This is a genomic window from Dactylosporangium sp. NPDC049742, assembly GCF_040674675.1.
Classification (GTDB): Bacteria; Actinomycetota; Actinomycetes; order Mycobacteriales; family Micromonosporaceae; genus Dactylosporangium; species Dactylosporangium maewongense.
The window spans coordinates 57,672-114,857 of record NZ_JBFANF010000022.1 but is presented as its reverse complement, the minus strand read 5'-3'; the positions used below and the strand labels follow the sequence as shown (position 1 = coordinate 114,857).

The 57,186-nt window shown below is 70.1% G+C and carries 49 protein-coding genes, 3 pseudogenes and 2 riboswitches (2 of these 54 running past the window's edge); of the genes and pseudogenes, 25 read left to right on the top strand and 27 right to left on the bottom strand.

The window, feature by feature from the left end:
• The 4 genes from AB0J72_RS26065 to AB0J72_RS26050 all read left to right on the top strand — a co-directional run.
• A protein-coding gene (locus AB0J72_RS26065; RefSeq protein WP_363402936.1) for an Hsp20/alpha crystallin family protein crosses the window boundary here: on the top strand, nucleotides 1–172 show its 3' end. It extends 257 nt beyond the left edge of the window; the window shows 172 of its 429 coding nt (coding positions 258–429); its start codon lies beyond the left edge, outside the window; the stop codon is at nucleotides 170–172.
• A 100-nt stretch (nucleotides 173–272) separates the two neighbouring features.
• Nucleotides 273–419 (top strand): NAD(P)(+) transhydrogenase (Re/Si-specific) subunit beta, encoded by a 147-nt coding sequence (locus tag AB0J72_RS26060; RefSeq protein ID WP_363402934.1) that lies wholly within the window; start codon nucleotides 273–275, stop codon nucleotides 417–419.
• A gap of 117 nt (nucleotides 420–536) precedes the next feature.
• Nucleotides 537–1,295: an SDR family oxidoreductase gene (locus AB0J72_RS26055; RefSeq protein ID WP_363402932.1), complete on the top strand. Its 759-nt coding sequence runs from the start codon at nucleotides 537–539 to the stop codon at nucleotides 1,293–1,295.
• Entirely contained in the window at nucleotides 1,292–1,672 is a 381-nt protein-coding gene (locus tag AB0J72_RS26050; protein WP_363402930.1) for a nitroreductase/quinone reductase family protein, read from the top strand. Before AB0J72_RS26055 ends, AB0J72_RS26050 begins: the two co-directional genes overlap by 4 nt.
• A 274-nt stretch (nucleotides 1,673–1,946) precedes the next feature.
• On the opposite strand, the gene AB0J72_RS26045 is transcribed toward AB0J72_RS26050, so the two are convergent.
• Nucleotides 1,947–3,152: an RNA-guided endonuclease TnpB family protein gene (locus AB0J72_RS26045; protein WP_363402928.1), complete on the bottom strand. Its 1,206-nt coding sequence runs from the start codon at nucleotides 3,150–3,152 to the stop codon at nucleotides 1,947–1,949.
• A 172-nt stretch (nucleotides 3,153–3,324) separates the two neighbouring features.
• Between AB0J72_RS26045 and AB0J72_RS26040 the strand changes: the two genes are divergently transcribed.
• Together AB0J72_RS26040 and AB0J72_RS26035 are read left to right on the top strand one after the other, a co-directional pair.
• Nucleotides 3,325–4,167: a nitroreductase family protein gene (locus AB0J72_RS26040; protein ID WP_363402926.1), complete on the top strand. Its 843-nt coding sequence runs from the start codon at nucleotides 3,325–3,327 to the stop codon at nucleotides 4,165–4,167.
• Nucleotides 4,168–4,444: 277 nt separating this feature from the next.
• Nucleotides 4,445–5,296, top strand: a complete 852-nt coding sequence (locus tag AB0J72_RS26035; RefSeq protein ID WP_363402924.1) for a universal stress protein — start codon at nucleotides 4,445–4,447, stop codon at nucleotides 5,294–5,296.
• A 110-nt stretch (nucleotides 5,297–5,406) separates the two neighbouring features.
• Here AB0J72_RS26035 and AB0J72_RS26030 read toward each other — a convergent pair whose 3' ends face one another.
• Nucleotides 5,407–5,694, bottom strand: coding sequence for a hypothetical protein (locus tag AB0J72_RS26030; protein ID WP_363402922.1), 288 nt, complete (start codon nucleotides 5,692–5,694; stop codon nucleotides 5,407–5,409).
• Nucleotides 5,695–6,217: 523 nt separating this feature from the next.
• Here AB0J72_RS26030 and AB0J72_RS26025 point away from each other — a divergent pair.
• Nucleotides 6,218–7,675 (top strand): transposase, encoded by a 1,458-nt coding sequence (locus tag AB0J72_RS26025; protein ID WP_363402920.1) that lies wholly within the window; start codon nucleotides 6,218–6,220, stop codon nucleotides 7,673–7,675.
• 4 nt (nucleotides 7,676–7,679) lie between these two features.
• On the opposite strand, the gene AB0J72_RS26020 is transcribed toward AB0J72_RS26025, so the two are convergent.
• The gene (locus AB0J72_RS26020) at nucleotides 7,680–8,330 is read right to left on the bottom strand and encodes a hypothetical protein (RefSeq protein WP_363402918.1); all 651 of its coding nucleotides are present in this window, start codon (nucleotides 8,328–8,330) and stop codon (nucleotides 7,680–7,682) included.
• A gap of 215 nt (nucleotides 8,331–8,545) precedes the next feature.
• Between AB0J72_RS26020 and AB0J72_RS26015 the strand changes: the two genes are divergently transcribed.
• Nucleotides 8,546–9,157 (top strand): TetR/AcrR family transcriptional regulator, encoded by a 612-nt coding sequence (locus tag AB0J72_RS26015; RefSeq protein WP_363402916.1) that lies wholly within the window; start codon nucleotides 8,546–8,548, stop codon nucleotides 9,155–9,157.
• Complete coding sequence (locus AB0J72_RS26010; protein ID WP_363402914.1) at nucleotides 9,154–9,927, top strand: maleylpyruvate isomerase family mycothiol-dependent enzyme; 774 nt, start codon at nucleotides 9,154–9,156, stop codon at nucleotides 9,925–9,927. The genes AB0J72_RS26015 and AB0J72_RS26010 overlap by 4 nt, the downstream gene beginning before the upstream one ends.
• 1,095 nt (nucleotides 9,928–11,022) lie before the next feature.
• Here AB0J72_RS26010 and AB0J72_RS26005 read toward each other — a convergent pair.
• The 3 genes from AB0J72_RS26005 to AB0J72_RS25995 all read right to left on the bottom strand — a co-directional run bounded on the left by AB0J72_RS26005 (nucleotide 11,023) and on the right by AB0J72_RS25995 (nucleotide 15,476).
• Nucleotides 11,023–13,020, bottom strand: coding sequence for an ABC transporter permease subunit (locus AB0J72_RS26005; RefSeq protein WP_363402912.1), 1,998 nt, complete (start codon nucleotides 13,018–13,020; stop codon nucleotides 11,023–11,025).
• Nucleotides 13,017–14,408, bottom strand: a complete 1,392-nt coding sequence (locus AB0J72_RS26000) for an extracellular solute-binding protein (RefSeq protein ID WP_363402910.1) — start codon at nucleotides 14,406–14,408, stop codon at nucleotides 13,017–13,019. The genes AB0J72_RS26005 and AB0J72_RS26000 overlap by 4 nt, the downstream gene beginning before the upstream one ends.
• A 300-nt stretch (nucleotides 14,409–14,708) precedes the next feature.
• Complete coding sequence (locus tag AB0J72_RS25995; RefSeq protein WP_363402908.1) at nucleotides 14,709–15,476, bottom strand: IclR family transcriptional regulator; 768 nt, start codon at nucleotides 15,474–15,476, stop codon at nucleotides 14,709–14,711.
• Nucleotides 15,477–16,022: 546 nt separating this feature from the next.
• Between AB0J72_RS25995 and AB0J72_RS25990 the strand changes: the two genes are divergently transcribed.
• From AB0J72_RS25990 to AB0J72_RS25980, 3 genes are all read left to right on the top strand, one after another.
• Complete coding sequence (locus tag AB0J72_RS25990; protein ID WP_363402906.1) at nucleotides 16,023–17,138, top strand: glycosyl hydrolase 53 family protein; 1,116 nt, start codon at nucleotides 16,023–16,025, stop codon at nucleotides 17,136–17,138.
• 461 nt (nucleotides 17,139–17,599) lie between these two features.
• A complete protein-coding gene (locus AB0J72_RS25985) occupies nucleotides 17,600–19,606 on the top strand; it encodes a glycosyl hydrolase 53 family protein (protein ID WP_363402904.1) in 2,007 nt (668 codons plus the stop codon).
• A 286-nt stretch (nucleotides 19,607–19,892) separates the two neighbouring features.
• Nucleotides 19,893–20,495: a condensation domain-containing protein gene (locus AB0J72_RS25980; RefSeq protein ID WP_363402902.1), complete on the top strand. Its 603-nt coding sequence runs from the start codon at nucleotides 19,893–19,895 to the stop codon at nucleotides 20,493–20,495.
• A gap of 168 nt (nucleotides 20,496–20,663) precedes the next feature.
• Here the strand turns inward: AB0J72_RS25980 and AB0J72_RS25975 are convergent, their stop codons facing one another.
• The 4 genes from AB0J72_RS25975 to AB0J72_RS25960 are packed head-to-tail and all read right to left on the bottom strand — an operon-like array spanning nucleotide 20,664 to nucleotide 24,816.
• Nucleotides 20,664–21,692: a LacI family DNA-binding transcriptional regulator gene (locus AB0J72_RS25975; RefSeq protein WP_363402900.1), complete on the bottom strand. Its 1,029-nt coding sequence runs from the start codon at nucleotides 21,690–21,692 to the stop codon at nucleotides 20,664–20,666.
• Between the two features lie 9 nt (nucleotides 21,693–21,701).
• Nucleotides 21,702–22,598: a carbohydrate ABC transporter permease gene (locus tag AB0J72_RS25970; RefSeq protein ID WP_363402898.1), complete on the bottom strand. Its 897-nt coding sequence runs from the start codon at nucleotides 22,596–22,598 to the stop codon at nucleotides 21,702–21,704.
• Nucleotides 22,595–23,512 (bottom strand): sugar ABC transporter permease, encoded by a 918-nt coding sequence (locus AB0J72_RS25965; protein WP_363402896.1) that lies wholly within the window; start codon nucleotides 23,510–23,512, stop codon nucleotides 22,595–22,597. The genes AB0J72_RS25970 and AB0J72_RS25965 overlap by 4 nt, the downstream gene beginning before the upstream one ends.
• Nucleotides 23,509–24,816: an extracellular solute-binding protein gene (locus AB0J72_RS25960; protein ID WP_363402894.1), complete on the bottom strand. Its 1,308-nt coding sequence runs from the start codon at nucleotides 24,814–24,816 to the stop codon at nucleotides 23,509–23,511. Before AB0J72_RS25960 ends, AB0J72_RS25965 begins: the two co-directional genes overlap by 4 nt.
• Before the next feature lie 258 nt (nucleotides 24,817–25,074).
• On the opposite strand from AB0J72_RS25960, the gene AB0J72_RS25955 reads away from it, so the two are divergent.
• The 6 genes and pseudogenes from AB0J72_RS25955 (at nucleotide 25,075) to AB0J72_RS25930 (ending at nucleotide 32,104) form a co-directional block, all read left to right on the top strand.
• Nucleotides 25,075–27,030: a beta-galactosidase gene (locus tag AB0J72_RS25955; RefSeq protein WP_363402892.1), complete on the top strand. Its 1,956-nt coding sequence runs from the start codon at nucleotides 25,075–25,077 to the stop codon at nucleotides 27,028–27,030.
• 1 nt (nucleotide 27,031) lies between these two features.
• Nucleotides 27,032–27,613 (top strand): DeoR family transcriptional regulator, encoded by a 582-nt coding sequence (locus tag AB0J72_RS25950; RefSeq protein WP_360565107.1) that lies wholly within the window; start codon nucleotides 27,032–27,034, stop codon nucleotides 27,611–27,613.
• Nucleotides 27,614–28,318: 705 nt separating this feature from the next.
• Nucleotides 28,319–28,624: pseudogene (locus AB0J72_RS25945) on the top strand (hypothetical protein); the annotation flags it as partial.
• A riboswitch (cobalamin riboswitch) is annotated at nucleotides 28,624–28,803 on the top strand. Its footprint overlaps the pseudogene before it by 1 nt.
• A gap of 150 nt (nucleotides 28,804–28,953) precedes the next feature.
• Nucleotides 28,954–30,327 (top strand): annotated as a pseudogene (locus AB0J72_RS25940) (ribonucleotide reductase N-terminal alpha domain-containing protein); the annotation flags it as partial.
• A 2-nt stretch (nucleotides 30,328–30,329) separates the two neighbouring features.
• A pseudogene (locus AB0J72_RS25935) lies at nucleotides 30,330–31,013 on the top strand (ribonucleotide-diphosphate reductase subunit beta); the annotation flags it as partial.
• Between the two features lie 189 nt (nucleotides 31,014–31,202).
• Nucleotides 31,203–31,420: riboswitch (cobalamin riboswitch) on the top strand.
• 114 nt (nucleotides 31,421–31,534) lie between these two features.
• Nucleotides 31,535–32,104, top strand: a complete 570-nt coding sequence (locus AB0J72_RS25930) for a hypothetical protein (RefSeq protein ID WP_363402890.1) — start codon at nucleotides 31,535–31,537, stop codon at nucleotides 32,102–32,104.
• A gap of 52 nt (nucleotides 32,105–32,156) precedes the next feature.
• Here AB0J72_RS25930 and clpB read toward each other — a convergent pair whose 3' ends face one another.
• The 14 genes from clpB to AB0J72_RS25860 all read right to left on the bottom strand — a co-directional run bounded on the left by clpB (nucleotide 32,157) and on the right by AB0J72_RS25860 (nucleotide 48,124).
• Entirely contained in the window at nucleotides 32,157–34,793 is a 2,637-nt protein-coding gene (gene clpB, locus AB0J72_RS25925; protein ID WP_363402888.1) for an ATP-dependent chaperone ClpB, read from the bottom strand.
• Complete coding sequence (locus AB0J72_RS25920; RefSeq protein ID WP_363402886.1) at nucleotides 34,784–35,074, bottom strand: chaperone modulator CbpM; 291 nt, start codon at nucleotides 35,072–35,074, stop codon at nucleotides 34,784–34,786. Before AB0J72_RS25920 ends, clpB begins: the two co-directional genes overlap by 10 nt.
• On the bottom strand, nucleotides 35,071–36,033 hold the full coding sequence (locus tag AB0J72_RS25915; protein ID WP_363402884.1) for a J domain-containing protein: 963 nt from the start codon (nucleotides 36,031–36,033) through the stop codon (nucleotides 35,071–35,073). The genes AB0J72_RS25920 and AB0J72_RS25915 overlap by 4 nt, the downstream gene beginning before the upstream one ends.
• The gene (locus AB0J72_RS25910; protein ID WP_363402882.1) at nucleotides 36,023–36,595 is read right to left on the bottom strand and encodes a nucleotide exchange factor GrpE; all 573 of its coding nucleotides are present in this window, start codon (nucleotides 36,593–36,595) and stop codon (nucleotides 36,023–36,025) included. The genes AB0J72_RS25915 and AB0J72_RS25910 overlap by 11 nt, the downstream gene beginning before the upstream one ends.
• A gap of 3 nt (nucleotides 36,596–36,598) precedes the next feature.
• Nucleotides 36,599–38,506 (bottom strand): molecular chaperone DnaK, encoded by a 1,908-nt coding sequence (gene dnaK / locus AB0J72_RS25905; protein WP_363402880.1) that lies wholly within the window; start codon nucleotides 38,504–38,506, stop codon nucleotides 36,599–36,601.
• Nucleotides 38,507–38,756: 250 nt separating this feature from the next.
• Nucleotides 38,757–39,386 (bottom strand): Hsp20/alpha crystallin family protein, encoded by a 630-nt coding sequence (locus AB0J72_RS25900; protein ID WP_363402878.1) that lies wholly within the window; start codon nucleotides 39,384–39,386, stop codon nucleotides 38,757–38,759.
• A 198-nt stretch (nucleotides 39,387–39,584) separates the two neighbouring features.
• A complete protein-coding gene (locus AB0J72_RS25895; RefSeq protein ID WP_363402876.1) occupies nucleotides 39,585–40,268 on the bottom strand; it encodes a BON domain-containing protein in 684 nt (227 codons plus the stop codon).
• 123 nt (nucleotides 40,269–40,391) lie between these two features.
• Nucleotides 40,392–42,116, bottom strand: coding sequence for an FAD-dependent oxidoreductase (locus AB0J72_RS25890; RefSeq protein ID WP_363402874.1), 1,725 nt, complete (start codon nucleotides 42,114–42,116; stop codon nucleotides 40,392–40,394).
• Nucleotides 42,117–42,338: 222 nt separating this feature from the next.
• On the bottom strand, nucleotides 42,339–42,845 hold the full coding sequence (locus AB0J72_RS25885) for a DUF1931 family protein (protein ID WP_363402872.1): 507 nt from the start codon (nucleotides 42,843–42,845) through the stop codon (nucleotides 42,339–42,341).
• Nucleotides 42,846–42,873: 28 nt separating this feature from the next.
• The gene (locus AB0J72_RS25880; RefSeq protein WP_363402870.1) at nucleotides 42,874–44,286 is read right to left on the bottom strand and encodes a glutamate decarboxylase; all 1,413 of its coding nucleotides are present in this window, start codon (nucleotides 44,284–44,286) and stop codon (nucleotides 42,874–42,876) included.
• Between the two features lie 395 nt (nucleotides 44,287–44,681).
• Complete coding sequence (locus tag AB0J72_RS25875; RefSeq protein WP_363402868.1) at nucleotides 44,682–45,719, bottom strand: hypothetical protein; 1,038 nt, start codon at nucleotides 45,717–45,719, stop codon at nucleotides 44,682–44,684.
• A 50-nt stretch (nucleotides 45,720–45,769) separates the two neighbouring features.
• Nucleotides 45,770–46,330, bottom strand: coding sequence for a DsbA family protein (locus AB0J72_RS25870; RefSeq protein ID WP_363402866.1), 561 nt, complete (start codon nucleotides 46,328–46,330; stop codon nucleotides 45,770–45,772).
• A gap of 333 nt (nucleotides 46,331–46,663) precedes the next feature.
• A complete protein-coding gene (gene trxA / locus AB0J72_RS25865) occupies nucleotides 46,664–47,098 on the bottom strand; it encodes a thioredoxin (RefSeq protein ID WP_363402864.1) in 435 nt (144 codons plus the stop codon).
• Between the two features lie 174 nt (nucleotides 47,099–47,272).
• A complete protein-coding gene (locus tag AB0J72_RS25860) occupies nucleotides 47,273–48,124 on the bottom strand; it encodes an aldo/keto reductase (RefSeq protein WP_363402862.1) in 852 nt (283 codons plus the stop codon).
• 106 nt (nucleotides 48,125–48,230) lie between these two features.
• Here AB0J72_RS25860 and AB0J72_RS25855 point away from each other — a divergent pair, with 106 nt between their 5' ends.
• The 7 genes from AB0J72_RS25855 (at nucleotide 48,231) to AB0J72_RS25825 (ending at nucleotide 55,051) form a co-directional block, all read left to right on the top strand.
• Entirely contained in the window at nucleotides 48,231–49,655 is a 1,425-nt protein-coding gene (locus AB0J72_RS25855; protein WP_363402860.1) for an NAD-dependent succinate-semialdehyde dehydrogenase, read from the top strand.
• Between the two features lie 165 nt (nucleotides 49,656–49,820).
• Nucleotides 49,821–51,029: a hypothetical protein gene (locus AB0J72_RS25850; protein WP_363402858.1), complete on the top strand. Its 1,209-nt coding sequence runs from the start codon at nucleotides 49,821–49,823 to the stop codon at nucleotides 51,027–51,029.
• A gap of 112 nt (nucleotides 51,030–51,141) precedes the next feature.
• Nucleotides 51,142–51,714, top strand: a complete 573-nt coding sequence (locus AB0J72_RS25845) for a general stress protein (protein ID WP_363402856.1) — start codon at nucleotides 51,142–51,144, stop codon at nucleotides 51,712–51,714.
• Between the two features lie 174 nt (nucleotides 51,715–51,888).
• A complete protein-coding gene (locus AB0J72_RS25840) occupies nucleotides 51,889–52,056 on the top strand; it encodes a hypothetical protein (protein WP_363402854.1) in 168 nt (55 codons plus the stop codon).
• 166 nt (nucleotides 52,057–52,222) lie between these two features.
• Entirely contained in the window at nucleotides 52,223–52,996 is a 774-nt protein-coding gene (locus AB0J72_RS25835; protein WP_363402852.1) for a hypothetical protein, read from the top strand.
• A gap of 317 nt (nucleotides 52,997–53,313) precedes the next feature.
• Entirely contained in the window at nucleotides 53,314–54,474 is a 1,161-nt protein-coding gene (locus tag AB0J72_RS25830; protein ID WP_363402850.1) for a glutathione-independent formaldehyde dehydrogenase, read from the top strand.
• A 1-nt stretch (nucleotide 54,475) separates the two neighbouring features.
• Complete coding sequence (locus AB0J72_RS25825) at nucleotides 54,476–55,051, top strand: type 1 glutamine amidotransferase domain-containing protein (RefSeq protein WP_363402848.1); 576 nt, start codon at nucleotides 54,476–54,478, stop codon at nucleotides 55,049–55,051.
• Between the two features lie 263 nt (nucleotides 55,052–55,314).
• Here the strand turns inward: AB0J72_RS25825 and AB0J72_RS25820 are convergent, their stop codons facing one another.
• The 3 genes from AB0J72_RS25820 to AB0J72_RS25810 all read right to left on the bottom strand — a co-directional run.
• Nucleotides 55,315–55,494, bottom strand: a complete 180-nt coding sequence (locus AB0J72_RS25820) for a hypothetical protein (RefSeq protein WP_363402846.1) — start codon at nucleotides 55,492–55,494, stop codon at nucleotides 55,315–55,317.
• Between the two features lie 19 nt (nucleotides 55,495–55,513).
• Nucleotides 55,514–56,275, bottom strand: a complete 762-nt coding sequence (locus AB0J72_RS25815; RefSeq protein WP_363402844.1) for a HEAT repeat domain-containing protein — start codon at nucleotides 56,273–56,275, stop codon at nucleotides 55,514–55,516.
• 356 nt (nucleotides 56,276–56,631) lie between these two features.
• Nucleotides 56,632–57,186, bottom strand: the end of a protein-coding gene (locus tag AB0J72_RS25810; RefSeq protein ID WP_363402842.1) for a (Fe-S)-binding protein. 1,527 nt of this gene lie beyond the right edge of the window; the window shows 555 of its 2,082 coding nt (coding positions 1,528–2,082); its start codon lies off the right edge, out of view; the stop codon is at nucleotides 56,632–56,634.

Here is a 57,186-nt window from a genome sequence, read left to right as displayed (position 1 = left end):
GTTCCACCGCGCGATCGCGCTGCCGCTCGGTGCCAAGGAAGAGACGCTCGCGGCCGTCTACAAGGACGGTATCCTCGCGATCACCGTCGCGATCGGCGAGCCGCACCCGGCCGGCCGGCACGTCCCGGTCGTCGTCGAGGCCGCCCCCAAGCCGGTCAAGAAGGCTGGCTGAGCGCAGCGGCGCGGGTCCCGATTACCGACGGGATCCGCGCCACGGGCTACGGGCTGGCCGCCGCGCAGGTACAGCAGCAGGTTGCGGAGTCGCCCGCAGCGTGGTCGTCATCAAGCGGTCCATGGGCCACGGCTACGCCGGCATCGACAACCCGCTCTACACCGACCCGCGGACCGGCATGCTGTTCGCCGACGCGAAGCAGGGACTCACCGACATCATCGCCGCGGTCCGCACCCTGGTCGCCTGACCGCCGGACGTCCCGGGCGGGCAGGACGTCCGACCCAGCGCACATCCGTCCCCCAGGCCGACGCTAAACCCAGGAGCCGCGCGGAACCCCCCGCGCCCGATTCCCGGAGGGATCGACATGACACATCAGCGGTACACCGGGCGGGTCGCCCTGGTCACCGGTGCCGGATCCGGCATCGGCCAGGCGACCGTGCTGCGACTTGCGGACGAAGGCGCGAACGTCGTCGGCTGCGACATCGACCCGGCCGGTCTCGATGCGACCGGGAAGCTGCTCGCCGCCGAAGGGCTGCAGGCCGAACTGCTCACCGCGGACGTCACCGTGCAGGCCGACGTCGACCGGCTGGCCGCCGCGCTGCAGGGCGCGCCGGTGGACCTCCTGGCGAACGTCGCCGGCATCATGGACTACTTCCTGCCCGTCACCGACCTCGACGACGCCGTGTGGGAGCGGGTCATCGCCGTGAACCTGACCGGCCCGATGCGGCTGTCCCGGGCCGTCATCCCCGCCATGCGCGACGCCGGCGGCGGCGCCGTCGTCAACGTGTCGTCGATCGGCGGCCTCACCGGGGCCGTCGCCGGCACCGCGTACACGTCGGCAAAGCACGGCCTGATCGGCCTGACCCGGTCACTGGCCTTCCTCTACGGCCCGGACGGGGTGCGCACCAACGCGGTCTGCCCCGGTGCCGTGCGCACCGGCATCAGCAAGACCGCGTTCGCCCGGTCCCAATGGGCCTACGACCGGCTGGAGAAGTCGTTCGCGACGGCCACCCGCACGGCGGAACCGGACGAGATCGCCGCAGTGATCGCGTGGCTGGGCTCCGCCGAGGCGAGCAACGTCAACGGTGCCGTCCTCAGCGCCGACGGCGGGTGGACGGCATGAGCGCCAGCGGCCACGCCGTGCTGCGGCTGCTGAACTCGCCGCTGCACGGCCTGCTCAGCGGCCACGTCTGCACGCTCGAATACACCGGCGCCGTCAGCGGCGCACGGCGTTCACTGCCGGTCGAGTACGTCAGGGACGGCCAACGGTTGCTCATCGTCGCCGCGCACGCCTCGGCGAAGCGCTGGTGGCGCAACTTCGTCGGCGCCGGGCGCAGCTTGACCGTCACCCTGGGCCGGCACGCATACGACGCGCACGCCGTCGCCATCGCTCCCGGCGATCCCGGGTACAGCCAGGCGCTGGCAGCGTACAAGCGCCACCACCGCGCGCCGCAGGACGCGGATCACCGCCTCGTCGTGATCCAGCTGGCGGGCGGCTGAACCCGCACAGAGCCCTCCGGCCCGCGGGAGGTCGACACCGAGCCGGCCGCGGTGAGACGGCGGGTGCCGGCGGCCGAACGCCACCGGTGCCGCGCCTGGAGTCGGCCCTCGCTGCCCTGTCGCCGCAGCTGGCCAAGGTCGAGGCAGGCGACGCCGCTGCCCGGCGCACGGCGCCGGCCGGCAGGTCGCGGCTGGGCGGATCGCCCGGTTCCCGGCCCGGCGGGACGTCCGGCCCTACCCGGGGCAGATGCGACGCTTGACAGTCCTCCCCGCCCTAGAGGGCGGGGATTTCCTGGGTCGCCCCAGGGGGTTCCTGCTTCACCGGCGACTGCCCCGTCCGAGAGGACTCTCGTTGAGGTCTTACACCGCCTCCACAGGCAATCACGGAGAGTCCCTCCGCGAGGATGTTGCGGGCGGCGTTGACGTCGCGGTCGTGGACGGTGCCGCACCGGCAGGTCCACGACCTGACGTGCAGCGGCATCCGCTCAGCGAGCGCACCACAGGTCGAGCACAGTTTCGACGACGGGAACCAGCGGTCCACGACGACCAGGGTCCGGCCGTGCCAGTCGGACTTGTATTCGAGCATGGTGCGGAACTGCCGCCAGGCCGCGTCGGAGACGGCGCGAGCCAGGCGGTGGTTTCGGACCATGTTGCGGACGGTCAAGTCCTCGATCACGATCGTTTGGTTTTCACGAACGAGCCGAGTGCTCAACTTGTGCAGGTGATCCCTGCGCCGATCGGTGATCCGGGCGTGCACGCGGGCGACCTTCAGCCGGGCCTTCGCCCGGTTCGCGGAATCCTTCTCCTTCCTGGCGAGATTCCTCTGGGCGCGGGCGAGCGCGGCCCGGTCCCGGCGTTCATGCTTGGGGTTGGTGACCTTCTCTCCGGTGGACAGGCAGAGCAGGCTGTTGAGCCCTGCGTCGACACCGACCGCGCCCGTTGCCGCAACGTCGGGGATCACATCGTCACAGAGCAGCGACACGAACCAGCGGCCCGCGCTGTCCTGCGACACGGTCACCGTAGACGGCGAAGCTCCCTCAGGCAGCGGCCGGGACCACACGATGTCCAGGGGCTCAGTCATCTTGGCCAGGGTGAGCCGGCCGTCGCGCCAACGGAACGCGCTGGTCGTGTACTCCGCCGAGCGCCGCGACCGCTTCCTGGACTTGAACGTCGGATACCTGGCACGCTTCGCCCAGAAGTTCGTGAACGCCACCTGCAAGTGGCGCAGCGCCTGCTGCAACGGCACGCAGGAGACCTCGTTGAGAAACGCCAGTTCCCCGGTCTTCTTCCAGCCGGTCAGCATCGCGCTGGTGGCGGTGTAGCTGACCCGTTCCCGGCGCAGTGTCCACGCCTCGGTCCGGGCCTGCAACGCCAGGTTGTAGACCAGTCGGACACACCCGAACGTCCGGGCAAGGTCGGCGGCCTGCCCGGGGGTCGGGTAGAAGCGGTACTTGAACGCCCGCTTCACAGCCCTGGACACGGCTCACACGATAACCGCCTGGATGGTGAACCTTGCGGTGACAAACGGGCAAACGCCGATCCGCCTTGGCGGCGGATCGGCTTTCCCTGCCCTGCTCCGCAGGAGTTCCGTTTCCTCCCCGGCCTGAAGGCCGGAGTATCCACGGAAGGAATCCGATGACAAAGGACTGGACGTGATCGACCCGCAGCGCCGGGCGATGCATCTGAGCCTCGGGGCGGCGGTGTACAACTTGCGGCTGGCACTCGCCGCTGCAGGCCATTCGCCGGTGCTGGTCCCGTTGCCGGGCGGCGACGAGCGGGTCGCCCGGGTCGAGGTCGGTCCGCGCCGGATGCCCGCACCGGACGTCCGGCTGCTGGCTGCGGCGATCCGGTACCGGCGCACCAACCGGCGGCCTTACCGGGGTGGGCTGGTGCCCGCCGGTACCGTCGACGAACTGTGCGCGGCAGCGGGCGCCGGCACGACGCTCACCGCGCTTGATCCGGCGCGACGCAACGCCGTCCTCGGGCTGACCTGGACGGCCGACGCCCGGCAGCGCGCCGATCCGGCGTACCGGCGGGAGATCCTCGCCTGGACCGCACCGACCGGCTTCCGGCATGACGGTGTGCCGCTGGAGGCGTTCGGCCCCCGCCCGGCGATGTCCGCCGTCGCGGTGCGCGACTTCGGGCTCGGAGTGCCGCCCGACGCGCGGCCGACGGCTCGGTTCGAGACCGAACCACAGCTGCTGGTGCTGTACAGCCTCGGCGACGACCGGGCGGCGTGGCTGCGCACCGGCCAGGCCTTGCAGCGGGTGCTGCTGACCGCGACCGTGCGCGGTGTCGCCGTGCAACCGATGACGCAGGCGTTGGAGGTGCCGGACCTGCGCCGGCAGCTCACCGGCGTGGACGGCCGCTGGTGGCCGCAGATGCTCCTGCGCATCGGGTACGGCCAGACCGTGCCGGGCAGTCCCCGGCGCCCGTACACCGCGTGCCTGCCGCCCAGGCCATGGCAGCGCCGGCCGGAGGCGGGAGCGGCTTGACAGGACCATTGGCCCGTCTGGTCCTGGCGGAGGGCTGACGGGACGGCCGGCGGGCTGCAGGCGCTGGAGCTGGCGTCCGGTGGCTTCGCCGATCTGCGGCTCAGCGCGATCACCGAGCACGTCTCGGAGCACGCGGACGTGCCGGCGCTCATCGCCAGGCACTGACACCCGCCGCACGACAGGGCGGAAGTCCCGTCCGCAAGGAACGCCCGGCCCTGCCGGGGCTTGGCGGGGGCGGCGGACGCTGGGTGCGGAGCATCGCCGAAGGAGGATTGCGATGGACGCGCAGCGGATCGTGGTCGGATACGACGGATCGGTCGAGGCTCGTGACGCCGTCGACTGGGCCGCGGCTGAGGCCGAACGGACCGGTTCCCGGCTGCATATCGTCTACGCCTACCTGCTCGTCTGGCCCGGCGTGGACCGCGACAGCCCGGTCGAGTCGATGATCGCCGAGGGGCAGCGGCGCGGTGACGCGCTCGTCGCGGAGATCGTCGAGCACATCCGCCGGCGCGGCACCTGCATCAAGGTCGTCGGTACGGCGGTCCAGGCCGCGCCCGCACCGACGCTCATCGAGCTGGGTGACGGCGCCCGGCTGATCGTCGTCGGGAACCGGGGCGGCGGCGGGCTCGCCCACCTGCTGCTCGGATCGGTCAGTCAGCAGGTGGCCACGCACGCGCGGACACCGGTCGTCGTCGTGCGCGGCACCATCGCGGCCGCCGGCCCGGTCGTCGTCGGTGTCGACGGCTCCTCCAGCGCCGATGCTGCGCTCGGCGTCGCGTTCGAGGCTGCCCGGCTGCGCGGCACCGGCGTGGTCGCCGTCCGCGCCTACGTGCCGCCCGCCGTCACCGCCCTGCCCTACGCCCTCCTCGAGACGACGGAGCGGCAGCTGCTGGAGGCGTCGGTGGCAGGGTGGACGGAGAAGTACCCCACGGTCGCGCTGCAGGCCCGGCTCGTCGACGGCCGGGCCGCCCAGGCACTGCTGGAAGCCTCGGGCTCCGCCCAGCTGATCGTGGTCGGCAGCCGCGGGCACGGCGGGTTCGCCGGTCTGCTCCTGGGCTCCGTGGGTCAGCAGCTGATGCACCACGCCGCGTGCCCGGTGCTGATCGTCCACGCGCCGGGCGTCGCCTGACCCGGGCAGCGCCGACCGGCGCGGAACGGAGCGCACACGACCAGCATCGAGACCGGCCGGGCGGACGCGCCGCCCGCGGCGCGCGATCCCCCGGGAGCCGCCGGAGCTGCTCATGCGGGACCTGCGCTGCGGGCGGGACAGGGATGTCGGCCCGCTCCGTGCGGCCGGAAGCCGCGCTCGGCCAGCCACTCCCCCAGTTCGTGGCGGGTGTCATCGGCCGCCGCGGGATGGACACCGACTGCCATGATGGCGGTACCGGCGGGAAGGCGGGACGCGACGACCGCCTCGCCGTCCTCGATCACCAGGTAACCGATCTCCACCTGAGCGCTCCACGTGCCGTCCAGGTGCCGGACGAATAGCGGCATGATCGCGGACACGCCCTGCGGGGTTTCAGCCATCCTGGCGTCCTTCCGGGCTGACGCCCGCCGAGCGCGGACGCCGCGAGCGACTCACGCATGATGTCCTCTCATCCACGACGCTGATTGCTCTCCATGGCACACCGTTGCCACGACCACGCCATGTGACGACCCGCCCTCCGCGGGCGGGTCGTCCGGCCCAAACCCGGGCCCGGGCACTCACGGGGAGGCCCGGGCCCGGGTTCGGGGGACTTGCGTCATGTAAGGAGCTCCGGTACTTGATCGGTCCGGGGTTCCAGGGTTGCATGAGCATCCCGGTTGGTCCGGTGGGCGGCGTCGAATGTGCGTCTGAGGGTGAGCCTCGTACGACTGATTGCTGCTGCTGGCCTGGCCACGGATGCCCCGGATGAGGGAAGTGGACCGGCTCGGTGAGGTCGGGTCCGTTTGCAGCACATGAGTGGGAGCCGTCGTCAGGACGCTCTGCCTCCTTGGGGCCGTGGCCGTGAGACGTGTCGTCTGTGCGTGGGCCGCCGGAGCTTGTTGGGGCTGACGGAGGGAGCGCGTGGTGGTGCAGCGACGGCTGGTCGGGGTCGATCTGGGGATCGCTTCGGCGCATACCGTGCGGGTGCTGGATGAGGGTGGGCGGGAGGTGTGCCGGCGGCGGTGCGAACCGACGGTGGAGAGCCTGACCGCGATCGAGTCCGCGGCCCTCGCCGGTGCGGCGGCCGGGACACGGTTGGAGGTGGTGTTCGAGCCGACCGGTCCGGCGTGGTTGCCGATCGCGGTGTTCTTCACCGGCCGCGGTCATGCGGTGTTCCGGGTGTCGTCGGCGAAGGCGGCGGACCTGCGCAGGTTCCTGTCGCGGCATGCGAAGTCCAACGGCATCGATGCGGACACCCTCGCGCGGTTGCCGCTGATCGACCCTGGCGGGTTGCGGGAGCTGGAACTGCCCGGTGCTGAGGCGGCGGCGTTGGACCGTCGGGTGAGGGCGTGTGACCGGTTGACGATGGCCGCCGCGGAGCACAAGGTGCGGATCAAGGACCTGGTCCGGCAGGTCATGCCGTGCACCCCGCTCACCGGTGACCTGGGCCAGGCCGACCTCGCCGTGCTGGAACGCTACGCCGACCCACGGCTGCTGCTGAAAGCCGGCCGGGCCCGGGTGACCGCGGTGATCGTGAAGGCGTCCAACAACCACCAGGGCACAGCCCGGGCCGAGCAGTGGCTGACCGCTGCGCAGGCCGAGGTCGACCTCTACGGCGACCACCCGGCGGTGGCGTTCACCGACCTCGCTGCCGAGATCGCCACCGAGGTGCGGCTGCTACGCGCAGTCGGCGCCGAGCTCGCCGCGCACGCCGCGGAACGCGAGACGTGCTACCGGTGGGCCGACCCCGCGCAGCTGGCCCGGACCCTTCCCGGGCTGGCCCTGGTCGGCGGCCCGGCGGTGACCGCGGTCGTCGGCCGCCCCGGCCGGTTCCCGTCCGCGGCGCATTTCAAGTCCTACCTCGGCCTGACTCCCCGCGCGTCGGAGACCGGCAACACCGACCGCAAAGGCCAGCCCATGTCCAAGGCGGGGTCCCGGCTGGCCCGCTCCACCCTGATCCGCGCCGCGGACTGGGCCCGCAAACAAGACCCTCAACTGGCCAGGGTCTACCACCAGCAGATGGTCGAACGCGGCGCCGAACACCTCAAGGCCCTCTGCGTCGTCGCCGGCCGGCTCGCCGAACGACTCTGGACCGTCATGCACCGCGGCATGCCCTACGTCATCTGCGACACCGACGGCCGACCAGTCACTCCCGACCAGGCGAAAACCATCATCGCGGAGCAATGGACCGTGACCGAGGACGTCCGTCGCCGACGCCGCAGCAGCAAGACCAAGGCGGGGAAGGCCCCTCAGCAAGCCCACACAGGGCATGACAGGTCACACGCACAAGGCGCGGACAAACGAGGCAACCTTCCCCACCAACGATCCTCCGACCGAAAACCAGCCCGGTCAAGCCGGGCCTTGACACCCGATCCCCGATAGGGAATCAGGCGTTGACGAGCCCTTCATCGCCGGTCTTCACGGTCTGGTCGGGGACCGCGAAGCCCTTGGTCCCGGGGGTCGCGGCGGCGTGGACGAGACCGGCGGCGCCGAGCAGGAGCAGCAGGCCGGCGGCGAAGTACGCGACGAGCGCGGCCTGGCCGGCCTTGGCACCGAACTCGCTGAAGCCGTACGAGGTGAGCAGCAGGCCGCGCAGGGTCTCGCCCTTGAACACGGTCTCGCGGGCCGTGTTGGCGTCGGTCAACTGCTTCTGCAGATCGGCGACGGCCGGGTCGTCCTTCGGCAGCGCGGCGATCTTCGCCTTCAGATCGGTCTGGACGTCACCCATCTGGGCGTAGGTCTTGCCGCCCGCGATCGACTTGAGGTGCAGGCCGATGAACTCGTTGGCGTAGCACTCCGCCTGCTTGCCGGTGGTCAGCTGCTGACCGGCGTACTTGACCAGGCAGGCCGACTCCTTCTCCTCCGCCGTCAGGGTCGCCGCCGGCTTGAAGGAGATCTGTTGCTGGCCGAGCTGGTCCTTGACGTAGTCGTTGGCGAAGTTCGCGTTGCTGGTCAGCACCAGACCGGCCACCAGCAACAGCCCTGCCAGGACGACGAGGCCGAGACCGACGAGGATGTCGAGCGTCTTGCGCTTCATGGCGTGCCCTCCGGGGCCTTGGTAACTGCGTCGATGTGATGGCAACAGTTTCGGGCGCGGCTCCGACCCGGCCACAGAGCACAACCACCCGCTTCGACGGGACCTACGGCCTTTGGTACCGCGGGACCTCTGGCGGCACCGTCGACCACGGTTCACCCCTACGCACCTGCGGAGTTGTCTTGACACGACCCGCCGAACGACCGACACTCCTAACTATGTTAGGCAAACCGAATCGCGATAGGAAGACCGAACGCCGTTCGGAGACCCGGCGTGAGATCGTCGACGCCGCCTGGCAGGTCGCGCGGGACAAAGGGCTGGCGCAGGTGACGTTGCGGGACGTCGCCGACGCGGTGGGGATGCGACCACCGTCGCTGTACACCCACTTCGACTCCAAGAACGCCATCTACGACGCGATGTTCGGCGACGCTTGGACGCAGTTCCTGGAGCACACAACGGCGGCCGAGGCCGGCGAACCGGCCACCAGCCGGGCCGCCATGCGGTACTACGCCCGCGTGTTCTTCGACTTCGCGGTCGCGTTCCCGGCCCGGCACCAGCTGATGAACCTCCGTACACTGCCCGACTTCACCCCGAGCCCGCAGGCCTACGCGCCGTCCGTCGCGGTCATGCAGGGCTTCGTCGCCCGGATGGCCCGCCACGGCGTGCACGGCCAGGACGACATCGACCTCTACGTCGCCATCGTCTCCGGCATGGTCGATGCCCAGCTCGCCAACGACCCCGACGGCACGCGCTGGTCAATGCTGCTGGACCGGGCCATCGACATGTTCGCCGACAACGTCGGCATCACCGACGAAAGAAGCAGGCCATGACGACGCCGGCGCTACCCAGGAGCGACGCCCCGCCCCACCGGCCCGGCCTCGATCGGGACACGGCGACGCGCCTCGCCGCCACCGAGTACACGCGGTGCGCCGACCTCATGGCGCGCCTCGAACCGCGGCACTGGTCGGCGCCGACCATGAACACCGGCTGGGACGTGCGCGACACCGCCGGGCACATGCTCGGCATGGTGCAGATGATGAGCACCCTGCCGCAGCTGCTCGGGCAGATGGCCACGTCCATGCGCCAGTCACGCAAGGACAAGGCGCCCGTCTCGATCGACCACCTGACCGCACTGCAGGTCCAGCGCAACGCCGGCCTCAGCACCGCCGAACTGCTCCAGCGCTGGCGGGACCTGGCGCCGAAAGCGGTCCGCGGCCGGGCCCGCATCCCCGGGTTCCTCCGCGGCCGCAGCATGCCCGAGGCGCAGCTGGTCGGCGGTCAACTGGAGCGGTGGACGTTCGCGTACCTGGTGGACGTGATCCTGACCCGCGACCCGTTCATGCACCGGCTCGACATCTGCGCCGCCACCGGCCTCGACCCGCAACCCGACGCCGAACACGACGGCCGCCTCGTCGCCGACGTCGTGCGGGACTGGGCGCAACGCCACAAGCAGCCCTGCCGCCTGACCCTGACCGGTCCCGCCGGCGGTGACTGGAACACCGGCGGCGACCCGATCGTCCTCGACGCACTGGACTTCTGCCGCATCGTCTCCGGCCGCGGCACGGGAACCGGCCTGCTCACCACGGCCGTGCCGTTCTGACCTGCGTCCGGCCACGCCCCGGACGTGCGGCGACAGCCGTGCGGGCCGGCCGGCGGCAGCGGCCGCTGTCGACAGCTGCGCCCGCTCGTGCTGCGCGATGTTGCCCGGCCCTCACCGGCCCCGAACGCGCCGCGTTCGCCGCCGCCGCGTTCCGCCCTGGCGCGGCGCCGGCCGCCATGGCACCGCCGGCACCGGACGCGATGGCGGGGCGCCACGAGGACCTGCGCGGGCTGACCGACCTGGTGCTGGGCGGCCGCCACCGGATCGTGACCGTCACGGGCCCCGGTGGCGTGGGCAAGTCCCGGCTGGCCGCCGAGTTGGTCGCCTGCCTGCGCCGGCGCGACGGCCTCGACGTGTACGCGGTGGACTGCGCGACGCTCGCCGTGACGCGCACCTGCTGCGGGTCCGCAACGAGCAGGACGCCTCTCGGTACGTGCTGCCCGACACCATGCAGGAGATGGCCGGCGAGCTGCTCGCCGCCGGCCGCGACGAGGCGGCGACCCGGCGGGCCGCGACCGAGCACTACCTGGGCCGGCTGCGCGCGGCGGCCGGCCGCCGCGACGGCGTCGGCTACGGCCGCCTGGACGCCGATGTGGACAACCTCCGGGTCGCGCTGTGGTGGGCGCAACGCCACGCCCCGGACGTCGTCGACGCGGCGACGGTCGACGCCTGGTACCGCTACTCGGAGATCCGCGGTCGCTTCACCGAGGCGCGCGGCACGCTCACGACGCTGGCCGACGCCGGTGACGCCGGGTCGGTCCGGGCGCTGCTGCGGGCCGCCCGCTGCGCACAGGCCCTGGGCGACTTCGACGACGCGGCGCGGCTCGCCACCCGGGCCGGACGGGCACTGCCGCCCTCCGACCACAGCGGGCACGCGCTGGCCGCGCTGGTGCTCGGCATCTCCGCAGCGGCCGCCGGTGACCTGGCCGGCCACACCACCCGCTTACCGCATTCGAACACCTCTGTTCGATCCGGAAGGCCCTCGCGGTTGCGGGTCGTGGCATGTTCCACCGGCGGCAGCCGGGCCGGCGATCCGCCGATCCAGGGTGCTGACGTGGATCGAGTCGGGGCCGTACTCAGTGACGAGGTTCGAGGTCAGCCCTTCACTGCGCCCGCGGTGAGTCCTTCGGTCAGGAAGCGTTGTCCGAAGGCGTACATCAGCACGACGGGGATGCTGACGAGCAGCGACGCCGCGGCGAGCTGCCCCTGCGGGACGACGTCCCCGGTGATCATCGCCTGCATTCCCACGGGGAGCGTCTTGTACTCGTCCTTCGTGAGGAACACGAAGGCGAAGAGGAACTCGTTCCAGGCATTGGTGAGGGTGAACAGTCCGACTGCCAGTAGGCCCGGCTTGGCGAGGGGTAGCATCACCCGGCCGAACGCCTGGAGACGGTTGCAGCCGTCGACCAGCGCGGCCTCCTCGAGCTCGATGGGGATCGAGGAGAAGTATCCCGTCAGCAGCCAGGTGGCGAACGGAAGCGTGAAGGTCGGGTACGTCACCACCAGCGACCACAACGAGTCGTTGAGCCGCACGCCGATGAGCAGCTGGTAGAGCGGGATGAACAGCAGTGCTCCCGGCATCACGTAGGTGAGCAGCACCGTGACGGTGAAGCTCTGCGCCCCGCGGAACCGCAGCCGGGCCAGTGCGTAGCCGGCCAGGGCGGCGCAGACGAGCGCCGCCACGGTGGACGCCAGGGACACGAGCACGGTGTTGAGGTACCAGCGGCCGAACGGCTGGTTCGTGAACAGGTCGCCGAACTGCTGCATGGTCCATGGCGTCGGCCACAGGTCGCTGTAGTGCAGGACGATCTGGTCCTCGGCCTTGAAGGCCGTGACGACGATCCAGTACAGCGGGCCCAGCACGAAGAGCAGCAGCAGGGCCAGCGCGGCACCTGACCCCAGCCCCGACACCGCCGACGACGCCCGGCGATGGCCCCAGCTGTGCAGGCCCGAGGCCATCCGGCCGACCGCGGCCGCGACCAGCAGGATCACCGCGAGGATCAGTGCCGCCTTCCAGAAGATGTGCGGCGACGCCCAGGCCAGCATGCCGGTGACCATCACGGCCACGGCCCACGGCATGGCCCTGCGCACCGGCCCGGGCGGCCGGGAGGGCGCGTCGGCGTCGTCGCGGCGCATCAACCGGACCAGGACGAACACCAGGCCGCCGATGACCGGCAGCATCACGAGGGTGACCGCCGCCCCCGCACCGAACTGGAGTTGCAGGATCGCCTTCGAGTACGCGACGAGCACGTACGGCGCGGTCGCGTTGCCCGGGCCGCCCTGGGTCAGCAACCAGATGAGGTCGAAGTTGTTGAACGTCCAGATCGACGACAGGGTCACCGTCACGGTGATCACGTGCCGCAGTCCGGGCAGGGTCACGTGGGTGAACCGCCGCAACGAGGAGGCGCCGTCGATGGTCGCCGCCTCGTACAGGTCCGCCGGGATGGCCTTCAGCCCTGCGAGGAACGTGACGGTGAAGAACGGCACCCCCTTCCACACGTTGACGAGGATCACCGACGGCATGGCCAGCGACGCGTCGGACAGCCAGCCCGCGGGCCAGGTGTCCACCAGGTGCGCGCTGGCCAGCAGCGGCCCGATCCCTGATTCGGTGAGCAGGGTGTTGACGCTGCCGAAGATCGGGTCGAGCAGCGCGCGCCAGCTGAACGCGGTCACGACCGTCGGCACCACCCACGGCAGCAGGAGCAGCCCGGCCAGCACGGCCCGCCCGCGACGGCGATGATGCAGCAGCAGCGCCGCGGACAGCCCCAGCACCACCTTGAACACCTCGGCGTACGCGGTGAACACGAACGAGTTCACCACGCCGGTGTGGAACTGCTCGTCGCCGGTGAGGGCGAGGTAGTTGTCCAGGCCGACGAACACGCTGTCCTGCCCGTGCCGTTCCGTCGTGCTGGTGACGACCGATCGGGCGATCGGCACGAGCACGAGCCCGCCGACCAGCACGGCCATGGGCGCCAGGAACAGCGCGGCCAGCCGCCAGTCGCGGCCCAGCCGGCGCTGGACCGGGGTGAGCGAGCCGCGCCCCGGTGGCGGCGCCGTCGCCGCCGGGGCCGGCGCGGTGCGGACCGAGCTCACTGTGGCAGCCCCTGCTGGTTGAAGATCTGCACCATCTTCGTGTGGGCGGCCGTGACGGCCTTGGCGGGAGCCGTGCCCTGCACGACCTGCTGCATCATGTCGGTGAGGACGTAGGCCCCGACTGCGGCCTGCTGACCCGCGTTGGCCTTCTGCGGGAAGGCCAGGCCGGTCTTCGTCTTCAGCGGCAGCGACAGCTGGGTGATCTTGCGCAGGACGGGGAACGCGGGGTCACCGCTGGTGAAGAACGGGTCGGCGTCCCAGACCTTCTCCCAGGCGGGCAGGGCAAGGCCGGGCGCCTCCTTCGCCACCCCGAGCAGCGCCTTGGCGCTGACGAGGTACTGGGCAAGCAGCTTGGCGAGCGCGGCGTTCTTGGCGCCCTTGAACACGACGAACCCCTGGGACTGGCCGAGCAGCAGGGGGGTGTCGGTCGCCGGACCGATGCAGTCGGCGAACACGTGGGTCTTGTCGTAGACGGCGTTCTTCTTGGTTTTGGAGTCGGCGTACACGCTGAACTGGTTGCGGGTGTAGCCGAGGATGCCGGCCAGCCAGTTCTCGTTGTTGCTGGAGTCGGTCCAGGACGCCACGCCCGGCGGGAGCATGGGTGCGTACTTGGGGTTGGTGTAGATGTCGCCGAGGAAGGTCACCGCCTGCACGGTCTCCGGAGAGTCGAAGATGACCTTCCGGCCGTCGTTGTCCACGATCGAGCCGCCGTAGGCGTTGATCAGTGCCTCGATCATGCCGTTGGCGTCACCGGACCGGTTCACGGTCATGCCCCAGCCGTAGCGGCGCTTGCCCGGATCTGAGATCGCCAGGCACAGGTCGCGCAGCTCCTCCCAGGTGTAGACCTCCTTGGGGGCGATGCCCTTCTCCTGCATCCAGTCCTTGCGCAGGAACGAGCCGATCCCGATGAAGTGGTACGGGATGGCGTACCACTTGCCGTCGAAGACGCAGAAGTTCTTCGACTCCGCCGTCGGCTCGCCGTACTTGGCCGTCAGGGCATTGACGACGTCGCTCACGTCCTCCAGGTCGCCGAGCGCGTGGAACTGGGCGACGAACCGCGAGTCCGTCATGAACGCCAGGTCGCGGGCCACGCCGCCCTTCACCTCGGCGTCGATCTTCGCCACCACGTCACCGGCGTCCGCCTGGACGAGGCTGTTCTCGATCGTCGTCCCGGTCGTGTCGGCGAAGGTCTTGATCGAGCTGTCGAGGGCCGCGTTCGCCGCCGTGGAGTACAGCTTCTGCGACAGCACGCCCATCGAGGAGCCCTTCAGCGGCCCCGCCGCGTCGACGAGCTCCTGCGGAACCTCCGGCTGCACCTTGGGGGCCGACTTCGAGGGGCTGTCCCCGCACGCGGCCAGACCGGCCGCGCCGAGCACTCCCAAGCCCATTCCCAGAACGCCACGCCGGGACCACAACGGGTTGTCCTCCATGACCGTTTGCCTCCTTCGTCTCGCCTGACCGCTTTGCAGAGCTACATCCACGGGTGGTGGGCAGGACGGCGAGGATCGTCAGTCCACATCGGACACTGCGATCCACTCCGGCGGGTCTTATGAGCACCCAAACAGGGTGCTGTTCGATATTTCGAACAGCGTTCGGTATATCGATAGGACGCGACGGTAGAGGACCCTGCGCGAAGGTGTCAATGATGTCGATGGATCGATGTCGGCATCGTGCGCCCGACGGTCGGCTCAGCGCGGTGCGCGGTACCCCAGCCGGGTCGACAACGCGGCAGCACCCGAGCGGACCAGCTCCGTCCACTCCGCGTGCGCCGTGGGCGTCCAGCGGATGATCGGCGCGGAGACGCTCATCGCCGCGACCGTCACGCCGGCGTGGTCGCGGACCGGCGCTCCGACGCAGCGGACCGCACTGTCGGACTCGCCGTCGTCGACCGCCACGTCCTCGGCGCGGATGCGATCGAGTTCAGCGCGCAACCGCTCCGGGTCGGTGATGCTGTCCGGCGTCATGGCAGGCAGGTCGCCGGGCGGCAGGAGCGCGTCGAGGTCGATCGGGTCGAGGCCCGCGAGCAGCATCTTGCCGACGGCCGTGCAGTGCGCGGGCAGCCGCCGGCCGACCGCAGAGACCATCCGGACGGGGTGCGTGCTGTCGACCTTCACCAGGTAGATCACGTCAGCACCGTTGAGCACGGCGACGTGCACGGCCTCGTCACAGGCGGCAGCGACCTCCTGCGCCACGTCCTGCGCCTCGCGGACCAGGTCCAGCTGGCCGGCGAACGCGGCGCCAAGCTGAAACAGTGGCATGCCGAGCCGAAACTGGACCGGCTGGCCGGGCACGGAGATCAGGTACGAACGGGCGACCAGCGTGACGAGCAACTCATGGACGGTGGTCCGAGGCAGGCCCAGCTGCTCGGTGATCTCGCGCGCCGACAGCCGGGGCTGGTCCAGAAAGAGTTCAAGGATGTCGAGGGCGCGGACAACCGCAGGTACCACGCGGGGCATGTGGATCCTTTCGAAATACCGAACCGTATTCGAGATTTCGACAGGATAGCGCTGGTGCCCGACAAACGCTCTCCTCGGTGAAGCGCGAGCAGCACCGCTGCGCCGGACGGCGTGATTTCCGCAACGATTCCCGTCAGGGTGTCCCCGACGCTCACGGTCGCCATGAACGCGGCAAGGGACTGGTCGTCTTTCCGTTGCACACATAATCGGCGTACATCTCTGTGAACGCTCCCAGTTCCGTGCGTTTATCGCACGGCCCTTGACAGCTATGACCTAGCAAAACAACACTGGGATCGGTAACGGTGATCCTGCCGCTAGGTCACCACACCTGCACTCCGGCCGCACCGGCCCGGCAGCCGGTGGCGGCCAGGCCTCTCTCAGCCCCGTCCCAAACCACATCGCTGCGCGACATCGACACACCCCGTCGGTCGGCGTGGCATCCCGAGCGGCCACCGCCAGCGGCCGCAACACCCATCGCACCGTCGACGGGGCGCCCACCGGCAGTGCGCGCCCCGTCGACCGCGACACACCCCAAGGGAGATCGCGATGAAAGCACGGAAGCGACTCATCAGCGCCGGGATCGCCGCCCTCCTGGCGGTACCGGCCCTCGTCCTCGCCGCATCCCCGCCGGCCCAGGCGGCGAACAGCCTGTCCATGCTGGGTGGGGATGTGTCGAGCCTGCAGCGCAGCAACGACCTCGGCGTCAAGTACTACGACGCCAACGGCTCCCAGAAGAACGCGCTCGACATCCTCAAGGGCGCCGGCATGAACTATGTACGGCTGCGGGTGTGGAACAACCCGGCCTCCGGCTACAACAACCCGACCAAGGTCTTCTCCTACGCCAAGGAGGTGAAGTCCCGCGGAATGAAGCTCATGATCGACCTGCACTACTCCGACACCTGGGCCGACCCGGGCAACCAGTGGAAGCCGGCCGCGTGGTCCAGCCACGGCATCCAGCAGTTGCAGAAGGACGTCTACGACTACACCTACTGGATCTGCAACACACTGAAGGCCCAGGGGACGACGCCGGACAGCATCCAGATCGGCAACGAGATCAACGTCGGCATGCTGTGGAACGACGGCTACGTCTCCAACAGCAACTTCTACAACCTCGGCCTGCTGCTGAAGTCCGGCTACAACGCAGTGAAGGCCTGCAACTCCGGCACCCAGGTGATCATCCACACCGCCAACTCCGACAGCGTCGCGCATCTGACGTGGTTCTACGACGGCATTTCGAACCAGGGCGTGAAGTGGGACATCACGGGCCTGTCCTACTACTGCTTCTGGCACGGCAGCCTGAGCCAGCTGTACTCGGCCGTGTCGACCGCCCGGTCCCGGTACACCAGGCCGGTGGCAGTGGTCGAGACCGCCTATCCGTTCACGACGGCGAACGCGGACTCGCAGAGCAACAGCAACGCCAGCGGCACCTGTGAGGGCTTCGATGCCAGCTGGAGCAGCCAGGCGACGCTGTTCCAGTACATCCAGAACACCACCCGCAATGCCGGCGGCATCGGCGTCTTCTACTGGGAGCCCACCTGGACCGCCGTGCAGGGCAACGGCTGGGACCCGTACAACATGAACGGCACCGGGGACGGCTGGGACAACATGGCCGTGTTCAACTGGGCCGGTCGCGTCAACCCGGGCATCCGCTGGTACGCGTGATCGAGGAACGCCGCTGATACGGGGCCGGGCCGGGTAACGCTGTGGCCCGGCCCCCTTGTTGCCGCGGTCACTGGGAAAGCGCTCAGTAGCTCCCAACAAATCAACGCACGCTTTCAGCCGGCCCAAAGGCTCAACATAAGCGCTCACGAGCTTTCAGAATGCCGCCGGAGTTCATGCTCGATGGGCCTTTGAATGCCCGCTTCACCTCTGGCGGAGGTCCGTTTCATCATGCATGATGGCCCGAGTTCCGCCACGTTCCCACGAGTTCCCCCGCGTTCGCCCAAACGCAAGGGGTTCACTCCGCCACACCCCATTAGTCGCCGTGGTGCTCGTCCCCGTCGTAGCAGGCCCGACCACATCAGATGGTTCGCGGCGCCCGACTGCGGCGATCACGTCCCCCGGGTCGTGATCGGTCATCAAACGTCGCTGGACTGCGCCCTGTGCTCCCGAAGGACAAGCAGATGAATGCTCGATCAAAACGCTGGATGATGGCCGTCGGCGCCACGTTCGCCGTCGCCGCCGGCGGTGGCGCGACGGCGGTCGCGTCAGCCTCGGCACAGTCGGCCGCGGCAAGCGGCACGGCGCAGATTCCGCCCGTCGAAAGCAACATCGCCGGAAAGTCGTGGGTCAAGTACTCGGCCAGCTCCGGGGAGAAATCGGCGTCCCTCGCGGCGGACGACGACGAGGCGACGGCGTGGAAGGCCACCGGACCGCGGGAGCAGTGGCTGCGCCTGGATCTGGGCGGCGCCTACGACAACCTGCGCAAGGTGCGGGTGGTGTTCCCGACCGCAACGGCGACGTACCGCTATGTCGTCGAGGCCTCGGCCAACGGCGCCGCGTGGACGACGATCGCGGACCGCTCGCGCAACGCGGCGGCGGGACCCGGTGAGGACCAGTTCGTCAAACCCGGGATCCGCTTCGTGCGGGTGCGGATCTCTGGCGCGTCCCCGGGCGCGGCGATCGGCGTCGCCGAGCTCAAGGTGTACAACTACCTTCGCCCGGATCTGGTCGTCGGCGCCGACATCTCCTACGCCGACCAGGACACCAACCAGGACCACCTCACCTACTACGTCGACGACCCGGCCACCGCGACGGACGTGCTCACGTCCGCGCGCAATGCCGGCATGCGCTACGTGCGGCTGCGCGTGTTCAACACCCCGCGCGACGAGCGGACGGGCAGCTACCTCAACCCGGCGTACCAGGGACCGGACCGCACGCTGGAGGTCGCCAGGAAGGTCAAGAGCCTGGGCATGGGGCTCGGCATCGACCTGCACTACTCCGACTCGTGGGCCGACCCGAGCAAGCAGGCCAAGCCGTCCGCCTGGGCGTCGCTGCCCTTCGACCAGCTTGTCACGGCCGTGCACGACTACACCCGTGACTACGTCGAGCGGCTCGTGGCCCAGGGGACCGTGCCCGACAAGGTCGCCGTCGGCAACGAGCTGATCAAGGGCTTCCTGTGGGGGTCCGAGCGCCCAGCTCCGTGGTTCACCGACGCCGCCGACTGGTGCTACGACTGCTACTTCAACCACGACCCCGCGTACACCGCCAAGCCCGGCGGCGGCATCGCCTGGGACGACTGGAAGGCCACCGACCCCGCGCGGCGGGCCGCCTACGAGGCCTCATGGGACCGGTTCACCACCCTCCAGGCCGCCGGCATCCGGGCCGTGCACGAGGTCGCCGCCGCGCACCGCGTGCAGATCGGCGTCGAGACGCACACCATCATCGACAACGGCCAGTTCGAGCGGACCCAGGAGTTCTGGAACCAGTTCCTGCGCCGCCTCAAGGCCAAGGGCCAGGACATCGACGTCATGGGCTTCTCGTACTACTCCGAGTGGCACGGCACCCCGGACGTCTTCGAATCCGAGCTGCAGAAGCTCGCCGCGCAGCACCCCGGCTACAAGATCGACGTCGCGGAGACCGCACACCCGTCCGCCTTCTCCGACCCGATCCCCAACTCGCCGTACCCCGTCTCCATCCAGGGCCAGCAGGACGCCCTGCTCCGGGTCTTCCAGATGGTCAACGATCTGCCGGACAACCGCGGCCTCGGCGCACTCGTCTGGGAGCCCGCGCACTTCCAGTCGATGGGCAACTGGACAACGTCGGCCTGGCCGGTGATCCAGTGGAACTCCTCGATCAAGGCCTACGGCGTCGTCCCACCGCCGGCGCCGACACCGGTCAAGCTGAAGGCAGGCGACGGCAGCCTGACGGTCACGTTCCGACCGTCCCTAGCCGGTGATCCCGCGCAGCTGGCCTACCAGGTGAGCGTGGACGGCGGCGCCACCTGGCGGACGCCGACGATCTCAAGCCAGAGCGACGGCACGGTCTCGGCGAACCTGCAGAGCCTGCGCGACGGTGTGCGGTACACAGTGTCGGTCCGGGCGGTAAGCGCGCTGGGCGGCCCCGGCGCCGCCGCCTCCGCCGGCACGGTGGTCCTCAACGCGCCACCGCCGGGCCCGAAGCACCGCTAGCCCGACACCCAGACCGGGCGCTCACACGAAGCACAGGCAGGCGCGGCGATCGATCGAATCGGCGCCGCGCCGGTCCCGAGACCGGTCGACGCGTACCAGCCGCGACGGCCGGTCCCGGTTCCACCCCGACCGGATGCGGGATCGGAGGATCTGATGGGCACCGAAACGCAGTGGATCGCCGTGCCGTTCATCGGTGAGGGTGCCGGGACGTCGCCGATGACCTGGGCGCAACTGGACGTCTGGAACACGATGGCTCGCAGCGGCATGAACATGAACATCAGCGCCGGTGACCCACGTCGTGATGTCGTACTGCCACTTGGCCGTCGACGGCCTCGGCATCGACGCCATCGTCCGTGACATGGCCAACCTCGACGCCGCAACCGGGGAGGCCGTCGCCCGGGTCGGCGGGATCACCCCGTTCGAGCTGGCCGGGCAGCAGGCGAGCGCCGCAGGCCGGCGCGCGGGTGACAAGTCGCTACGGCACTGGGAACGGGTGCTGCGCGCGCTCCCGCCCCGCCGGCTCGGCACGTCCGACGACCCGTGTACACCCCGATACCGCGAGCTCGCCCTTCGCTCTCCCGCTCTGCGCCGTGCGCTGCCCCGGATCGCCGCCCGCACGGGCATCGGCACCGGCTACATCCTGCTCGCCGCCTACGCGATGGCCCTGCATCGGCTCACCGGTCGCAACCCCAGCGTCGCCCAGTTGGTCGTCAGCAACCGCTTCCGGCCCGGCTGTGCCGACTCCGTCAGCCACCTGGCCCAGCTGAGCGTGTGCGCCGTCGTGGTGACCGTGGCCGCCGACACCCATCGCCTCTCGCCGACGCAGATCGAGGCCCTCGCCCGGGAGATCGAGCGCATCCCGCTGCGGTCCGCCGCGGCGGCCGGCTGACCCGGTCCACTCCCCCGCGGCTACCCACGGAAGCTCACCGAGGGGTCACCGCCACCCGATGAGCTGAGTGTCGCAGCCACTGCTCAGTGCGCCGGGCCGCGACCAGTATGAGGCGGTCATCGCCTCGACCGATCGGGACATCGACGCGAACCTCCGATTCCTCACCGCTCAGGCGGACTCGCGGACGACGAGCTCGGTCGGGACGATGACCGCCGCCGGGCTGTACCCGTCGATGAGGCCGAGCAGGAGACGGACCATCTCGGCACTGATACGGGTGTAGGGCTGGCGGATGGTGGTCAGCGGCGGCTGGGTGGCGGTCGCCACCTGGCTGTCGTCGAATCCGCCGACGGCGATGTCGTCGGGGACGCGCTTGCCGGCGCGTTGCAGCGCGTTGAGGGCGCCCGCGGCCATGAGGTCGGACGCGACGAAGACGGCGTCGAGATCGGGCGCCTGCTCGAGCAGACGCTGCATGGCCTGTTCGCCGCCTGCGCGGGTGTAATCGCCGTGGGTGATGAGGGCCGGATCGCCGTCGGCGCCGACAGCCTCGCGGTAGCCGGCGAGACGTTCGATGCCGCCGGGGGTGTCGAGCGGACCGCTGATGGTGGCGATCCTGCGGCGGCCGATCGAACGCAGGTAGCTGACCATCTGGTGGGCGCCGTCGCGATCGTCAGCGGCCACGTACGCGGCCTGCCGCTCGTAGCCGAGGGGTTTGCCGCAGGCGACGACGGGCAGCCCACGGCCGAGCAGCTCCGGGATCAGCGGGCTGCCACTGTGGGTCGACACGAGCAGCGCCCCGTCGACATGACCGCCCGCAAGATACCGGCCGAGGCGTTTGCGGTCCTCGACGCTGCTGGCCAGCGTCAACAGCAGCGTGATGTCGTGCTGGGCGAGGGCCTGCGTGCAGCCGTGCAGCAGGACGTTGAAGTTCGGGTCCTCGAACAGGCGGTCCTGCGGCTCGGAGAGGACGAACGCCACCGACCCGGAGCGTTGCGTGACCAGGCTGCGAGCGTGCTGATTGACCACGTACCCCGTCTTGCGCATGGCCCGTTCGACGGCTTCGTGGGAGGCCGGGCTGACGTCGCGACCGCCGTTGAGCACGCGGGACACGGTGCCCCGGGACACCCCGGCCGCCGCCGCCACATCGTTGATCGTGGGGCGGCGGGCGGGGTGACGCCGAGGTTCACGTGCTTTTGTCATGCCTGCAGATCATCCCTTGACCGCGCCGGACAGCAGGTCGACGCGCCAGTACCGCTGCAAGGTCAGGAACAGCACGACAAGCGGCAGAATCGACAACAGCGCCCCAGTGATAACGAGCGTGTAGAGCACCGGGGTCGTGTTGCCCTGGTTGAGCAGAGTGTACAGGCCGACCGTCACCGGGAACTTGCGGTCGGAGGTGAGCATGATGAAGGGCAGCAGGAAGTTGTTCCAAATCGCCACGAACTGGAACAAGAACACGGTGACGAGGCCGGGAACCATCGCCGGGGTGGCGATACTGGTGACGATGCGCACCTCGCCGGCCCCGTCGGTGCGGGCCGCCTCGATGAGGGAGTCCGGGATCGCGGCGGCGGCGTAGATACGGGCGAGGTAGATGCCGTACGGGCTGAGGATGCTCGGCAGCAGCACCGACCAGTACGTGTCGGTGAGCTGGAACTTCGCCAGCAGCAGGTACTGCGGGATGGCCAGCACGACCGTCGGCACGAGCACGCCCGCCAGCAGCACGTTGAAAACCGCCGAACGCCCCGGGAAGCGGTACTTGGCCAGGGTGTAGCCGGTGAGGCCGGAGACCACCGTCGACAGCACCGCACCGACGCCGGCGTACAGCGCGGTGTTGAGGATCCACTGCCAGTACACACCGCCCTGGTACTCGGACAGGTCGACGACGTTGTCGACGAGCGCGGTGCCCGGGGCGAGCGTGAAGCTGGAGAACAACTGCCCGTTGGTCTTCGACGCGGCGGTGATGACCCAGAGGATCGGCAGGAGGCAGTAGGCGGCGCCCAGCAGGAGCACGACCGTCGGCAGTTTCGCCGCGCGTCGTGGCGCCGGCGGTCGATTCGCCGGCGCCTGGTGCGCGAGGCGCGAACCGTAGATCGTCGACGTGCTCATCGTTCCTGCCCGAAGGCCCGACGCTGGACCAGCTGCAGGAAGCCGAACGAGAAGACGAGCGTCACCACGGCGATGACGATGGAGGCCGCGGCCGCCGTATGGATGTCGTCCTTCGCGAAGGCGTCCTGGTAGATCTTCATCAGCGGGGTCCAGTTCGACGAGAGGGCATTGGTCAGCGGCCGCAGCGTGGTCGGCTCGCTGAACACCTGCAATGTGGCGATCAGCGAGAAGACGAAGGTCATGATGAGCGCGGGCGTCAGCAACGGGATCTTGATCCGCCACGCGATCTGCCACTCGGTGGCACCATCGATCCGAGCCGACTCGTAGAGCTCGCTCGGCACCGTCCGCAGCGCCGTGTACAGCACGATCATGTTGAACCCGGTGCCGCCCCAGACGGCGATGTTGGCAACGGAGAAGTAGATGCTCGTCGGGTTCAACAGGTCCAGCGGCTGCTGGCCCAGTTCCTTCAGCAGCCACTGTCCCGGCCCGACCGACGGCAGGTACATGAACCCCCACATGAGGCTCGCGATCACCGCCGGCACGGCGTACGGCATGAAGATCGAGATCCGGGAGAAGGCGCGGGCCCGGGCCCGCGGGACGTCGAGCAGCAGCGCGAAGAGCAGCGCGAGCCCGACCATGGTGGGCACGAGCACCAGGCCGTAGAGCAGGACCCGCACGCAGCTCTGCCAGAACTCGCCGTCGTTGATGACGGCCTGATAGTTGGCAAATCCGGCGAAGGACTCCGCCCGGGCCCGGGCACCGAGCCCGAGCCCGGAGACCTGCACCCGGCGCAGCGACAGGTAAACGGTGTAGCCGATCGGCGCGACCATGAACAGGGCGAACAGGCCGATCGCCGGGGTGAGGAAGGCGTACGGCACCCGGCTGGGCACTGTACGCGCGGAGCGGCGTGTCATTCGGAGACCTTGAACCCGTTCTTCTTCAGGTCGTCGACGGTGGCCTTCTGCATCTGGTCGACCGCCGCGGGGAACGGGGTCTTCGCCGTGATGGCCTTGGCGAAGGTGTCCTTGTAGGTGGCGTAGGTGACGTTCACGTTCGGGCCCCAGGTGACGCCCGCCGCCGAGTTGGCGATCTGCTGGGCGAGCTTGTAGAAATCGGGCTGGTTGCTGAAGAACGCCGGCGCCTTCGACAGCTCCCCGCCGGACTGTGCGGCGGTCGCGGCCGGGTAGATGCCGCCCTCCTTGATCAGGCCGGCGACCGCGGTCGGGTCGGTGTTGAGCCAGATGGCGAACTTGGTGGCCTGCGCAATGTTCTTGGACTTCGCCGCGACGGCCGTCGAGGAGCCGCCCCAGCTGCCGGTCTTGTGCTCGCCGGCGGTCCACTGCGGCATCTCCGCGATCTTCCACTTGCCGGCGGTGTCGGGGGCGTTGCCGGACAGCACGCCGGGGCCCCAGACGGCGCTGGGCCAGGCGATCAGGGTGCCGTCGTTGAGGGCCTTGTTCCACTCGGGGGTGTACATCGGCTTGTTGTCGATCGCGCCGGAGGCGACCAGGCCGCCCCAGTACTCGGCGAGTTTCTTGGTCGCGGCGTCGTTGACCTGCACGGACCAGGTCTCGCCGCTGACGCCGAACCACTTGGCGCCGGCCTGCTGGGCGAGTCCGGCGAACCAGCCCGGGTCGCCGGCGGAGAAGGTGGTCAGGTAGCGCTTCGGGTCCTTCTGCCGGACCTGCTTGGCGACCTCACCGAACTCGTCCCAGGTGGTCGGCACCTTGAGGCTGAGCTGCTCGAAAACGTCCGCGCGGTAGTACAGCATCATCGGACCCGAGTCCTGCGGGATCGCGTAGACCGCGTCGGTGCCGAGCGTGATCGTGCTCCACACGCCGGGGGCGAACTTGCCCTTCGCGTCGGCGGAGTACTTGCTGAGGTCAGCCGCGGCGCCGTTGCTGACCAGCGTGGGAAGCGCCTGATACTCGGCCTGGAAGAGATCCGGCGGGTTGCCGGCCTTGTTGGCCGTGAGGACCTTCGTGACCTCCTCGTCACCTTGCGCCTGCTTGCTGACGGTGACGTGGATGTCGGGATTGGCGGCGTTCCACTGGGCCACGACCTTGTCGATGCCGGGCACCCACGACCAGAAGGTCAGCTCGACCTTGCCGGTGGCCGTGTTCTGGGGCGTGCCGTCGTCGCTGGATCCGCAGGCGCTGGTCAGCAGCAGCGCACTCGCGGTTGCGACCGCGAACAACGTACGGAGTTTCGGGGTCATCTTGGTCTCCAACGTGCGTAGGTCACCGCGGCGACGAGGGCGAGCGGGAGAAACGAAACGGCCGTGTGACTACGGCGCTCCGGCACCCTCCGACAGACGTCCATCGCTGCGGCGATCGGGGTGAACGACCGGGAGCGCTCACAGTTTTGGCCGTCCTAGACGTGCTGTCAATACATTGCGCGGAGGTTAATTCACGCGTGATGCCTGCGCTATGCTGCCGCTATCGAACCGGGAGCGTTCACAGCCAGGAGTCGCAAGATGGACCAGCTTCAACCGTCGCCGTGGTTTCCCCGCGGTCTCGATGCCATCGCCTACGGCGGCGACTACGCCCCGGAGCAGTGGCCTGAGGAGGTCTGGGCCGAGGACGTCCGGCTGATGCGGCAAGCCGGTGTCAACCTGGTCAGCGTCGGCATCTTCAGCTGGGCGATGCTCGAGCCCACCGAGGGGCAGTACACCTTCGAGTGGCTCGACAGAGTTCTGGAGCTCCTACATGCCAACGGGATCCGCGCGGACCTCGCCACGCCGACCGCGGCTCCGCCGCCGTGGCTGACCTACCGCTACCCCGACGCGCGGCTCATCGACCGCGAAGGCCACGTCCTCGGACAGGGCGGCCGGCAGAGCTTCTGTCCCAGCTCGGCTGAGTACGCGCGGGCCGCCGCCACGATCACCGAGCAGCTGGGCCGCCGCTACGGCGAGCATCCGGCGGTCGCGCTGTGGCACGTCCACAACGAGTACGCGGGCGTGAACCCGCACTGCTACTGCCCAGGCTGCGCCGAGGCGTTCCGCGGCTGGCTGCAGGACCGCCACGGCGACCTGCCGACGCTCAACGCCGCATGGGGCACGACGTTCTGGAGCCAGCGCTACAGCGACTGGGCCGAGATCGAGCCGCCACACGCAGCGCCGACACCGGTGAACCCGGCGCAGCAGCTGGACTTCTTCCGGTTCTGCTCCGACGTCCATCTGGAGAACTTCCGGCGGGAGCGCGACATCCTGCGCGGCCTGTCGCCCGAGGTACCGGTCACCACCAACTTCATGATCGCCAACTGCAAGTGGGTCGACTACTGGAAGTGGGCCGGCGAGGTCGACGTCGTCGCCAATGACCACTACCTGCAGGCCGAACGCGACGATCCGCACATCGAACTGGCCATGTGCGCGGACCTGACGCGCAGCCTCGCCGGCGGAGCGCCGTGGATGCTGATGGAGCACTCCACGAGCGCCGTGAACTGGCAGCCCCGCAACATCGCCAAGCGGCGCGGCGAGCTGGCCCGCAACAGCCTGGCCCACCTGGCCCGCGGCGCCGACGCGGTGCTGTTCTTCCAGTGGCGGGCCTCGCGGTTCGGGGCGGAGAAGTTCCACTCGGCGATGCTGCCGCACGGCGGGACCAGCACCCGGATCTGGCGCGAGGTCACCGAGCTCGGCGGACGCCTCGCCGGGCTGGACCGGCTGCGCGGCACCCGGGTCAAGGCCGACGTGGCGATCGTGTGGGACTGGGAGTCGTGGTGGGCGCTCGAGTTGGAATGGCGCCCATCCGTGGACCTGGCATACCGCGAGCGGATCGAGGCGTACTACACGGCGCTGTGGAAGGCCCACCTCACCGTCGACTTCGTCCACCCAGAGGCGGCCCTGAGCAGGTACCCGCTGGTCGTCGTACCATCGCTGTACCTGACGACGGCCGCGGCGGCGAAGAACCTCGACGCATACGTCACCGGCGGGGGAACGCTGCTCGTGTCGTACTTCTCCGGCATCGTCGACGCGAACGACACCGTGCACGGGGATGCGCATCCGGGGGCGCTCCGCGACCTGCTCGGCGTGACCGTCGAGGAGTTCCTGCCGCTGCGACAGGGCCGGCACATCGAGCTCTCGGACGGCACGGCCGCCGATGTGTGGGCCGAGGACCTCGTCGTCGACACCGCGGAGGTCGTGCTGACCTACACGGACGGACCGGCGGCCGGAGGTCCGGCCGTCACCCGCAAAGCGCACGGTGGCGGCACGGCCTGGTACGTCTCGACCCGCCCGGACGCGGCCGGCCTCGAGCGACTGCTGGCCCGGATCCTGCCTCAGGCAGGGCTCCCGGTCCGCCACGACGTGCCCGAAACGGTCGAGGTCGTGCGGCGCCCGCCGTTCGTCATCGCGATCAACCATGGCGAGCACGCCGCTGAAGTCGGCGGCCGCGTTGTCGAGGCCGGTGCGGTAACGGTGATCGAGGAGGCCTGACGTGCTCATCGAGACGCGTCGCGCCGGGATCGTCGCGGCGACCCGCGAACTCGGCGGCATCGGCCTGCACGAGCTGAGCGAGCGCTTCGACGTGTCGATCCCGACGATCCGCCGGGACCTGGAGGTGCTCGCGGATCGCGGGCTGTTGCACCGGGTCCGCGGCGGAGCCATGCCGATCGGCGAGGAGCAGCCGGCACGGCCAGCGCATCGGCCGGCCCCGGACGAGGTCCAGGAGGCGCTGGGCCTCGTCCAGCCGGGCATGGCGGTCGGGATCTCGGGCGGCCCCAAGGCAGTGCGGCTGACGGAACTGCTCGACGACGTCGCCGGCCTGACCGTGGTGACGCCGATGCCGATCGTCGCGGCCGCCGTGCGCAACGAGCGCACAACGGTCCTGCTGATCGGCGGAATCCGTACCCCCGGCGGCAGTCACGCCGGGCCCCAGACCGAACGGACGCTGCAGGCGCTGAATCTCGACATCGCGATCGTCCAGGTGCTGAGCCACCCGGCCCATGACACCCTCGCCGCCGCGACCGACCGGGCCTTGCTGGAGCGCGCCGCCCAGCGCGTGCTCCTGCAGCCCTGACCGCGCCGAACCTGTGCCCGTTCGGGGTTCAGGATGTTGGGCTTGCTGAGCGCCGAGGCATCGACCGAGGTCATGTCACAGCCGCCCGACTTGGCGTTGTACAGGACATGGTCGGCCGCAATCAGGGGGTCACCGCCCAACTGTGCCACTGGGCATACGCGGTTCGCTCGTCGAACCACCGGCCCTGAGCCGAGGCGCCGAGGCAGGCCAAATGAACCAGCTCACCGACCACTTCGACGCCTGGCGACGCCATAACATCGCGGGCGTCCTGGCGACACTGACCGACGACTGCGTGATCATCGAGTGTTACGGGCCGACCTACCGCGGCCGACACCGCGTCGAGCAATGCCAACAGCACCGGCCTCGCCGCGCAGGCGCTGCGCGTCGCCGGGCGGCCGGTCGCATGGCTCAAGGCCCGCGGATTCCTGCTCGGCCTGCAGGTGCGCTGCTCCGGCCCGGCCGCCGACCGCGGCGCGATCGCCTACACGACGACCGGGTTCGACCCGGCCACCGCGATCCGCCCGACCGCGCAGGCCGTGCCTGGGTCTGACCGGCGCCAGCTTCGCCACCCTCACCGCCGCCGGCTCGCAGGCCGCGGCGCCAACCCTGGCGTGTGCCGCGTGAACCGGGCCATGGCGCAGGGCATAAACCGTGTCGCGGAGGTGGCTCGCCGGGCTCTGCGCGGCGTTCGCCGTCACCGGCGCGCTGGTCCTTGCCGACCCGGCACCGCAGGCGGCGCACGCCGCCGCGTGCGCGCCGGGCACCGGGGTCACCGTCGTCGTGGACTTCACCACGTTCGGCGGCGGCGTCCAGAAGGGCTGCCGGCTCGGCGACCCGCCGAATGACCTTGCCGCGTTGAGCGGCGCCGGGTTCACCGTCACCGGCACCCAGCGCTGGGGCCTCGCCTTCATCTGCCGGATCAACGGCAAGCCCACCGCCGCCACGGAGCCGTGCGTCAACACCCCGCCGGCGTCGGCGTACTGGTCCTACTGGCACGCAGTGCCCGGCGGTGGTTCGGCCGCGCTTCGGTGCGGTCGTGGCAACAGGGAACCCGGTGTGAGTCCGGGACTGCCCCGCAGCGGTGAGTGGGAACGAACGCTGTCATTGAGCACTGGACCTTCCGGGGTCTGGGAAGCGACGGCCAGTAGGTGACCGGAGACGGTCGCGCCCGCGAGTCCGAAGACCTGCCAGCGCACCGCGCGCCGAGGGCGGCGTGCGGTGGTCGGATGCCGCGTGGGACGGCTGACGCCATCGCCAGGTGCTCCTCGCGTGCGCCTTTCTGTGGCGGGCTTCCCCCTGCGTCCATCCGGTGGTGATGAGCAGGCGACGAGGGGGAGCACATGACGGTGACGCAGGACCAGGCGACGGCCGGGAAGGCGCCGGAGCAGCGCCGGCACGCGATGCAGGTCCGCAAGCGCAACGGCGACCTGGAGCCGGTCGACGTCAACAAGATCGTGAAGGCGGTCGAGCGGTGGGTCGCCGACCTCGACGAGGTCGACCCGCTGCGGGTGGCGACGAAGACGATCAGCGGTCTGTACGACGGGGCGACGACGGCGGAGCTGGACAAGCTGTCGATCCAGACGGCGGCGGAGCTGATCGGTGAGGAGCCGCAGTACTCGCGGCTCGCGGCGCGGCTGCTCGCGGCGTACGTCGACAAGGAGGTCCGCGGGCAGGGCGTCGCCAGCTTCAGCCAGGCGATCCGGCACGCGCACCAGCAGGGCCTCATCAGCGACGACACCGCGGCGTTCGTGGCGCGGAACGCCCGCAAGCTCGACGATGCCGTCGAGGTCGACGGTGATCTGCGCTTCGAGTACTTCGGCCTGCGGACCGTCGCCGACCGGTACCTGCTGCGCCACCCTCTGTCCCGGCTGGTCGTGGAGACCCCGCAGTACTGGCTGCTGCGCGTCGCGTGCGGGCTGTCGCAGACGCCGGGTGAGGCGATCGGCTTCTACCGGCTCATGTCGTCGCTCGCGTATCTGCCGAGCTCGCCGACGCTGTTCAACTCCGGCACCGCGCACACCCAGATGTCGTCGTGTTTCCTGGTCGACTCGCCCCGCGACGAGCTCGACTCGATCTACTACTACCCGTCGCAGCAGGCCGCCGCGTCCAACCCACGCTGGCGGCCGGTCGGGCTCGGCCTCATGGGACTGCAGGACGCGTTCTTCGCGCTGCGGCTGCCGTTCGACTCCCCCGCCGCCCGCGAGCTGTCGACGCGGGTGCAGGAGGAGATCTACCTCACCGCCCTGGAAGCGTCGGCGGACCTGGCGGAGCGGTTCGGGCCGCACCCCGCGTACGCCGAGACCCGTGCCGCCGGCGGCGAGCTACACCCGGACCTGTGGGGCGCACCCACCGACGGTGAGCGCTGGGCCCTGCTCCGTGAGAAGGTCGCGGCGAGTGGGTTGCGCAACTCGCTGCTGATCGCGATCGCGCCGACCGCGACGATCGCGTCCATCGCCGGGTGTTACGAGTGCATCGAGCCGCAGGTGTCCAACCTGTTCAAACGCGAGACCATGTCGGGTGAGTTCCTGCAGCTCAACACGTACCTGGTGCGGGAGCTCAAGGCCCGCGGGCTGTGGACCGCGGCGATCCGCGAGCAGATCAAGCGCGCCGAGGGCTCGGTGCAGGACGTCGCCGACCTGCCCGATGACGTGCGCGAGCTGTACCGCACCGCCTGGGAGCTGCCGCAGCGGGCCCTCATCGACCTGGCCGCCGCCCCTACCTGAACCTCCTGGACACGTACGTCACCGACGACGCCGAACGGACCGCGGCGTTCGCCGCCGTGGAGAACATCCCGTCGATCGCGCGGAAGGCCGAGTTCTGCTTCCGCTGGATCGACTCCCTCGGCGACCTGCACGAGCTGAAGACCCGCGACGACCGGCGCGCGTTCCTGCTCAACCTCATCTGCTTCGCCGCCTGCATCGAAGGGTTGTTCTTCTACGGCGCCTTCGCCTACGTGTACCACCTGCGCTCCCGCGGCCTGCTGCACGGCCTCGCCTCGGGCACCAACTGGGTCTTCCGCGACGAGTCGATGCACATGGCCTTCGCGTTCGACGTCGTCGACACGGTACGGGCGGAAGAACCCGACCTGTTCGACTCCCAGCTGGAGGCGCAGGTCCGCGAGATGCTCGCCGAAGCGGTCGAGTGCGAGGTGCAGTTCGCCGCCGACCTCCTGGAACAGGGCGTCTCCGGGATGTCCCTCGCGGACATGCGCGAGTACCTGCAACACGTCGCCGACCGGCGGCTCGCCACCCTCGGTATCGCGCCGCTGTACGGCAGCCGCAACCCGTTCGCGTTCATGGAGCTCCAGGACGTCCAGGAGCTGTCGAACTTCTTCGAACGCCGGGTGTCGGCGTACCAGGTCGGCGTGACGGGCACGGTCAGCTTCGACGACGACTTCTGAGTGGCGGTGTGCTGCTGTCCTGTGCGGCATCACCGTGCAGGACAGTGGCGACGTCGTCGCAGGCGCATCCGTCCGGGCCGGCGCCGGCAAGCAGCGCCTTTCCCCGTGCGGCGGATGTCAGGGACAACGTCAACCACGCTGTGACACACGTCGTGGGTGCCCCGGTCCCGAACGTCGCCGGGCACCCGTACGATGGCTCGCAGTGCTGGTTCGCCTCGTTCGCAAGGACGGGGCGTCGTAAGAGGGAACCCGGTGTGAGACCGGGACTGCCCCGCAGCGGTGAGTGGGAACGACCGCCGTCATCAAGCACTGGACCTCTCGGGGTCTGGGAAGCGACGGCTAGTAGGTGGCACCGGAAGGTGTCGCGCCCGCGAGTCCGAAGACCTGCCCGCACTGCGCACACCGCCGGTGTGCGCCGCCGGCGACCCCTCGGGAGGGTCAGGGCGGAAGCCGGGCGCGCGCCGTGCCCTGCCTTCCCCTTCCCGGGAGTCGTCGCGACTTCGAGGGAAGGAATCCCTGTGGTGAGCACCGCATTCGGGCAGAGCACCGTCCTCGGTTACCCGCGCATCGGCGGGAACCGGGAGCTGAAGAAGGCCGTCGAGGCGTACTGGGCCGGGCGCATCGACGCCGCCGCCCTGGACGAGACCGCGGCTGGGCTGCGGGCCGAGGTGTGGCAGACGCAGCGCAACGCCCGCCTGGAAGCGATCCCGTCCAACACGTTCTCCTACTACGACCACGTCCTGGACACCGCCGTCGCCGTCGGTACCGTCCCGGCCCGCTTCGCCCGGCTCGGACTGTCCGACCTGGACACGTACTTCGCGATGGCCCGCGGCGTCGACGCCGAACCCGCGCTGGAACTGACGAAGTGGTTCGACACGAACTACCACTACCTGGTGCCGGAGATCGACGCGGACACCGCGTTCACCGCCAACCCGGTCAAGGCACTCGGTGAGATCGCCGAAGCCGGTGCCCTGGTGGTGTACGCAGCTTTGAACACTCTTGCGTTGCAGCTGTCAACGACGGTTTTCAACGGTGATCCGGTTGTGTCTGCTACGGCTTCCGGACCGGCACCGGCGACACGGACGTCTTGAATAGGGAGATGCGACAGCATCCTCACTGCTCGTCGGGGCGCGAGCCGGACGGTCAGGCGGCCGCCTGGACCGTTGCCGGCTCGTTGGTCCAGTCGATATCGATCCCGGCGGGCCCTCGGTCGACCGTGATGGTGGCGCCGTCGAGGACGTCGCCGGTCAGCAGTGTGCGGGCGATGCGGGTCTCGATCTCGCGCTGCAGGAAGCGGCGCAGTGGGCGGGCGCCGAAGACCGGGTCGAAGCCGGCATCGGCGATGAAGCGTCGGGCCGCTTCGGTGACCTCGACGGTGATCCGCCGCTCGGCGAGGCGGGCGCGGAGGTCGTCGAGGAGCAGGTCGACGATCCGTTCGATCTCCGGCAGGGTCAAGGGCTTGAACAGCACCGTCTCGTCGATGCGGTTGAGGAACTCCGGGCGGAAGTATTCGCGCAGCGCTGTCATGACCGCGGTGCGGGCCTGGTCGGTGAGCTGCCCGTCCGGGGTGACGCCCTGCAGGAGGTGCTGCGATCCGAGGTTGCTGGTCATGATGACGACGGTGTTGCGGAAGTCGACGGTGCGCCCTTGCGCGTCGGTGAGTCGTCCGTCGTCGAGCAGCTGCAGCAGGGTGTTGAACACGTCGGGGTGGGCCTTTTCGATCTCGTCGAGCAGGACGACCGAGTAGGGCTTGCGGCGCACCGCCTCGGTCAGCTGTCCGCCCTCCTCGTAGCCGACGTAGCCGGGCGGCGCGCCGACGAGCCGGGAGACGGTGTGCCGTTCCTGGTACTCGCTCATGTCGAGCCGGACCATGTTGTCTTCGGTGTCGAACAGCGCCGCGGCGAGGGTCTTGGCCAGCTCGGTCTTGCCGACGCCGGTGGGGCCCAGGAACAGGAACGAGCCGATCGGGCGGCGCGGGTCCTTGATTCCGGAGCGGGCGCGGATGACAGCGTCCGCGACGACCTGGACGGCCTCGTCCTGGCCGACGACCCGCTCGTGCAGGATGTCCTCCAGGCGCAGCAGTTTGTCCCGTTCGCCCTCCAGCAGCCGGTTGACGGGGATGCCGGTCCAGCGGGCCACGATCCCGGCGATCTCGTCGGGCGTGACGACCTCACGCAGCAGCCGGTGCCCGCTCTGCTTGGCGGTGAGCCGCTCCTCCTCGGCACGCAGCCGCCGCTCCAGCTCCGGCAGCCTGCCCAGGCGCAGCTCCGCAGCGCGGTCCAGGTCGTAGCCGCGTTCGGCCGCCTCCGCCTCCCGCCGGATCCGCTCGGTCTCCTCACGTAGGCTCTGCACCTTGCGGATCGCCTGGCGTTCGGCGTTCCACTGGGCGCGCATCGCATCGACCTCGCCGCGCAGGTCGGTGATCTCCCGCCGGATCTGGTCCAGCCGGGCGGTGCTGGCCGGGTCGTCCTCCTTGGACAGTGCGGTCTCCTCCATCTCCAGCCGCAGCAGGCGCCGGGCGGCCGCGTCGAGTTCGGCCGGCTGTGAGTCGATCTCGGTGCGCAGCATCGCGCAGGCCTCGTCGACGAGGTCGATGGCCTTGTCCGGCAAGAACCGGTCGGCGATGTACCGGTGGGACAGCTGGACCGCGGCGATGAGGGCGCCGTCCTGGATGCGCACGCCGTGGAACACCTCGAGGCGTTCCCGCAGCCCGCGGAGGATGGTCACCGCGTCGTCCGGGCTGGGTTCCGGCACCAGGATGGGCTGGACCCGGCGTTCGAACGCGGCGTCCTTCTCGATGTGCTTGCGGTACTCGTCGAGGGTGGTCGCCCCGATCATGCGCAGCTCGCCGCGGGCGAGCATCGGCTTGAGCATGTTCCCGGCGTCCATCGACCCCTCGGCGGCGCCGGCGCCCAGCACGGTATGCAGCTCGTCGACGAACAGCAGGATCCGGCCCTGCGCGGCGGTCACCTCGGCGAGCACGGCCTTGAGCCGCTCCTCGAACTCGCCGCGGTACTTCGCCCCGGCCACCAGGGAGCCCATGTCCAGCGCGAAGACCGTCTTGTCGCGCAGCCCTTCCGGCACGTCATTGTTGACGATCCGCTGGGCGAGGCCCTCGACGATCGCGGTCTTGCCTACACCCGGGTCGCCGATGAGGACGGGGTTGTTTTTCGTCTTGCGCGACACGATCTGCACGACGCGGCGGATCTCCTCGTCGCGCCCGATGACGGGGTCGAGCCGGCCGGCGCGGGCGTCGGCGACGAGGTCCCGGCCGTACTTGGTGAGAGCCTCGTAGGCGGCCTCCGGGTTCGCGGAGGTGACCCGCTGCGCCCCGCGCAGCTGGGTGAGCTGGTTGAGCAGCCGCTCCCGGGTGACGCCGAGGTCGTGCAGGGCCCGGCCGGCGTCGGTGGAGGCGCCCTCGTCGACGAGTGCCAGGAGCAGGTGCTCGACGGAGATGTACTCGTCCTTGAGCCGACCGGCCTCACGTTCGGCGGCGTCGAGGTCCGCGGCGAGCCGGCGGGTGACCGTCACCTGACCGGGCTGCGCGCCGGGCCCGGTCACGCTCGGCCGGCGCCGCACGTCGCGTTCGACGCGTTCGCGCAGCTGTTCGATGTCGACGCCCAGGCCGGTGAGCAGCCGCACCGTGACACCGTCGGGCTGGTCGATCAGGCCGAGCAGCAGGTGCTCGCCGTCGACTTCGGTGTGGCCGTACCGCATCGCTTTCGTCTGGGCGTCGTGTAGCGCCTGCTGGGACTTCTCGGTGAGTCGGTTCAGGTCCATGTCCGCCTCCTGAGTTGCGCCTCAAGTTCGTCGATGCGGGTGAGCAGGTCGAGCACGATGCCGACCGCCGCGTAGTTCAGCGGCAGTCCGGCGTGCAGCCGGCGGATCCGGGCGAGCCGCTTGAGCTGCGACTGGGCGAACCAGTGGCGGCCGAGTTCGTCGACGTGTGGTTCCAGCAGGCCGAGCGCGACCAGCCGGGAGATCATGTCCGGGTGCAGGCCGGCGGCGGCGGCGAAGGCGTCCGTGGACAGGTAGGGGCGGCACATCAGAGCGTAGGTCATCGGTCACCTCGCGGGTTGTACGACGACACCGTCGCAAGTTCCTCGAACAGTCGCCGTTCGGCGTCGCTCAGCTGCGCCGGCACCATCATCCTGATCTCGGCGTAGAAGTCGCCGGGGGCGCCGCGCGGGTTCGGCAGGCCCCGGCCGCGCAGCCGCAGCCGCCGTCCTGACGGTGTGCCTGGCGGGACGTCGACCTGGAGGGTGCCGCCGGGCGTGTCGACCGGCACTGTGGCGCCCAGCGCCGCCTCCCACGGCGCCACCGGGGTTTCCACCGTGATGTCGCGGCCGCTGAGCTTGTACCGGGCGTGCGGCGCGATGTGCACCACCAGGTACAGGTCGCCGGGCGGGCCGCCGCGGGCGCCGCCGGAGCCTTGGCCCGCGAGCCGGATCCGCTGCCCCTCGGTGACCCCGGCCGGGATGATGACCTCGTACTCGCGGGTGCGGCTGCCGGGGGCGCCGGGCAGCGTGATCCGGCGCCGGCCGCCGTGGTAGGCGTCCTCGACGCTGATGGTGATCTCGGCCTCGGTGTCGGCGCCGGGCACCGGCCCACGTCCGAAACGGTCGCCGGCACCGCTCGGTCGCCCACCGAAGATGCTGCCGAGCAGGTCCTCGAGGTCGACCTCCTCACCGATGCCGCCCCGACCGCCGAAGCCGGCGCCCTGACCGGGGAACCCGGCGCCGGCCGACGCACGCTGCCGGGCCCCGGCGCGCTGCTCGACGTCGTCGGGCACCTGCCGCCACTGTGCGCCGAACCGGTCGTACTTGCGGCGGCTCTTCGGATCCGAGAGCACGTCGTAGGCCTCGGTGATGTCTTTGAACCGCTCCTCGGCGCCCGGCTCCTTGTTGACGTCCGGATGGTTGCGGCGGGCCAGCGTGCGGTACGCGCGCTGGATCTCCTCCGCCGTCGCAGTCCGCGGGACGCCGAGGTCCGCGTAGAAGTCGCGCCGTTCAGCCGCCATCGGATCCCCGCTCCGCGTCCGCCCCCTCTGCACCCCCGCCGCCGGCGCGGGCCACGGCCACGACGGCCGGGCGCAGTAGGAGCGTGTCGCTGCCGTAGCCCGGGCGGATGACCCGCACGATCGTGCCGGCCGGAACGTCGGGCTCCTCGACCGCTTCGGCCGCCTCGTGCCGGGCCGGGTCGAACGGCTCGCCGACCGCACCGACCGGGCCGAAGCCGAGCCGGGCCAGGATGTCCGCGGCCTGTTCCCTGACCTGTGCCACTCCCTGCACGATCGCCTCGGGGTCCGCGCCGGCGTGGCGCAGGGCGAGGTCGAGGTTGTCCAGCACGGGCAGCCACGCCGCGGCGACCCGCTGCCGCTCGGCGGTGACCCGTTCGGCGGCCGTCCGCTCGGCCCGCTTGCGGGCATTGTCCGCGTCGGCGATCGCCCGCTGCGCCCGCTCCCGCACCTCGGCGAGCGCCGGGTCCTCCGGCCGGGCCGCCGCCTCGGTCTCGGGCCGGTTCGCCTGGCGGGCCGGGTCATCGGTGGCGGCGTGGGTCCCCTCGCCGTTCGGCTCGGCCATGGCTCACCCTCCGCTGAAGTCGGCGTCGATGACGTCATCGGCCGGAGCCGACCCGCCGGACCGCCCAGCGGCCTGCCCTGCTTCCTGGCCCGTGGGCTGTCCCCCACCGGCCGGCTGCTGCGTGGCGGACTGCAGCGCGAACAGGATCTGCCGGAGGTCGTTGGTGAGGTTCTGCACCCGATCCATCGGCGCCTGCCCGTCGACGGCCTGCCGGGCTTCCTGCACGAGCATGTCGGCGCGGGCCCGCTCGTGTTCGGGGACCTGGCCGCCGAGTTCGTCGAGGCGGCGCTGCACCTGGTGGGCGACGCTGTCGAGCTCGTTGCGGGCGTCGATCTCCTGACGCGCCCGCTGGTCCGCGGCGCGGTTCTGCTCGGCTTCACGCACCATCCGCTCGACCTCGCCCTTGTCCAGCGTGCCGCTCTCGGTGACGGTGATCTTCTGCTCGGCGCCGGTGTCCTTGTCGCGTGCGGACACGTTGAGGATGCCGTTGGCGTCGATGTCGTAGGTGACCTCGACCTGTGGTTCGCCGCGCGGCGCCGGGCGGATGTTCTCCAGCCGCATCCGGCCCAGGACCCGGTTGTCGGCGGCGCGTTCCCGCTCGCCCTGCAGCACCACCACGTCGACGGCGGGCTGGTTGTCCTGCGCTGTGGAGAACGTCTCGGTGCGGCGGGTCGGGATCGTCGTGTTCCGGTCGATGACCTTCGTCATCAGCCCGCCGAGGGTCTCCACGCCCAGCGACAGCGGGGTGACGTCGAGCAGCACGACGTCACGGACGTCGCCCTTGAGCACGCCGGCCTGGATCGCGGCGCCGAGCGCGACGACCTCGTCCGGGTTCACCGTCATGTTGGGGTCCTTGCCACCGGTGAGCCGGCGGACCAGTGCCTGCACCGCCGGCATCCGGGTCGCGCCGCCGACGAGGATCACCTCGTCGAGGTCGTCGGCCTTGACGCCGGCGTCGCTCATCGCTTGGCGCACCGGGCCGTTGGTACGCTCCAGCAGGTCGTGGGTGAGCCCCTCGAACGTCGAGCGGGTGACGGTCGCCGTGAGGTGCTTCGGACCGGACGCGTCGGCGGTGATGAACGGCAGGTTCACCTGGGTCTGGGTCACCGACGACAGCTCGACCTTCGCCCGTTCGGCGGCCTCGGTGAGCCGCTGCAGCGCCTGCGGGTCCTGACGCAGGTCGATGCCCTGCTCCTTGCGGAACGTATCGGCGAGATGGTCGACCAGGCGGTGGTCGAAGTTGTCGCCGCCGAGGTGGGTGTCGCCGGCCGTAGCGCGGACCTCGACGACGCCGTCGCCGACGTCGAGGATGCTGACGTCGAACGTGCCGCCGCCGAGGTCGAAGACGAGGACCGTCTCGTGGCCCTTCTTGTCCAGGCCGTAGGCGAGGGCGGCCGCGGTGGGCTCGTTGATGATCCGCAGGACTTCGAGGCCGGCGATCCGGCCGGCGTCCTTGGTGGCCTGCCGTTGAGCGTCGTTGAAGTAGGCCGGGACGGTGATGACGGCTTCGGTGACCTTCTCGCCTAGGTACTTCGCGGCGTCGTCGGCGAGCTTGCGCAGGATCTGTGCGGAGACCTCCTCCGGCGAGACCCGCTTGCCGCGGATGTCGAACCGGACCATCCCGTCGGGCCCGGGCACGACGTCGTACGTGACCGTCCTGGCCTCTTCGGTGATCTCGTCGAACTTCCGGCCGATGAACCGTTTCGCGGAGTACACGGTGCCCTTGGGGTTCAGCACCGACTGCCGTCTGGCGAGCTGACCGACAAGCCGCTCACCGGTGTCGGTGTACGCGACGACCGACGGCGTGGTCCGGCTGCCTTCCGCGTTCGGCACGACGGTCGGCTGGCCACCCTCAAACGCGGCGATCACCGAATTGGTCGTGCCGAGATCGATACCTACAGCTCTGGCCATGACCGGCTCCTATCGGGATACGGCTGGTGCGTCACCGAAGCCTGTCGTGCTCGCAGTAGGGCGACTTCCTCCGACGCAGATGACTGATGCTCTGACCCATCCGCCGCGCGGGTCAGAGGTCGCCGACGAGCGCCTCGACCCGGCTGCGGCCCGTGAGCACCCCGGCTGCGTGACGTCGCGCCACGTCGGCCGGGGCGCTCTCACGCCGTGCCTTCACACCATGTCGATGCACGTCGGCGGCACGGCCCGGTCAGCTCCGCTGGCCTGGGTTCTGCCCGCCTCGCTGCGGGCCGCCGGACCGCTGGGTGCCCTGCTGCGCCGCCTGCTGCTGTCCTGTGGGGGACTGGCCCGTCTGCTGCTGGCCCGTCTGCTGCTGACCCGGTCGCTGGCCGCCCTGCGCCTGGATCTCGATCCGGCGCGGCTGTGCGTTCCTGGCCTTCGGGACCGTCACCGTGAGCACGCCGTTGCTGTAGGCGGCCTGCACCTGGTCGCTGTCGATGTCGCTGGGCAGGTCGATCATGTACTCGAACTCACCGGTCTGACGCCCCTGGCGGCGCACGACGCCACCGCGGCTGCGCTCCTGGAACGCGCCGGAGATCCGCAGCTCCTCCCCGCGCATCTCGAGGTTGACGTCCTCCGGGTTCACGTTGGGCAGGTCGACGTCGACGACATAAGCGTCCTCGGTCTCCTCCACGTCGACCGGCGGCGACCAGCCGGCCGATCCGCCGATCCCGGCTTCACCGCTGATGAGCGACTGGATGAGTTGACCGAACCTGCTGTTGAGCTCGTCCACCTCGCGGCGCGGGTCCCAGCGGTACGCCGGCGTGCCAGCCAGCGGCCCGCCGCGGCGCTGCCGGGACGAGAAGGGTGCGAGTGTCATCGTGATCGGTTTCCTCTCCGAGCGCGAACTCTGGCATTTCCCCAACCGTTGTCCGGACGCAGGTGAATCCACTTCCCTGGCCCCGGATGACCGCCGGGCCGATGCTTCGGCAAGTGTCGTCAGGCATCACGGCCCCTGCGAATCCGACCGGATACGGCCTGCCTCACGAGCCACGACCGCGGCTGCGGGCGGTCCATCTCACTGGACGATGACGATGCGGTTCTCCACGGCGGTCACGCCCGGCGCCGACCAGGCGACGCGTTCGGCTTCCTCCCGCTCGGCCCACGAACGGACCTGACCGGTGAGCACGACCTTGTCGTTCTGCACATCGACGTTCACGTGCTCGGCGTCGGTCTCGGCGCTGCGCACCAGTGCCTCCTCGATTCGCGTGCGCAGGTCTTTCGGTGACGGCTGCACCCGCGGACGCGGACGTACCGAGAGCAGGTTGGTCACTCCACGCACACCGGGTAGCTTGTCCACGGCGCGTTCCGCCGCCCTGCGCTGATGCTCCCACTCGACCTCACCGCGCAGCGTGACCCAGCCCTTCGACACCGTCACCTCGACGTGCTCCATCGGGATGAACGCGTCCCACTCCAACGCGCGGACGGCTGACGCGGCGATCTCGGAATCCGGCAGCTGCGCCGCGATCGGCAACCGGACCTCGATGTCGTTGGCGACCGCCTTCACCCCGCGGATCCGGTGCACCGCACGCTCGGCGGCCAGCTTCTTCTGATAGCTGTCGACCCATCCGGCCAACGTCACCACGCCGTGGTGTACCCCGACCGCTATTTCGTTGGGCTGCAGACGGGAATCCCACCGCAGTTCCTCGATCACGTCCCGCTCGATGTCGGCGTCTGCGCGCGTGAAGGTTGCGGTACTCATGTCTGCTCCCCCGTGCTGCTCCTCGGGTGCTGCTCTTCCGTCGGACCACGTTCAACCGTTCTTCGACCCGCCCGACGCGGACCCACCCGGAAAGAGTGAGGCGAGCGGTAATCCCAATTGGCATCACGACAGCGGGAAGCACGATCCGCGACCCTGCGAGGGGGTCGGCACGGGCGCCGGCGAATAGCTGAGGGTGGCGGCGGTGTCATCGCTTGCGCGGCCGGTACTTTGCAGGTACCTCCACACCAGTTGCACCGCCGTGGCGCCTTCGCCCACGGCGGAGGTGACCCGCTTGATCGACCCGCTGCGCACGTCACCGGCGGCGAACACGCCGGGCAGGCTGGTCTGCAGCAGAGGCCGTCGCTGCAGACCCGGCTCGTCGCTGTCCGGGCCGGTGAGGATGAAGCCGTCCTCGTCGGTGGTGACCTCGCCGGCCAGCCAGTCGGTGCACGGCCGCGCACCGATGAAGACGAACAGCGCACGGGCGGGAAGTTCGCGGCGCTGCCCGGTGCCCCTGTCCTCCACCACGAGCCCTTCGAGGCAGTCGCCGCCCAGCAGTTCGCGCACCTCGGTGCCGAGGTGCGTCTCAATGCCCGGTGACGTACCGATCCGGTCAACCAGGTAGCGCGACATGGTCTCATCGAGGCCCCTGCGGGCAAGCAGGTGCACGACCCGCGTGTACCTCGACAGGAACAGCGCCGCCTGGCCCGCCGAGTTTCCACCACCCACGACCGCGACCGGGTCGTTGCGGCAGAACAAGGCCTCGGACAGGGTCGCCGCGTAGTAGATGCTGCTCGCTTCGAACTCTTCGAACCGCGGAACGTCGAGTTTGCGATACCGGACGCCGGTGGCGATCAGGACGGTCCGGGCCGTGACCTCACCACCGTTGTCGAGTTTGATGACGTGGTTGCCATCGCGTTCCTGCAACCCGCTCGCCCGAGCCGGCACACTGAACGTGGCTCCGAACTTCTCCGCCTGCACGACCGCCCGCTCGGCCAGCTCCCCGCCGGAGATCCCGGTGGGAAAGCCGGGATAGTTCTCGATCCGCGACGTTCGGCCAGCCTGACCGCCGGTGGCGAACTCGTCGAGGGTGACCGTCACCAGCCCTTCCGAGGCGCCGTAGACGGCGGCCGCGAGGCCGGCCGGGCCGGCCCCGACGACGGCAAGGTCGCACACCGTGACGCCCGGTCCGGGTGCGGGCAGGCCCACCGCGTGTGCCAGGTCCGCGTTGCTCGGGTTCCGCAGCACCTGCCCGGCCGGGCAGATCACCACCGGGGTCTGCTCCGGTCGCACGTGCAGCTCGCGCAGCAGCGTCTCGGCGTCCTGATCCTTCTCCAGATTGACCCACTGGTAGGGAATGCGGTTGCGAGCCGCGAACTCGCGCAGCCGCCGGTTGTCGGACGAGAACTGGGATCCGATGATCCGCAGCCCGGCGCCGCGGCCGATGAGCAGGGAACGGCGGCTCAGGTACGCCTTCAGGATCAGGTCACCCAGGGTGGAATCCTGCGCGACAACGGTCTTGAGACGGTCCACCGGCACCCTGAGAACCTCGCCGGGCTCGCGCACCTGCGAGGTGCAGAAGGCCGCCTCACCGGTGATCAGGCTCAGCTCACCGAGAAACCGCTTGGGGCCGTGCACGCTGATGACGCGTTCGTCGCCGCCGAACCCCTCGACGTCGGCCACCTTGCCGGCGAGCACCACGAAGAAGTCGTAGTGCTCCTCACCCTCCCGGATGAGCACCTCGCCGGTCTGCGCATGGTGGCGTTGCCCCTCCACGGCCAGAGCTTGGATGTGGGCATCCTCCAAGCGGGGATAGGCTCCTTCACGGTCCGGCGTTTCGACCAGCATGTTCGATTCCACCCCCTGAAAACAGGAATGCGAACCACCCGAAGCGTCGCCCGCAACCCTTCGTTCCGCGTCAGAGGTCCCGGTGCATGATCACCATGGTCCGGCCGCGCTCGCGCTCGTCGAAGTGCTCGCAACCCTCCGGACCCGGTGCAGCGGCAGCTCGTGCAACACCACGGGCGATGCTGCCGCCGGTGGCCGAAGCAACCGGTTGGTGCACCACCTTCAGACCAGCAGGTTGAATATCCGCAGCGCCCCCTCCCAGTGTGCGGTCTGCGGGTTCTTCAGTTCCGGGTCCATGATCTTGAAGGTACGCGCGAGCGCGACGCTCAGGCCACCGACGATGTCCGGCAGCCGGCGCTCGGCGTCGTCGCCGAGTGCCAGATCCAGCGGCGGCCGGGCGGTGAGGGAGTCCAGGATGGGCCTCAGCTCGATCTCCTGGTCCAGCTTCCGGAACTCGTGGACACGCTCCTGCAGGCCCTTCGTCACCGGTATGTCGTGGGCCGCGATGACGTCGCGACCGTTCGCCTTCGCCTTCGCCTGTGCGATCAGCAGCAGGTCGTAGACCTTCTCATCGACGAAGTCTCCATAGCGTTTGAGGTCGTTCTTGTCCACGTCCAGGCTCGCCGCCGCCCGGAAGAAGCGCTCAAACCGATCAATGGCTACCACCGGCATCGCGACACCTCCTGTGCTGTCGAGTTCTCGGGTGTTACCCGCGATCGGGCCGAGCATGCCGGCAGGTCAGCGGCTCAGGACACCCTCACCCACCTCGAGTGGGGCCGGCGCCGTGCGCGAACGACGCCGCTTCCCGGCCGTGGACCGGGGCGGCCTGCCGCTCCAGCCGGCGCAGAGCCCGACGCAGGTCGCTCAGCAGCAGGCCGGCCAGATCGTGGCTGAAGCCGTTGCGCACCACGATGCGCAGCACCGCCAGGTCGGTGCGGTGCTCGGGGAACGTGTACGCCGGCACGATCCAGCCGCTCGCACGCAGCGCCACTGAGACGTCGAACACACTGTACGCGGTGAGGTCCTCGCGCAACGTGACCGCCAGGACCGGCAGCTCGTCACCCCTGGTGAGCACCCGGAACGGCCCCAGCTCGGCAATCCGGTCCGCCAGGGTCGTCGCGACGTCCCGGCTGTAGAGCTGCACTCTGCGGTACCCGTCGAAGCCAAGGCGCACGAAGGTGTAGTACTGCGCGACGACCTGCGAGCCAGGACGGGAGAACGTGAGCGCGAACGTCGGCATCTCCCCACCCAGATAGTTGACGCGGAACACCAGATCCTCCGGCAGTGCGGCAGCGGCCCGCCAGACCACCCAGCCGAGCCCCGGACAGACGAGGCCGTACTTGTGCCCGGACACGTTGATCGAGGCGACCCTGGGCAGCCGGAAGTCCCAGTCCAGGCCCGGATCGCAGAACGGCGCGATCATCCCGCCGGACGCGGCGTCGACGTGCACCGGGATGTCCCATCCGGTGCGCCCGTGCAACTCGTCCAAGGCGGCGCAGATGTCCGCGACCGGCTCGTAGCTGCCGTCGAATGTGGAGCCCAGGATCGCCACCACGCCGATGGTGTTCTCGTCGCAGTGCTCCACCGCCGCAGGCCCCGACAGATGGAACCGATCCCCGTCCATCGGTACCAGCCGAGCGTCCACGTCCCAGTAGTTGGCGAACTTCTGCCAGCAGACCTGGGTGTTGATGCCCATCACGATGTTCGGCCGCTCGGTCGGCAATCCGGCGGCCTGGCGCGTACGCTGCCAGCGGCGCTTGAGGGCCAGCCCACCGAGCATGCACGCCTCGCTCGAACCGGACGTCGAACAGCCGGGTGCCTGCCCTGCGTCGGGCGCATGCCAGAGCGCGGCCAGCATCCGCACGCAACGGGTCTCGAGGTCGGCCGTGCGCGGGTACTCGTCGCGGTCGATCATGTTCTTGGTGAGGCTTTCGGTCGCCAGCCGGGTGGCCTCGGGCTCCATCCAGGTGGTGACGAACGTGGCGAGGTTGAGCCGCGGGTTGCCGTCGAGCAGCAACTCGTCGTGGACCACCTGGTAGGCGACCTGTGGGTCGAGCTCGGTGTGCGGCAGCCGGTCCCGCGGGATCAGGAGCGGCTCCCGGGTGAACAGCGGGTTCACCGAGAGCTCCGGTCGCAGGGCCTTCCGGTCGTGCTCGGGGCGTGACGACATGTCCTGGCCTCCTGTTCGCTTCTGCGCTCTCGCTTCAGCGCCGCAGTGCCACGTCGATCGCGAGCAGTTCGTTGGTCAGGGCGAATGCCTACCCGTACGTGCGGTGATCATGCCCGGTGCCCACCTCACCCTGGCGAGAGGGTATGGACTGCCGAGGGCCGGGCAAGTGTGGGTCGACGTGCGCGTCGTCGTTCCCTCCGATCGAGTCGTACGGGTTCCTGTCCGACTGCGAGACGACCGCACTGGTCACGCCCAGCGGGAACGTGGAGTGGCTGTGCCTGCCGCGGCATCTGGGAGGTGCGCGGCGAGCCGCGGCACTTCACGTACCGCACCGAGACCACCGACGACGGCCCTACCCGGCCATTACACGGCCATGCGGACGGCTCGCGCCCCGCTCAGCCCTGGCGCTCATCGATGGCCTCGTCCGGCTGGTAGAGATACGCCGCCTCCCGGACCGAGTCGTCGCTCTCCAGGCCGGCTCCGAGTGCGCCGCCGATCGTGGCCACCGAGCACGCCAACCAGGCGATGGCCAGGAAGTCACCCGTGCCGGCCGGACGGCCCAGCGCGTCGGTCAAGCCGGCCTCGGGCACCAGCAGCAGGACGCCGCCGAGCGCCAGTACGAACAGCGCCAGATACAGAGCGAGCACGCCGATCACCACGGTCAGCACGGTGACGATGTTGAACAGGATGACCTGCTCACCCGCGGGCGACCTGCGCGCCACGCCCGGCGGTGTGCGCTCCCACAGCGAGGCGCCCACGATGATGGTCACCACCACCGCGAGCACCGCGCCGACGCCGAGCAGGGCCAGCCGCACCCGGCTGTACTCCACCGCGAGCCGCCAGATGTCGCTGGTGACCAGTGCGAAAACCCCGGCGGTGATTGCCGCGACGAGCGCCCTCGACAGCCCGATCGTCAGCCGCCATGGCCGATTGGCGCGCAGCATGCCGAGCAGGAGACGCAGATTGCCGGTCACCACACCGGCGACCAGGCCGATGCCGCCGTGTTCGGTCCGTGCCGGGCCGCCGAACTGCCGGGCGGTGCGCTCGTCGTCACCGGCGAGCAGGGCGGTGACGAGCCGGACGATCGTCTCGCGCGCACGGCCGGCGACCGCGATCGGGCCGAGCGCCGGGACGGACAGTACCGCGACCGAATGGGTGGCGCTGGCGTGCGCGACAACCGGCCTCCGGGACGTCCGCAACGGCAGATCGGTCAAGCACACCGTGAGCTGCCAACCCTCGTGCAGCATGCGGCGGCGGGCGGCGTCGATCAGCTGTGACAGCTCGGCCGGGCGATCGACCAGCCGATCGATGATGACGCGAACGGTCCACGCAACGCCCGGCGAACTCCTGGCGAGCATGTCTGGCAGTTGGTCGACGACCTGGCCGGCCACGTTAGCGGCCGGTCCGGGTGACGCGACCAGCCCGACGATCACCGGGTCAGCCTCGCGTTGTCGCGGCGGGCCTGTTTGTTGTGCCGCCGGCTTCAGCGTTCGGCGTCCGCGGCGGCCTCGTCGACGGCGAATTCCAGCTCCGCCAGTGAGTAGCCGCCGTCGTGCCGGTCTCCGTTGATGAAGAACGTCGGCGTGCCGTTGACCCCGCTGTGGACCCCGCCGACGAAGTCCGAGCGGATCTTGTCGAGGTACTGGTGGCTGCGGATCGCCCCGGCGACCGCCTCGTCGTCGAGCCCCAAGGCCTCAGCGCCCGCAAGGATGGTCATCGCGTCGAGCTGGCTTTGGTGTTCGAAGAGCCAGTCGTGCATCTGCCAGAAACGGCGCTTGCTGCCGGCCGCCTCAGCGGCTTCCGCCGCCATCTCCGCCAACGGGTGAACGTTCGTCAGTGGGAAGTGCCGAAACGCGAACCGGACCGTGCCCTGTCGCCGGTGCAGCAGCTCACGGACGATCGGGTGCGCGCTCCCGCAGAACGGGCACTGGTAGTCGCCGTACTCGACGAGCGTCACCGGTGCGTCGACAGGTCCGAGCGTGTGATCGCGTTCAGTGACCGGTACGACGAGCCGGGCACTCACGCTCTGCAGTGGCGTTGTCATGGCGTCTCGTCCTCCTACTCGTCCCGGCGCGCCTGGTACGCCTCGCGGCGCCCGGCGGCCCTCGCCCCCTCGACACGGCAACAATCGTCGGCGCGCTTCGGGGAGAACCGAATCACCCTTTCGAGGTGGGAGGCCGGCCGCCACACCGGCGGTACACCTGCGTGCCGCAACGAGCGTCCGCACAGGGCGACCGACCGGCGCCGTGGACGGCGGCGCGCTCCCGCCCGACCCGACGCCGGGCAAGGAACGACCACGACACGCGGTCCGCTGACCGGTCAGCGCTCGAAAGCGACGTCTATCGCGTCCTGCAGGGCACCTGGGCCACCCGAGTGATCAGCGGATGCCCGCAAGGGCCGTGTCGGCCCATTGCCGCAACGCAGGCGCGGGCGCGGCGCCCGACTTGCGCGCCAGGACCTGGCCGTTGTGCATGATCAGCAGTGTCGGCACCGCCTTCACGTCGAAGCGTCGGGACAGCGTCGGAGCGGCGTCCACGTCGACCTTGACGAGCTTCAGGTTGCCGGCGAGCTCCCGGGCGACCTGCTCCAGGGCGGGCGTCACCATGCGGCAAGGCCCGCACCAGGCCGCCCACAGGTCGACCACCACCGGGAGGGTCGACTGCTCGGCCACTGCGGCGAACGTGGTGTCGGTCGCGTCGGCGATCCACGGCAGGGGCTGATGGCAGTTGCCGCACCGCGGGACTCCGGGGGACGCCGCGGGGACGCGGTTCCGGCGCCCGCAGTGCGAGCAGACGACGATCTCACCGCTCATGCGCGGGGGCTACCCGCAGGTGTGGCGGTCATGCAGGTATGCGCCGACGTCGGCCCCCGGCACGGCGACACGTTCCGCCTGGTCACGCGTCGGCACGGTCTGCCTGTCACGGCTCTTGGGGACACGAGGACCGTCCGGGTGCTCGTCATGGAAATCTCGGCGCGGTGATCGAGGTCAGAGCACCTCGAGCGGAGTGGGGCCGTCCGGCGGCGGGAACGCGCGGTCCAGGTCGGCGAAGTCCTCGGCGGTGAGCCGCACATCCAGCGCGGCACGGTTCTCCGCGGTGTGCTCCGGGTGGGCGGCCTTCGGGATCGTGGTGATCCCGTCCTGGCGGATCACCCAGGCCAGCGCCACCTGTCCCGGGGTGACGTCGTGCCGCTCGGCGACGGCGATGACCGCCGGATGGCGCAGGACGGTTCCCCGGTGGTCGAACGGCGCGTAGGCCATGACGGTCAGCCCGGACCGCTGGCACGCCGGCAGCAGATCCCACTCGATGCCGCGGCGCGCCAGGTTGTACAGCACCTGGTCCGTCTGCGCCGCGTGGCCGTCGGGCACCGCGGTGGCCTCTCGCAGATCGGTGATGTCGTAGTTGCTGACGCCCCAGAACCGGATCTTGCCCTGCTGCTGCAGGACCGTGAACGCCTCGACGGTCTCCTCGACGGGCACCGGGCCGGGCCAGTGCAGCAGGTACAGGTCGATGTGATCGGTCCGCAGCCGGTGCAGGCTGCGGTCGCAGGCCTCGATCGCGCCCGCCCGGTCGGCGTTCTCCGGCAGGACCTTCGTCACCAGGAACGCCTCGTCGCGGCGGTCGAAGACCGCGTCACCGACGAGGCGTTCGGCAGCGCCGTCACCGTACATCTCAGCGGTGTCGATGAGGGTCATCTCCAGATCGAGGCCCAGCCGCAGCGCGGTCAGCTCCTCGTCGCGGCGCATCGGGTCCTCACCAAGACCCCACGTCCCCTGTCCCAGCACGGGAATCTGTTCGCCGGCCGGCAGGTCCACCATCCGCATGCTCAACGTCTTCATCGCAGCGCACTACCTCGGCCCCGGGTGCGCAAACCCCGGTTGGTTCGGGCGGTGCTCGCGGGGTAGCAGTCGGGGTTCCCCCAATCGTCGCGCGAGGGAGTACCCCATGTCCGCGTCCTCCGCCGTCCGGCACAGCCCGATCGCCACCGTCAACCCCTACAACAACCAGCTCGTCCGTGAGTTCCCGCCGATGAGCCGGGAAGCCGTCGACAACGCGGCGCGGCACGCCCACCACGCGTTCCAGTCCTGGCGCCGGGTCGGCGTCGAGGAACGGGCCAGGCTGGTCGGCCGGGCCGCACGGCTGCTTCGCGAACGCGGCGAGGAGCTGGCCCAGCTGGTGACGCTGGAGATGGGCAAGCTCATCGGGCACAGCCGCGCCGAAATGGACCTGTCCGCGAGGATTCTGCAGTACTGCGCTGATGAAGGGCCCGGGCTGCTCGCCGACGAGACGTTGGAGCTCGACGGCGGGTCGGCCGCCGTCGTCAACGATCCCCTGGGCGTAATCGTGGGCGCCCAGCCGTGGAACTTCCCGGTGTACCAGGTGGTCCGGTTCGCCGGACCGAATCTGGTGCTGGGCAACACGATCCTGCTCAAGCACGCGAGCAACACCCCGCAGTCGGCGCTCGCCATGGAACGGCTGTTCGCCGACGCGGGGACACCACAAGGGGTGTACACCAACCTGCTGATCACCGGCTCCGAGGTCGATCGCGTCGTGGCACTCGACGTCGTGCGCGGCGCGTCGCTGACCGGCAGCGAGCGCGGCGGCACCAGCGTCGGGGCCGCGGCCGGGCGCAGCATGAAGAAGAGCGTCCTGGAACTGGGCGGCAGCGATCCGTTCGTCGTCCTCGACGGCGACAACCTCGAGCACACCGTCGATGCGGCCATGGCAGGGCGCATGCACAACATGGGGCAGAGCTGCGTGAGCGCCAAGCGGATGATCGTGCTGTCAGGCGCGTTCGACCGGTTTGTGACCGCGCTTGCGCAGCGTATGCGCGTGCTGCGGCCCGGTGATCCCGCCGACGAGGCCACCACGCTGGCGCCGTTGTCCTCGGAGCGCGCCGCCGAGAAGCTGTCGGACCAGGTCCTCGATGCCCTCGACAAGGGCGCCATCGCGGTCGTCGGGGGCGGACGGGTCGATCGCCCCGGCGCGTTCATGCAACCCACGGTCCTCGTCGGCGTGACCCCGACGATGCGCGCCTACCGCGAGGAGCTGTTCGGTCCGGTCGCCGTTGTCCATCAGGTGGACAGCGATGACGAGGCGGTCGCGCTCGCCAACGACTCGCCCTACGGCCTCGGCGGGGCCGTGTTCGGCAGCGACCTGGCGCGGGCCCGGTCGGTCGCGCGCCGGATCGACAGCGGGATGGTGTGGATCAACCACCCGACGTCCTCCGAGCCGCAGCTGCCGTTCGGCGGCATCAAGCTGTCGGGGTACGGGCGGGAGCTGTCCTCGATCGGCTTCAAGGAGTTCGCCAACCGGAAACTGGTCGTGACCATGCCCGCGGACACGCCCATCACCGACGCGCTCGGCTGACAGGCGCCGCCCGGCTGACAGGCGCCGCTCATCCATTGCGCATCGGGAACCAAGACGTGCGAACTGCTTTACCTGGCGCATCGCGCTTCGGATGCCGGCAGAGAAGCCGACGCCAATTGGCCCGGATCTTCCGCCGCAGGGCGCCGCCGCAGGCGTGGTTAGGCGGTGCCGATCCGGGTAGCAGCGCTGAATTCCGCGCGCGACCCATGCCGTGCCGTCCCACACCGGAGGGACCTTCGCATGATCTCCCAAGACGTCGTCAACCGCATCATCCGGTTCCAAGGCGGCCGTTTCCCGGTGATCTCGATGTATGTCGGGATCGGGCCGGACAAGTCCGCTCCCAGCCAGGTTGCGAGCCTGCTGCACCAGATCAAACCGCTGAGCGAGGACACGTCGCTGGAACACGACGTACGGCTGTCGGTACGGGCCGATCTGCAGCGCATCGACGCCCTCGCCCACGAGGAGCGGCTGCAACCCGGTGGCCTCTGCATCTTCGCCAGCGGCGGCAACGGACTGTTCGAGCAGGTTTCGCTGCCCCGGCCGGTCCGGGACCGCATCGTGGTGGACGCGACGCCGTGGGTCCGGCCGATGCTGGCGGTCCTCGACGAGTTCCACCGCATGTGTGTGGTGCTGGTGGACAAGGCCTGGGCGCAGGTCTGGGAACTCTACCTGGGCGAGATGCGGGAAGTCACCCAGATCAAGGACCCGGCGCTGCGCAAACCCAACTTCGCCGCCAACAGGGCGGAGTCCCGGGTCCGCAACAAGGCCGACGAGCTGAGCAAGCACCACTACCGGCGGGTCGGCTCCGTGCTCGACGAACTGCTGCGCACCGAAGGCTTCGACGTGGTCGCCGTCGGCGGGCATCCGCACGAGATGACGGCCGTCACCGGGTTCCTGTCCCGCGACGTGGCCTCCCGGGTGGCCGGAACCTTCGCCGTCGACCCGGACACCGCGACCGCAGCCGACATCCGGCGCAGCGCCGAGGCCATCATGGAACGCTATGAGCGCCAAGAGGAACAACGGCTGGTCGGCGAGATCTTCGAGGCGGTCGCGGAAGGCCGGCCCGCCGCGACCGGACTGGAGCCGTGCCTTTGGGCCGGCTCCGTGGCCGCCGTGCAAAACCTCGTGATCGACGAGGGTACGGCCGTTCCCGGCGTGGTCTGCGACGAGTCCGGCTGGCTGGGCACCACCGGCCGGGAGTGCCCGCTGTGCGGGCGGCCCACCCGGGAGACACCGGACGTCCTCGACGAGCTGGCCGAATTCGTCATCGAGGAGGGCGGCGCGGTGGAACACGTCGCGGACAGCCCGCAGCTGCGCCCGCACCATGTCGCGGCGGCACTGCGCTTCCCGCTCCCGCCGCGTCCGCAAGGCTGACCGGCGCCGGCCCACGCTGGCAGAGGGGTGGCTGTCCCATCCGGACCGACCAGCCATAGGGCACGCGGGACCAGGAGATCGGAGCACAAACCCGGACCGGCAGGAGGACGACATGACCTACCCGAACCGCAGCCCATCCAGCCTGCGCAACAACGACGCCATGCCACGGGGGCCGTCAGGCACCCGCCCGGCAACCCACGACGACAACACCGCTGACAGGCGTGCCGGCACCGAACGGGCCACCATAGCGGTCGCCAGCTACCCCGACTACGCCCGCGCACAACGCGCCGTCGACTTCCTCTCCGACAACGAATTCCCGGTCGACCGCGTCCGGATCGTCGGCTCCGACCTCCGACTGGTCGAACAGGTCCACGGCCGGATGACGACCGGCCGGGCGGCACTCGCCGGCGCCGGCACCGGCGCATGGTTCGGTCTGCTGATCGGTATCCTCTTCGGCGCGTTCGCCGTCGGCGCCTGGTGGCGGGTCCTCGTCTTCGCGGTCGTCGCCGGCGCGGTCTGGGGCGCCGCCTTCGGCGCGCTGGCCCACGCCATGACCCGGGGACAACGCGACTTCACCTCCACCCCGACCCTGCAAGCGGACAACTACACCATCACCGTCGACGCCGACGTGGCAGACCGGGCCCGCGAGATGCTCAGCCGGCTACCGACAGACTCACCCAGATAACCAAACGTCCGCGCACGCCCCCCGCCTCCGACTCACCGGCCGGCAGAGCGCCGGCCGCGTTCACCGGCTTGCCTCACGGCACGAAGACGGTCCGGACGCAGCCCCCGCATGTCTCTCCCGTGGCCGGGTAGCCGGGCGGGTGATCTCGGTCGGCAACGAGTGAGGGGGGTATTGATGACCACCATTGCTCGGCGCCGTCCGGAGATCGTCGTCGGCCTGGTGGCGACTCCGCCGGACTACCCGGCCCAGGTGGTTGCGCGGCTCGCCGCCGAGCTGGCCGATCGGCTCGCCGAGCGGGTGGACGCAGAGGTGCTCTGGACCGTCCGGGAAGGCTGGGGGTGACGTGGCGCCGCGCCGCGACGGCGGCGTCGCGGCCCTGCTCGACGATCTTGGTCGCCGTCGTGCCGATGCCCGGTGGGATGTCGCGATCTGCCTGACGGACCTCCCGCTGTTCAGCGAACAGGTGCCGCTGGTCGCGCACGTCTCCGCTCGGCGACGGGTTGCGGCAGTGTCCTTGCCCGCGCTGGGACTGCGCCAGCTCCACGCGGTCCGCGCAGCCGTCCCGGATCTCGTGAGCCGGCTGCTCACGGACGCCTCCGACGACCGGGTGTCGCCGGCCGGCTGGGCGTCGGCCGAACTGACCAGCCGGGTCGCCGCCGTCCACCGCGTGGTGGGCGAGGAGACCGCGGAGCTGAGTTGCCTGGCTTCGCCGCTGACCGGCCGAATCCGGCTGGTGTCCGGCATGGTCCGGGCCAACCGCCCCGGGCGCGCCCTGCTGGGCCTGTCCAAACTCCTGGTCGGCGCCTTCGGCTCGGCCGCGTTCGCGCTCACCTCGAACACGATCTGGAAGATGGGCGACGCGCTCGGCGGACTCCGCCTCACCGTGATCATGCTGGTCGGGCTGACCGCGCTGGTGACCTGGCTGATCGTCGCGCACGACCTGTGGGAGCGACCGGACGATCGGACCCCGGCCGAGGTGGCCCGGCTGTTCAACCTGGGCACCGCCATCACGCTCACCCTGGCCACCTCGGTCTCCTACCTCGTGCTGTTCACCGGCACAGTCCTCGCCGCGGGGCTCCTGATCGACCCGTCGGTGCTGCGACAGGCCCTGCAGCGGCCGGTCGGTCTCGCCGACTATCTGACGCTCGCCTGGATCATCAGCTCGCTGGCCACCGTCGGCGGCGCGATCGGCTCCGGGCTGGAAGACGAGGACACGGTGCGGGCCGCCGCGTACGGCTACCACCCCCAACCCGGCGGCTGGCGCGACGAGAAGGACGCGTAGACCCCGGAACCGATGGATGCTGCGATGGGCCGTCCGAGCGGGACAGGTCCACCACGCCGCCCACGAGTCGGTGGTGAGCCGCAATTGCCCACCGCAGTGTCACCTAACCGAGGCGTTGGTCCTCTTCACTCGCCGAAGGTCAGTTTCTCGACGTGATGCAGAGCAACGCTTGGCTGGCACGATCACGGAACGCTGGATCCGAGCCAGGTCGGTTGCACAACGCCAGTACCGGCACTGGGCGATTCGCTCCGGGTATGTACTGAAGATCTCGGCCCAGGTCCGGAGCCGACGGAGACATCTACGAACGGGGAGCGGTAATGAAGGCAGTGGTTTACGAGGGACCGCGGAAGGTCAGCGTCAAAGATGTGCCGGACGCGCGGATCGAGCGCCCGACCGACGTCCTGGTGCGGATCACGTCGGCGAACATCTGCGGCTCGGACCTGCACATGTACGAGGGCCGCACCGATTTCGAGCGGGGTCGCTGGTTCGGGCACGAAAACCTCGGTCAGGTGGTCGAGGTCGGCGACGGCGTCGACAAGATTCGGGTGGGCGACTGGGTCGTCCTGCCCTTCAACATCGCGTGCGGACACTGCAAGAACTGCGAGCGGCAGCTGACGAACTACTGCCTGACCGCCCAGCCGGAGCCGAAGATGGCCGGCGCCGCGTACGGCTTCGCCGACATGGGCCCGTACGGCGGCGGGCAGGCGGAGCTGTTGCGCGTGCCCTGGGGGGACTTCAACTGCCTGCGGCTGGGTGAGGATGCCGAACAGCGCCAGACGGACTACGTGATGCTGGCCGACATCTTCCCGACCGGTTACCACGCCACCGAGATGGCCGGCGTGCAGCCCGGTGACCAGACGGTCATCTACGGCGCGGGCCCGGTCGGGCTGATGGCCGCCCTCTCGGCGACCATCCGCGGGGCGAGCAAGGTGATGGTCGTCGACCGGCACCCCGACCGGCTGCGACTGGCCGAGTCGATCGGCGCGATCGCCATCGACGACTCGAAGGGCGACCCGGTGCAGGCCGTTCTGGACGAGACGATGGGGCTGGGCGCGGACAACGGCTGCGAGTGCGTCGGCTACCAGGCGCACGAGCCCAACGGCCAGGAGCAGCCCAACCTGACGATGAACCGGTTGGTCGCCTCGGTACGCTTCACCGGCAAGATCGGCAATGTCGGCGTCTTCGTGCCGCAGGACCCCGGAGCCAACGACGAGCTGGCGAAGCAGGGCAAGCTCGCCTTCGACTACGGCATGTTCTGGTTCAAAGGCCAGCACATCGGCAGCGGCCAGGCGCCGGTCAAGAAGTACAACCGCCAGCTGCGCGACCTCATCGCCGGGGGCAAGGCCGAGCCGTCCTTCATCGTCAGCCACGAGCTGCCCCTCGACCGCGCGCCGGAGGCCTACGAGCACTTCGACAAGCGGGACGACGGCTGGACGAAGGTCGTCCTGCACCCGGCGATGGCGGGGGCGGGTGCGTGACATGGCTGGGCTGCTGAACGGACGCCGCGTCGCCATCCTCGCGGCCGACGGTGTGGAGCGGGTCGAGCTGGAGCGGCCGCGGCAGGCGCTGGAGGACGCCGGCGCTCACACCGTCGTCGTCTCCATCGCCACCGGCGAGATCCGGGCCCGCGACCACGACCTCGACGACGCCGGCACCTTCACGGTCGACCAACTGGTCGGCAAGGCTTCGGTCGACGACTACGAGGCGCTGCTCCTGCCGGGCGGGACCGTGAACCCGGACAAGCTGCGGATGGAACCTGCCGCGGTGCGGTTCGTCCGGGACTTCGTCCAGTCGGGCAAGCCGGTCGCTTCCATCTGCCACGGCCCGTGGAACTTCGTCGAGGCCGACGTCGCGCGGGGTCGCCGGCTGACCTCGTGGCCGAGCGTGCGCACCGACCTGCGCAACGCCGGGGCGGAAGTGGTCGACGAGCAGGTCGTCACCGACGGCAACCTCACCACGAGCCGGTCGCCCGACGACCTGCCCGCGTTCTGCGAGCGCATCGTGCAGGAGTTCGCCAAAGCCCCGGCGTCCGCCGGTGCTGCAAGACGGGCATGAGCTCGTCGATCGTGCGCGACCACGACGCCTGCGGCACGGCATACGCCGTCAGAAGAGGCGCGCCGCCGCCATCAGGCTCCGCCCCTGCGGCCGATGCCGCAGGGGCACCCGTCGGTCGTCGGCGCAGCCGGCAGCGCCGGCGTCGGACGGGTGGATCTGGTCGATGAGCGGCTGGAGTTGACGCATCGGCGCCCGGCGAGGTCGCTCACGCGCGGCCTGCGAGGGTCCCGCGGCGCCCTACCGCGCCGGACGCCGCGGCGGTGTTACGACTCGGGCCGGCGCAGGTACTCAGCAACGGCCTGGTGCTTGCGGTCGCGGGCCTTCGCCCCCTTCTCCGCGGCCGTCTCCTCGGCGATCGGGGTCTTCACGGAGCGCCCGACCTCTTCCTTGTTGCGGTACACGACCGGCGGCATCCCGCGGATCGCCGCGACGACGTTGACCACAGGACAGCCAGGCGGCCGGTTACGACCGGTCGGTACTGGCCGTGGTCGTTCGGTGTGGATTCGCAGACGCCGGTGCCGGCCCTCCCGGCAGGATCACACGCAGTGCCTGCGTGGCGGCGAGCCGTACATAGTCGTCCGGATCTTCGGCGGCCCGCCTACGCAGCAGCGCGGCGGTGGTCGGCTCGTCGGGCCAGTTGGTGGCGAGGGCTCGGACGGCCGCCTCCCGTACCTCCTCGTCAGGGTCGGTGGCGGCCCTGTCTTGGACGAGGGGCAGCGTGCCGGGGTCGTCCCGCCACCATCCGGCCAGGACGCGCAGCGCCGTCTCCCGGACATCGGCGTCGGCGTCGGCAACTGCCCGTTCGCGGATCAGCGGCAGGGTCTGCGGATCCTTGCGCCAGTTGGTGGCGAGGGCACGGACGGCCGCCTCCCGTACGTCCGGATCCGCATCGGTGGCCCATCGGTGCACCAGCGGCTGGACAGCCGGATCGTCCCGCCAGGTGCCGGCGACGATCAGCACCATTCCGGCCCGCACATCCCCGTCCGGATCGTGATCGGTCAGCCGACGCAGCCAGGGGAGCGTCTCCGGATGGCCGGGCCAGCCGCGCGCGACGACCTCCACGAGCCGGAGCCGGAGGTCTTCGTCGGGGTCGGTGGCGGCCCGCTCCATCAGGAACGACAGCGTGCCGGGATGGTGCGGCCAGTGCGTCGCAAGACCGAGGAGGGCGGTCTCGCGGACGTCCTCGTCAGGATCGGCGACGGCGCGCTCCCGCAGAAACAGCATGGTGTTCGGATCGTCTCGCCAGTGTTCAGCGAGCGTATTCAGCGAGTCGCGGCGTTCCTCCCACCGGTGGGCGAACGCGCCGAGCTCCCGCAACGCTGCCGCACTGTCGGCAGTCCGGTCCGGTCGGTTGTCCGCCATGTGCCACCTCCGAACCGTCGGATCGGCACGCCCGTCGGACGGCGGCAGCCTTGTGCCACGTTACCGCAGGTGGGGCGCCCTGACGACGAGTCAGGCGGCGGTGGCGGTGGCCGCTCGAGCGGGCGTACATCGCACCTGAGGCGTACGCACGCGCCGGGTGGTGCGTGTCCACGCACCACCCGGCGCTGTCGAGGGCTCGAGAGCCGACCGCGTCGCGCTCAACCCGCGGCGGTCACCGCCTCGGCGACGTCCGTCGGGACTCGGGTGGCCGCCAGAACGAGCTCGGAGATCTCCCGGAGCACGATGGCGTCCGAGTGGCCCGAGGTTTTGATGGCGTCCTCGTACATCGTCACGTCCTTGGGGCACGCGCAGATGAAGTAGTCCAGATCGCCGAGCGCGACGGCCTCGTCGATGCGCTGCTCGCTCGGCCGGCGACTGCCGGGCTCCGCCGTCTCCTTCATCCAGATCCGGCCGCCACCCGCTCCGCAGCAGAAGCTCTTGCTGCGGTTGCGCGGCATCTCCACCAGCTCGATCCCGCAGCGCTCGATGAGCCGGCGAGGCTCGTCGAAGATCCCGTTGTAGCGGCCGAGAGCACAGGGGTCGTGGTACGTGCCGCGCAGGCCGAGCGGGTTGACGATGGACAGACGACCGGCTTCGATGAGCTCCAGGAGCATGACCGAGTGGTGCGTCACCTGTTCCTTCTGCCACGGCGCGCCCAGCCGCGGGTATTCGTTGCGCAGTGTGTTGAACGAATGCGGGTCGCTGGTCAGGAT

Coding starts and splice junctions, on each gene's coding strand:
- AB0J72_RS26055 (WP_363402932.1), top strand. CDS start 537: ATGACACATCAGCGGTACACCGGGCGGGTCGCCCTGGTCACCGGTGCC.
- AB0J72_RS26050 (WP_363402930.1), top strand. CDS start 1,292: ATGAGCGCCAGCGGCCACGCCGTGCTGCGGCTGCTGAACTCGCCGCTG.
- AB0J72_RS26035 (WP_363402924.1), top strand. CDS start 4,445: ATGGACGCGCAGCGGATCGTGGTCGGATACGACGGATCGGTCGAGGCT.
- AB0J72_RS26030 (WP_363402922.1), bottom strand. CDS start 5,694: ATGGCTGAAACCCCGCAGGGCGTGTCCGCGATCATGCCGCTATTCGTC.
- AB0J72_RS26020 (WP_363402918.1), bottom strand. CDS start 8,330: ATGAAGCGCAAGACGCTCGACATCCTCGTCGGTCTCGGCCTCGTCGTC.
- AB0J72_RS26015 (WP_363402916.1), top strand. CDS start 8,546: ATGTTAGGCAAACCGAATCGCGATAGGAAGACCGAACGCCGTTCGGAG.
- AB0J72_RS26010 (WP_363402914.1), top strand. CDS start 9,154: ATGACGACGCCGGCGCTACCCAGGAGCGACGCCCCGCCCCACCGGCCC.
- AB0J72_RS26000 (WP_363402910.1), bottom strand. CDS start 14,408: ATGGGCTTGGGAGTGCTCGGCGCGGCCGGTCTGGCCGCGTGCGGGGAC.
- AB0J72_RS25995 (WP_363402908.1), bottom strand. CDS start 15,476: ATGCCCCGCGTGGTACCTGCGGTTGTCCGCGCCCTCGACATCCTTGAA.
- AB0J72_RS25990 (WP_363402906.1), top strand. CDS start 16,023: ATGAAAGCACGGAAGCGACTCATCAGCGCCGGGATCGCCGCCCTCCTG.
- AB0J72_RS25985 (WP_363402904.1), top strand. CDS start 17,600: ATGAATGCTCGATCAAAACGCTGGATGATGGCCGTCGGCGCCACGTTC.
- AB0J72_RS25975 (WP_363402900.1), bottom strand. CDS start 21,692: ATGACAAAAGCACGTGAACCTCGGCGTCACCCCGCCCGCCGCCCCACG.
- AB0J72_RS25970 (WP_363402898.1), bottom strand. CDS start 22,598: ATGAGCACGTCGACGATCTACGGTTCGCGCCTCGCGCACCAGGCGCCG.
- AB0J72_RS25965 (WP_363402896.1), bottom strand. CDS start 23,512: ATGACACGCCGCTCCGCGCGTACAGTGCCCAGCCGGGTGCCGTACGCC.
- AB0J72_RS25960 (WP_363402894.1), bottom strand. CDS start 24,816: ATGACCCCGAAACTCCGTACGTTGTTCGCGGTCGCAACCGCGAGTGCG.
- AB0J72_RS25955 (WP_363402892.1), top strand. CDS start 25,075: ATGGACCAGCTTCAACCGTCGCCGTGGTTTCCCCGCGGTCTCGATGCC.
- clpB (WP_363402888.1), bottom strand. CDS start 34,793: ATGGACCTGAACCGACTCACCGAGAAGTCCCAGCAGGCGCTACACGAC.
- AB0J72_RS25920 (WP_363402886.1), bottom strand. CDS start 35,074: ATGACCTACGCTCTGATGTGCCGCCCCTACCTGTCCACGGACGCCTTC.
- AB0J72_RS25915 (WP_363402884.1), bottom strand. CDS start 36,033: ATGGCGGCTGAACGGCGCGACTTCTACGCGGACCTCGGCGTCCCGCGG.
- AB0J72_RS25910 (WP_363402882.1), bottom strand. CDS start 36,595: ATGGCCGAGCCGAACGGCGAGGGGACCCACGCCGCCACCGATGACCCG.
- dnaK (WP_363402880.1), bottom strand. CDS start 38,506: ATGGCCAGAGCTGTAGGTATCGATCTCGGCACGACCAATTCGGTGATC.
- AB0J72_RS25900 (WP_363402878.1), bottom strand. CDS start 39,386: ATGACACTCGCACCCTTCTCGTCCCGGCAGCGCCGCGGCGGGCCGCTG.
- AB0J72_RS25895 (WP_363402876.1), bottom strand. CDS start 40,268: ATGAGTACCGCAACCTTCACGCGCGCAGACGCCGACATCGAGCGGGAC.
- AB0J72_RS25890 (WP_363402874.1), bottom strand. CDS start 42,116: ATGCTGGTCGAAACGCCGGACCGTGAAGGAGCCTATCCCCGCTTGGAG.
- AB0J72_RS25885 (WP_363402872.1), bottom strand. CDS start 42,845: ATGCTCGGCCCGATCGCGGGTAACACCCGAGAACTCGACAGCACAGGA.
- AB0J72_RS25880 (WP_363402870.1), bottom strand. CDS start 44,286: ATGTCGTCACGCCCCGAGCACGACCGGAAGGCCCTGCGACCGGAGCTC.
- AB0J72_RS25870 (WP_363402866.1), bottom strand. CDS start 46,330: ATGACAACGCCACTGCAGAGCGTGAGTGCCCGGCTCGTCGTACCGGTC.
- trxA (WP_363402864.1), bottom strand. CDS start 47,098: ATGAGCGGTGAGATCGTCGTCTGCTCGCACTGCGGGCGCCGGAACCGC.
- AB0J72_RS25860 (WP_363402862.1), bottom strand. CDS start 48,124: ATGAAGACGTTGAGCATGCGGATGGTGGACCTGCCGGCCGGCGAACAG.
- AB0J72_RS25855 (WP_363402860.1), top strand. CDS start 48,231: ATGTCCGCGTCCTCCGCCGTCCGGCACAGCCCGATCGCCACCGTCAAC.
- AB0J72_RS25845 (WP_363402856.1), top strand. CDS start 51,142: ATGACCTACCCGAACCGCAGCCCATCCAGCCTGCGCAACAACGACGCC.
- AB0J72_RS25840 (WP_363402854.1), top strand. CDS start 51,889: ATGACCACCATTGCTCGGCGCCGTCCGGAGATCGTCGTCGGCCTGGTG.
- AB0J72_RS25830 (WP_363402850.1), top strand. CDS start 53,314: ATGAAGGCAGTGGTTTACGAGGGACCGCGGAAGGTCAGCGTCAAAGAT.
- AB0J72_RS25825 (WP_363402848.1), top strand. CDS start 54,476: ATGGCTGGGCTGCTGAACGGACGCCGCGTCGCCATCCTCGCGGCCGAC.
- AB0J72_RS25815 (WP_363402844.1), bottom strand. CDS start 56,275: ATGCTGTTTCTGCGGGAGCGCGCCGTCGCCGATCCTGACGAGGACGTC.